This window comes from Endobacterium cereale, from assembly GCF_009617585.1.
Classification (GTDB): Bacteria; Pseudomonadota; Alphaproteobacteria; order Rhizobiales; family Rhizobiaceae; genus Neorhizobium; species Neorhizobium cereale.
Window position 1 is genome coordinate 564944 of record NZ_WIXI01000051.1, and the last position, 56115, is coordinate 621058.

58 protein-coding genes and 1 other RNA gene (1 of these 59 running past the window's edge) are annotated in these 56115 nt (G+C 58.2%); 28 read left to right on the plus strand and 31 right to left on the minus strand.

The window, feature by feature from the left end; all coding sequences use genetic code 11:
- Positions 1-1081: 1081 nt before the first annotated feature.
- On the plus strand, positions 1082-1702 hold the full coding sequence (locus GAO09_RS29055; RefSeq protein WP_153360623.1) for a recombinase family protein: 621 nt from the start codon (positions 1082-1084) through the stop codon (positions 1700-1702).
- Positions 1703-2018: 316 nt separating this feature from the next.
- Here GAO09_RS29055 and GAO09_RS29060 read toward each other — a convergent pair whose 3' ends face one another.
- Positions 2019-2828, minus strand: a complete 810-nt coding sequence (locus tag GAO09_RS29060) for a hypothetical protein (RefSeq protein ID WP_153360385.1) — start codon at positions 2826-2828, stop codon at positions 2019-2021.
- Between the two features lie 42 nt (positions 2829-2870).
- Positions 2871-3050 carry a hypothetical protein gene (locus GAO09_RS29065; protein WP_153360387.1) on the minus strand — a complete coding sequence of 60 codons (180 nt, stop codon included), beginning with the start codon at positions 3048-3050 and terminating at the stop codon, positions 2871-2873.
- Between the two features lie 113 nt (positions 3051-3163).
- Here GAO09_RS29065 and GAO09_RS29070 point away from each other — a divergent pair, with 113 nt between their 5' ends.
- Both GAO09_RS29070 and GAO09_RS29075 read left to right on the plus strand, forming a co-directional pair.
- Positions 3164-3412: a helix-turn-helix domain-containing protein gene (locus tag GAO09_RS29070; RefSeq protein WP_338015111.1), complete on the plus strand. Its 249-nt coding sequence runs from the start codon at positions 3164-3166 to the stop codon at positions 3410-3412.
- An 82-nt stretch (positions 3413-3494) separates the two neighbouring features.
- Positions 3495-6068, plus strand: a complete 2574-nt coding sequence (locus GAO09_RS29075; RefSeq protein ID WP_153360391.1) for an RNA-binding domain-containing protein — start codon at positions 3495-3497, stop codon at positions 6066-6068.
- 66 nt (positions 6069-6134) lie between these two features.
- On the opposite strand, the gene GAO09_RS29080 is transcribed toward GAO09_RS29075, so the two are convergent.
- From GAO09_RS29080 to GAO09_RS29095, 4 genes are all read right to left on the minus strand, one after another.
- Positions 6135-7571: a site-specific integrase gene (locus tag GAO09_RS29080; protein WP_153360394.1), complete on the minus strand. Its 1437-nt coding sequence runs from the start codon at positions 7569-7571 to the stop codon at positions 6135-6137.
- Positions 7572-7664: 93 nt separating this feature from the next.
- Positions 7665-7823: non-coding RNA, 6S RNA (ssrS, locus tag GAO09_RS29085), on the minus strand.
- A gap of 109 nt (positions 7824-7932) precedes the next feature.
- Entirely contained in the window at positions 7933-8313 is a 381-nt protein-coding gene (locus tag GAO09_RS29090) for a cell division protein ZapA (protein ID WP_153360396.1), read from the minus strand.
- Positions 8314-8332: 19 nt separating this feature from the next.
- Positions 8333-8605: a DUF4164 domain-containing protein gene (locus GAO09_RS29095; RefSeq protein WP_153360398.1), complete on the minus strand. Its 273-nt coding sequence runs from the start codon at positions 8603-8605 to the stop codon at positions 8333-8335.
- A 327-nt stretch (positions 8606-8932) separates the two neighbouring features.
- Here GAO09_RS29095 and tkt point away from each other — a divergent pair, with 327 nt between their 5' ends.
- The gene (gene tkt, locus GAO09_RS29100) at positions 8933-10906 is read left to right on the plus strand and encodes a transketolase (protein ID WP_153360400.1); all 1974 of its coding nucleotides are present in this window, start codon (positions 8933-8935) and stop codon (positions 10904-10906) included.
- A gap of 83 nt (positions 10907-10989) precedes the next feature.
- Positions 10990-12000, plus strand: a complete 1011-nt coding sequence (gap, locus tag GAO09_RS29105; RefSeq protein WP_153360402.1) for a type I glyceraldehyde-3-phosphate dehydrogenase — start codon at positions 10990-10992, stop codon at positions 11998-12000.
- 243 nt (positions 12001-12243) lie between these two features.
- Here gap and GAO09_RS29110 read toward each other — a convergent pair whose 3' ends face one another.
- The 3 genes from GAO09_RS29110 to GAO09_RS29120 form a co-directional block, all read right to left on the minus strand.
- Positions 12244-12684 (minus strand): DUF1284 domain-containing protein, encoded by a 441-nt coding sequence (locus GAO09_RS29110; RefSeq protein ID WP_153360405.1) that lies wholly within the window; start codon positions 12682-12684, stop codon positions 12244-12246.
- A 10-nt stretch (positions 12685-12694) separates the two neighbouring features.
- Positions 12695-13273 carry a biotin transporter BioY gene (locus tag GAO09_RS29115; RefSeq protein WP_153360408.1) on the minus strand — a complete coding sequence of 193 codons (579 nt, stop codon included), beginning with the start codon at positions 13271-13273 and terminating at the stop codon, positions 12695-12697.
- A gap of 126 nt (positions 13274-13399) precedes the next feature.
- Positions 13400-14023, minus strand: a complete 624-nt coding sequence (locus GAO09_RS29120; RefSeq protein ID WP_153360410.1) for a GntR family transcriptional regulator — start codon at positions 14021-14023, stop codon at positions 13400-13402.
- Positions 14024-14434: 411 nt separating this feature from the next.
- On the opposite strand from GAO09_RS29120, the gene GAO09_RS29125 reads away from it, so the two are divergent.
- Together GAO09_RS29125 and GAO09_RS29130 are read left to right on the plus strand one after the other, a co-directional pair.
- A complete protein-coding gene (locus GAO09_RS29125; RefSeq protein WP_209018880.1) occupies positions 14435-15814 on the plus strand; it encodes a GntP family permease in 1380 nt (459 codons plus the stop codon).
- A gap of 290 nt (positions 15815-16104) precedes the next feature.
- Complete coding sequence (locus GAO09_RS29130) at positions 16105-17943, plus strand: potassium/proton antiporter (protein WP_338015112.1); 1839 nt, start codon at positions 16105-16107, stop codon at positions 17941-17943.
- Between the two features lie 3 nt (positions 17944-17946).
- On the opposite strand, the gene GAO09_RS29135 is transcribed toward GAO09_RS29130, so the two are convergent.
- Positions 17947-18618: a hypothetical protein gene (locus GAO09_RS29135; protein WP_153360412.1), complete on the minus strand. Its 672-nt coding sequence runs from the start codon at positions 18616-18618 to the stop codon at positions 17947-17949.
- A gap of 90 nt (positions 18619-18708) precedes the next feature.
- Between GAO09_RS29135 and GAO09_RS29140 the strand changes: the two genes are divergently transcribed.
- Positions 18709-19650: an ADP-ribosylglycohydrolase family protein gene (locus tag GAO09_RS29140; RefSeq protein ID WP_153360414.1), complete on the plus strand. Its 942-nt coding sequence runs from the start codon at positions 18709-18711 to the stop codon at positions 19648-19650.
- Here GAO09_RS29140 and GAO09_RS29145 read toward each other — a convergent pair.
- From GAO09_RS29145 to GAO09_RS29155, 3 genes are all read right to left on the minus strand, one after another.
- A complete protein-coding gene (locus GAO09_RS29145) occupies positions 19640-20044 on the minus strand; it encodes a type II toxin-antitoxin system VapC family toxin (protein ID WP_324185084.1) in 405 nt (134 codons plus the stop codon). The genes GAO09_RS29140 and GAO09_RS29145 overlap by 11 nt on opposite strands.
- The gene (locus tag GAO09_RS29150; RefSeq protein WP_324185083.1) at positions 20041-20274 is read right to left on the minus strand and encodes an AbrB/MazE/SpoVT family DNA-binding domain-containing protein; all 234 of its coding nucleotides are present in this window, start codon (positions 20272-20274) and stop codon (positions 20041-20043) included. Before GAO09_RS29150 ends, GAO09_RS29145 begins: the two co-directional genes overlap by 4 nt.
- 85 nt (positions 20275-20359) lie before the next feature.
- On the minus strand, positions 20360-21970 hold the full coding sequence (locus GAO09_RS29155) for a diguanylate cyclase (RefSeq protein ID WP_209018881.1): 1611 nt from the start codon (positions 21968-21970) through the stop codon (positions 20360-20362).
- Positions 21971-22234: 264 nt separating this feature from the next.
- Between GAO09_RS29155 and GAO09_RS29160 the strand changes: the two genes are divergently transcribed.
- Together GAO09_RS29160 and GAO09_RS29165 are read left to right on the plus strand one after the other, a co-directional pair.
- On the plus strand, positions 22235-23434 hold the full coding sequence (locus GAO09_RS29160; protein ID WP_153360418.1) for a phosphoglycerate kinase: 1200 nt from the start codon (positions 22235-22237) through the stop codon (positions 23432-23434).
- A gap of 233 nt (positions 23435-23667) precedes the next feature.
- Complete coding sequence (locus tag GAO09_RS29165; RefSeq protein WP_153360420.1) at positions 23668-24693, plus strand: class I fructose-bisphosphate aldolase; 1026 nt, start codon at positions 23668-23670, stop codon at positions 24691-24693.
- Positions 24694-24831: 138 nt separating this feature from the next.
- Here GAO09_RS29165 and GAO09_RS29170 read toward each other — a convergent pair whose 3' ends face one another.
- A complete protein-coding gene (locus GAO09_RS29170; protein WP_209018882.1) occupies positions 24832-25365 on the minus strand; it encodes a TetR/AcrR family transcriptional regulator in 534 nt (177 codons plus the stop codon).
- Positions 25366-25505: 140 nt separating this feature from the next.
- Here GAO09_RS29170 and GAO09_RS29175 point away from each other — a divergent pair, with 140 nt between their 5' ends.
- Positions 25506-26345, plus strand: a complete 840-nt coding sequence (locus GAO09_RS29175) for an N-acyl homoserine lactonase family protein (RefSeq protein ID WP_153360425.1) — start codon at positions 25506-25508, stop codon at positions 26343-26345.
- A gap of 53 nt (positions 26346-26398) precedes the next feature.
- Here GAO09_RS29175 and GAO09_RS29180 read toward each other — a convergent pair whose 3' ends face one another.
- Entirely contained in the window at positions 26399-27547 is a 1149-nt protein-coding gene (locus GAO09_RS29180; protein WP_153360427.1) for an aminotransferase class V-fold PLP-dependent enzyme, read from the minus strand.
- 257 nt (positions 27548-27804) lie between these two features.
- Between GAO09_RS29180 and GAO09_RS29185 the strand changes: the two genes are divergently transcribed.
- Positions 27805-28728, plus strand: coding sequence for a PhzF family phenazine biosynthesis protein (locus GAO09_RS29185; RefSeq protein WP_153360429.1), 924 nt, complete (start codon positions 27805-27807; stop codon positions 28726-28728).
- Positions 28729-28827: 99 nt separating this feature from the next.
- Entirely contained in the window at positions 28828-29433 is a 606-nt protein-coding gene (locus GAO09_RS29190) for a LysE family translocator (RefSeq protein ID WP_153360431.1), read from the plus strand.
- 160 nt (positions 29434-29593) lie between these two features.
- Here GAO09_RS29190 and GAO09_RS29195 read toward each other — a convergent pair whose 3' ends face one another.
- Together GAO09_RS29195 and GAO09_RS29795 are read right to left on the minus strand one after the other, a co-directional pair.
- Complete coding sequence (locus tag GAO09_RS29195; protein WP_153360433.1) at positions 29594-31780, minus strand: TonB-dependent siderophore receptor; 2187 nt, start codon at positions 31778-31780, stop codon at positions 29594-29596.
- A gap of 162 nt (positions 31781-31942) precedes the next feature.
- Positions 31943-32104 (minus strand): hypothetical protein, encoded by a 162-nt coding sequence (locus tag GAO09_RS29795; protein ID WP_209018883.1) that lies wholly within the window; start codon positions 32102-32104, stop codon positions 31943-31945.
- 197 nt (positions 32105-32301) lie between these two features.
- On the opposite strand from GAO09_RS29795, the gene GAO09_RS29200 reads away from it, so the two are divergent.
- The 3 genes from GAO09_RS29200 (at position 32302) to rcdA (ending at position 34688) form a co-directional block, all read left to right on the plus strand.
- On the plus strand, positions 32302-33594 hold the full coding sequence (locus GAO09_RS29200) for an MFS transporter (protein WP_153360435.1): 1293 nt from the start codon (positions 32302-32304) through the stop codon (positions 33592-33594).
- Between the two features lie 32 nt (positions 33595-33626).
- The gene (locus GAO09_RS29205) at positions 33627-33818 is read left to right on the plus strand and encodes a DUF1192 domain-containing protein (RefSeq protein ID WP_153360437.1); all 192 of its coding nucleotides are present in this window, start codon (positions 33627-33629) and stop codon (positions 33816-33818) included.
- A gap of 360 nt (positions 33819-34178) precedes the next feature.
- Positions 34179-34688, plus strand: a complete 510-nt coding sequence (gene rcdA, locus GAO09_RS29210) for a protease adaptor protein RcdA (RefSeq protein WP_153360439.1) — start codon at positions 34179-34181, stop codon at positions 34686-34688.
- Between the two features lie 75 nt (positions 34689-34763).
- Here rcdA and GAO09_RS29215 read toward each other — a convergent pair whose 3' ends face one another.
- The 3 genes from GAO09_RS29215 to rpmE all read right to left on the minus strand — a co-directional run bounded on the left by GAO09_RS29215 (position 34764) and on the right by rpmE (position 37001).
- Positions 34764-36182 (minus strand): M20 family metallopeptidase, encoded by a 1419-nt coding sequence (locus GAO09_RS29215; protein WP_153360441.1) that lies wholly within the window; start codon positions 36180-36182, stop codon positions 34764-34766.
- Positions 36183-36450: 268 nt separating this feature from the next.
- On the minus strand, positions 36451-36630 hold the full coding sequence (locus GAO09_RS29220) for a hypothetical protein (protein WP_153360443.1): 180 nt from the start codon (positions 36628-36630) through the stop codon (positions 36451-36453).
- Positions 36631-36779: 149 nt separating this feature from the next.
- On the minus strand, positions 36780-37001 hold the full coding sequence (gene rpmE / locus GAO09_RS29225) for a 50S ribosomal protein L31 (RefSeq protein ID WP_132271598.1): 222 nt from the start codon (positions 36999-37001) through the stop codon (positions 36780-36782).
- Between the two features lie 239 nt (positions 37002-37240).
- Between rpmE and GAO09_RS29230 the strand changes: the two genes are divergently transcribed.
- Together GAO09_RS29230 and GAO09_RS29235 are read left to right on the plus strand one after the other, a co-directional pair.
- Positions 37241-38989 (plus strand): ABC transporter transmembrane domain-containing protein, encoded by a 1749-nt coding sequence (locus GAO09_RS29230; RefSeq protein ID WP_153360630.1) that lies wholly within the window; start codon positions 37241-37243, stop codon positions 38987-38989.
- A 196-nt stretch (positions 38990-39185) separates the two neighbouring features.
- The gene (locus tag GAO09_RS29235; protein ID WP_235938558.1) at positions 39186-40502 is read left to right on the plus strand and encodes a glucoamylase family protein; all 1317 of its coding nucleotides are present in this window, start codon (positions 39186-39188) and stop codon (positions 40500-40502) included.
- Between the two features lie 8 nt (positions 40503-40510).
- Here the strand turns inward: GAO09_RS29235 and GAO09_RS29240 are convergent, their stop codons facing one another.
- The 4 genes from GAO09_RS29240 to GAO09_RS29255 all read right to left on the minus strand — a co-directional run bounded on the left by GAO09_RS29240 (position 40511) and on the right by GAO09_RS29255 (position 44147).
- Complete coding sequence (locus tag GAO09_RS29240) at positions 40511-41071, minus strand: hypothetical protein (protein ID WP_153360445.1); 561 nt, start codon at positions 41069-41071, stop codon at positions 40511-40513.
- The gene (locus GAO09_RS29245) at positions 41068-42099 is read right to left on the minus strand and encodes a peptidoglycan -binding protein (protein ID WP_153360447.1); all 1032 of its coding nucleotides are present in this window, start codon (positions 42097-42099) and stop codon (positions 41068-41070) included. The genes GAO09_RS29240 and GAO09_RS29245 overlap by 4 nt, the downstream gene beginning before the upstream one ends.
- Before the next feature lie 3 nt (positions 42100-42102).
- Complete coding sequence (locus GAO09_RS29250; RefSeq protein ID WP_153360449.1) at positions 42103-43206, minus strand: flagellar motor protein MotA; 1104 nt, start codon at positions 43204-43206, stop codon at positions 42103-42105.
- Between the two features lie 140 nt (positions 43207-43346).
- Positions 43347-44147 (minus strand): inositol monophosphatase family protein, encoded by an 801-nt coding sequence (locus GAO09_RS29255; protein WP_153360451.1) that lies wholly within the window; start codon positions 44145-44147, stop codon positions 43347-43349.
- Between the two features lie 214 nt (positions 44148-44361).
- Here GAO09_RS29255 and GAO09_RS29260 point away from each other — a divergent pair, with 214 nt between their 5' ends.
- Positions 44362-44712, plus strand: a complete 351-nt coding sequence (locus GAO09_RS29260) for a hypothetical protein (protein ID WP_153360453.1) — start codon at positions 44362-44364, stop codon at positions 44710-44712.
- A 10-nt stretch (positions 44713-44722) separates the two neighbouring features.
- Here GAO09_RS29260 and GAO09_RS29265 read toward each other — a convergent pair whose 3' ends face one another.
- Complete coding sequence (locus tag GAO09_RS29265) at positions 44723-45805, minus strand: tetratricopeptide repeat protein (protein WP_235938559.1); 1083 nt, start codon at positions 45803-45805, stop codon at positions 44723-44725.
- A gap of 32 nt (positions 45806-45837) precedes the next feature.
- A complete protein-coding gene (locus GAO09_RS29270) occupies positions 45838-46491 on the minus strand; it encodes a thiamine phosphate synthase (protein WP_153360455.1) in 654 nt (217 codons plus the stop codon).
- A 217-nt stretch (positions 46492-46708) separates the two neighbouring features.
- Between GAO09_RS29270 and GAO09_RS29275 the strand changes: the two genes are divergently transcribed.
- Positions 46709-47473, plus strand: a complete 765-nt coding sequence (locus GAO09_RS29275; protein WP_153360457.1) for a sulfite exporter TauE/SafE family protein — start codon at positions 46709-46711, stop codon at positions 47471-47473.
- A 92-nt stretch (positions 47474-47565) separates the two neighbouring features.
- Complete coding sequence (locus tag GAO09_RS29280) at positions 47566-47835, plus strand: ArsR/SmtB family transcription factor (protein ID WP_153360459.1); 270 nt, start codon at positions 47566-47568, stop codon at positions 47833-47835.
- A gap of 178 nt (positions 47836-48013) precedes the next feature.
- Here GAO09_RS29280 and GAO09_RS29285 read toward each other — a convergent pair whose 3' ends face one another.
- Positions 48014-48190 carry a YdcH family protein gene (locus GAO09_RS29285; RefSeq protein WP_153360461.1) on the minus strand — a complete coding sequence of 59 codons (177 nt, stop codon included), beginning with the start codon at positions 48188-48190 and terminating at the stop codon, positions 48014-48016.
- Positions 48191-48594: 404 nt separating this feature from the next.
- Here GAO09_RS29285 and GAO09_RS29290 point away from each other — a divergent pair, with 404 nt between their 5' ends.
- The 3 genes from GAO09_RS29290 to GAO09_RS29300 are packed head-to-tail and all read left to right on the plus strand — an operon-like array spanning position 48595 to position 50374.
- Positions 48595-48798, plus strand: a complete 204-nt coding sequence (locus GAO09_RS29290) for a YdcH family protein (protein ID WP_153360638.1) — start codon at positions 48595-48597, stop codon at positions 48796-48798.
- Between the two features lie 41 nt (positions 48799-48839).
- The gene (gene purE / locus GAO09_RS29295) at positions 48840-49307 is read left to right on the plus strand and encodes a 5-(carboxyamino)imidazole ribonucleotide mutase (protein ID WP_153360636.1); all 468 of its coding nucleotides are present in this window, start codon (positions 48840-48842) and stop codon (positions 49305-49307) included.
- Positions 49308-49312: 5 nt separating this feature from the next.
- The gene (locus tag GAO09_RS29300; RefSeq protein WP_209018884.1) at positions 49313-50374 is read left to right on the plus strand and encodes a 5-(carboxyamino)imidazole ribonucleotide synthase; all 1062 of its coding nucleotides are present in this window, start codon (positions 49313-49315) and stop codon (positions 50372-50374) included.
- On the opposite strand, the gene GAO09_RS29305 is transcribed toward GAO09_RS29300, so the two are convergent.
- A complete protein-coding gene (locus tag GAO09_RS29305; RefSeq protein WP_153360642.1) occupies positions 50371-50811 on the minus strand; it encodes a PaaI family thioesterase in 441 nt (146 codons plus the stop codon). The two genes, GAO09_RS29300 and GAO09_RS29305, sit on opposite strands and share 4 nt — an antisense overlap.
- Positions 50812-51102: 291 nt before the next feature.
- Between GAO09_RS29305 and ykgO the strand changes: the two genes are divergently transcribed.
- The 3 genes from ykgO to GAO09_RS29320 all read left to right on the plus strand — a co-directional run bounded on the left by ykgO (position 51103) and on the right by GAO09_RS29320 (position 53303).
- The gene (gene ykgO / locus GAO09_RS29310) at positions 51103-51228 is read left to right on the plus strand and encodes a type B 50S ribosomal protein L36 (protein ID WP_006726873.1); all 126 of its coding nucleotides are present in this window, start codon (positions 51103-51105) and stop codon (positions 51226-51228) included.
- Positions 51229-51329: 101 nt separating this feature from the next.
- Positions 51330-52106 (plus strand): tetratricopeptide repeat protein, encoded by a 777-nt coding sequence (locus GAO09_RS29315; RefSeq protein WP_153360463.1) that lies wholly within the window; start codon positions 51330-51332, stop codon positions 52104-52106.
- A gap of 159 nt (positions 52107-52265) precedes the next feature.
- Positions 52266-53303, plus strand: a complete 1038-nt coding sequence (locus GAO09_RS29320; RefSeq protein ID WP_153360465.1) for an alpha/beta fold hydrolase — start codon at positions 52266-52268, stop codon at positions 53301-53303.
- Here the strand turns inward: GAO09_RS29320 and GAO09_RS29325 are convergent.
- A complete protein-coding gene (locus GAO09_RS29325) occupies positions 53300-53779 on the minus strand; it encodes an Lrp/AsnC family transcriptional regulator (protein ID WP_153360467.1) in 480 nt (159 codons plus the stop codon). The genes GAO09_RS29320 and GAO09_RS29325 overlap by 4 nt on opposite strands.
- A gap of 94 nt (positions 53780-53873) precedes the next feature.
- Here GAO09_RS29325 and GAO09_RS29330 point away from each other — a divergent pair, with 94 nt between their 5' ends.
- On the plus strand, positions 53874-54809 hold the full coding sequence (locus GAO09_RS29330) for a DMT family transporter (protein ID WP_153360469.1): 936 nt from the start codon (positions 53874-53876) through the stop codon (positions 54807-54809).
- A gap of 4 nt (positions 54810-54813) precedes the next feature.
- Here the strand turns inward: GAO09_RS29330 and GAO09_RS29335 are convergent, their stop codons facing one another.
- Positions 54814-55344, minus strand: coding sequence for a GNAT family N-acetyltransferase (locus GAO09_RS29335; protein WP_153360471.1), 531 nt, complete (start codon positions 55342-55344; stop codon positions 54814-54816).
- A gap of 74 nt (positions 55345-55418) precedes the next feature.
- A protein-coding gene (gene pyk / locus GAO09_RS29340) for a pyruvate kinase (protein ID WP_153360473.1) crosses the window boundary here: on the minus strand, positions 55419-56115 show its end. The gene runs 743 nt beyond the window's last position; only the last 697 of its 1440 coding nucleotides appear in the window; its start codon lies beyond the right edge, outside the window; the stop codon is at positions 55419-55421.

Below are 56115 nucleotides of genomic sequence, written 5' to 3' on the forward strand. Positions count from 1 at the left end.
AAAACGATCCGGCTCTGTGAAAAAGTTACAACCGCCCCTGTTGCAAATCGTCCAAGTGGTCCAACAGGCTCCGTCAATTTAATCGCTCATAATCGTGGTACAGGCTGACCGCCACGGCTCGACTGAAATGTTGAGCGAGCTACTTGGAGTGTCGCAAGTCTGAAATGGCTTGTTGATGCATTGAGTCTGGTAACAGGCTTAATGCATCCTTTTGGACCCTACCCATTCCAGCCGAAATATAATAGATTACAATACAAAAATCATAGATTACATGGGACGCCGCAGGCGAACCATGTCGCGAAGCGAACCAAAACTAGAAATTAATCAATAAAATTAAATATAAATACAAAATATAAATCTGAAATCAAATACCGATAAATGAAGTCGATGTTAAATTCATCATTATAAATTTCTTTATCGATTATTTCTAATAAAAATAAGAATTATTACAATATAAAATCTTATTATACTTACATTATTAAAATATAAAATAGCCGTATCGCCTTCGGCTCACAGCTATGTCTCGCTACGCGATCCATACTGACCAGATTTTTATTTTATTATATTTTTATTATCGACTTTCGTTAAATAATGTATCGCATATCACATCATTACCCAGCCGCATATCTCGAGTCCTAAAGATTAGTAGGCCCAGGCGTTCATCACACCAAGTTTGCAACCCGGCTTGTCGCGCTGATGTCGAGACAGTCGCCGTACTTGGCTTGCAGCGGAGGAAACGCCCATGGTGGTTGTCGCAGCCCATTTGGATCAGTTCAGACAGTTTGTGTCGTGCTTCGACCACAAGTATGCGACGCGCCGGTGTCATTGCCCTCAAACTCTCATGTAATGTCTCCGTCCGGCTTGCGCCCGCTGATCACTATTCATTCAACCCGAGCCAAGCTCGTTATGATCGCTTACAGCGTCCAATAACACGTACGCTACGCCGCAGCTCGCATTTGCCGGTCTATCTTGGCTGTGCCTCAGGTGAACCACGATTGAGGGTGGTCCCATAATAGCATTTGACTATTCAAAATGAACCAGACAATAATGAACCATCCAAAATGAACCGATGGGGTTTTATTTGCTGGTCAGAGCGTATCTCCGAGCTTCCACCGATGAACAAGACGCGAGCCGCGCACGTAAGCAGCTTGAAGACTTCGCCGAAGAACGCGGGTTAGTTATTGCATCGACTTACATCGAGAATGAGAGTGGGGCGAAGCTCGCCCGCCCTGAACTCTTCAGGCTTCTATCCGATGCCCGTCCGGGAGATATTCTGCTGATCGAGCAGGTTGATCGACTATCTCGCCTTACAGCCGAAGATTGGCAGAATCTTCGTTCCGAGCTGCTTCGACTTCAGGTGAAGGTTGTCGCGCTCGACTTGCCGACAAGCTGGAGCCTCGCTGTACCAACTGACGATTTCACCGCACGTATGTTTGATGCGATCAACGGGATGATGTTGGACGTTCTAGCCGCTGTCGCGCGCAAGGATTATGATGACAGGCGTCGTCGTCAGCAGCAGGGGCAGGCAAAGGCGAAGATCGAGGGGCGATATCGTGGTCGCCCAGAAGACGTCAAACGCAACGATGGCATTGCCTCTATGCTGAACGCTGGGATTTCCTGGACCAAAATCCAAAATGCCACCGGTGCGTCTCGCGCGACTGTGGCGAAAATTGCTAAACGCGCAGTCGCGCAGATAAGCTAAATCTTGTGTTTAGACCGAAACGCCACAGAGTACGAGATACAGCATGAAATCAAACGGGTTTGGACGCCACGAACAAACGATCATATTACGTGTGCCCGCTACAGACGCGCATGTCTTTGCTGACCGCCTCGCAGCGTCGCTGGAGTGTCACGATCATGACACGTCCATAGCCACATTGGTTTGGAAGCGTCTTAGCGTTCGGCGCGGCAACGACGAAGACGTCGTCACCGATATATGGCAACTTCTTGGGAAGGACGCGGAAACGAGAGATTGGCACATTGACTGGCAGGCGTCGGAGTATTGACTTCAAATCGCCTTAACGCCCTCTCGCCTCAAGCAACCCTAACCAGAGGCTACTGTTCTCGCAGGCCTCCTTGTTTTTAGACGGCAAAGAAATTTTGGGCGTCCAGCGCCCATCATCTAGAATGAATGTTTCATAGACGCACGTCTCCCAAAAAGAGTCAGTGAACCATCTGACAAGCATCTGACGGCTATCGGTTCTGAATTCCAACTCCAAACCTTGGTTGGTCTCACCACCGCGCGGAAAGCTAAGCAATTTCCCCGTCCGCAAACTCGCAAAGACAACGTTGCTGCATCCCGTCCCGCACCCAGCCTGAGCTACGGCATATTCGCCAGCAAATTGAACGCCTCGCTTCACGCTTTTTGATATATCGGAAAGCGGAACAGCAAGGTTTCTTGAGCGGTCATCGGACTCCGGCGCCCGAGCTTTTCCGCGGTAAATACTCGCTACGGGGTAATCAGTGAACAAAGGTGCATCCGAGGGCAACGCTGCTTCATCACCCTCTGGTTCAGCTATCGGTGCTCCCACCTTGTATAGTTCGCGCATCTGCGATGCCGTGTGCTTTTTCAGGCTGTAACACCCAGATTTCAACTCCGCCGACAGGTACGTTTTATCCGGTGCGACCCAAGTCTTAACGCACTGAAATTCCTCTTCCGATTCTGCGGTGTCGCTATTCCAGTAACATTTTGCCAGCTTCAATTTATACTGCTGCGTAATTCGCTTCAGTGCAGTCTCTGAATAGCAATTGTCTTTTGCGAAAGCTGGCACAGCCATCACCAAAGCAGCCAGACAGGCTCCCGCGAAGATCAGTTTTTTTCCTACCAATTACAGTTCCCCCAACGTCGCCTCACACTATAGCGATACTGCTCACCGGAAACGCGGATCAGCGGCAGGAACTATCAATCCACTTCCCGCAGCAGGCTTTTCGTTGACATGTTTTTTGGCGGTTGAAGCAGTTTCAAGATCAGCCAACAAGAACTTGAATGAAAGCCAGCCGAGAAATATCAAAAATACTACGGTTTTTATACAGAACGACAAGAACTTCATATTTGGTTTTCCCCACTTCCGTCGATAACCAAGCATACCGCATTTCGTCAAAATATCTGATTTTTAGATATCTGGATTCTGGATATATTTGAAGACCCCGTTGTGTAAATGGGGTGCCTTCTTTGCAAAAAACTTTGGGTTCAGAGGGCCATCGCGCGCTAGTTCAACTTATCACCGAAAAGCGGAAGGCGGCGGGACTGACACAAGATGATCTCGCCCGAATTCTGGGCGAACATCAATCGTTTGTGGCAAGACTGGAAAGTGGGCAGCGCCGGATCGATGTGATTGAGTACGTTACAATTTCATGCGCAATAGGATTTGATCCCGCGGTGGAGTTAAACAAATTACTCGATGATGCCTAGAGGAAGGGTGCAGAGAGCTATCCGATTGCAATCATGGAGCGTCCCATCTAGCCTGGTAAAGATTATGGGGGATTATTGATTCATGAATTCGCAACCGATTGTCGCTTGGTGCAGCACCGGCAGCCTTCCTGGCGGGGATGAGTTGTACACCACCCTTCTAAGAGAGGACGGCTTGTTCGATGATTCAGAGGGGAGCCAATGGGATTTCAAGGAAAATTGGCCCTTCTCATTATCGGATGACTATTTTGGTGGCATCGCAAGATTGGTTTGCGCCTTCGCAAACTCTCATGGCGGCATCATCGTATTCGGTGTCCATGACAAGAAGAGAACCGGCGGACACAACAAGGTCAAGTGGAACATCGACCGTTTTAATGCTGCAATAAACCAGTTGATCGGTACACTGCCTCAAATGACGATGAAGTCTTACCAAAACGAATTTTCAGGTGACGTAGATGTTCTTCTCGTAAAATCTCGTCAAAGCGGCGTTCCTCCTTTGCGATTCAAAAAGCAGGTAGGGAAATACCGCGCCGGTACAATTTGGGTAAGAGCTGGGCACGAAGTGAGAGCAGCCGAACCTTCCCACTATCCTGTTCTCTTTTGCCGGGCGCAACCTGCAAACCTGGAGAGTAGCGCCTTAGATGGTTCTATTCCGCCTAGCCCAGCAACACTCAAGCAGCGATTTGTTGGTCGAACCGAAGTCCTAGATCACCTATTTCAATGGCTGGAAGCTTCTGATGAGCCCCGGACCTTTCTTCATGGTAAGGGGGGTTCCGGCAAAACGACGATCGCATATGAGTTAGCCCGTCTAGTGAAAGAACATGGAGAAAACCTGCGTGCCTATGGGGGGGAGAGACTCGACGCAGTGATCTTTGTGAGCGCGAAGGAAAAGTCCCTTTTGGTCGCTGAAGCTCGGGTCGTCGATACAGAAACGCGAGACTTCTCTAATGAGAAGGAGCTGCTTAGCTCGATTCTTCACTATGGCGGCTGGACGATCGACGAGGATTATCTTGCAGAAGCAACCGTTGATCAGCTCCGAACTGACGTTAAAGAGTATCTAAATATCAATTCTGTGTTGCTAGTTATCGATGACATAGACACCCTGACGACAAAGGGCATCGATCCCGGATCTGATTTTCTCTACCGAACTCTTTGCCGGGCAGCTCGACATTCAAAAGTTCTATACACGCTTCGTAATGCGCCGAGCCAGTCGCTAATCAATGCCGTTGAGGTGCCAGGGCTCAGTGATGATGACTACGAGTTGTTTGTCGATGAGTGTGTCGAACATTTTCGAGTTCAGCAACCGACCTTAGAGTTTCGTAAGAAGAAACTGTCCGATTTGTCGGAAAGGCGACCCTTAGTCATCGAGAGCGTCATTGCGTTAAGGCGAACGGCAGGAAGCTACGATCACGCGATAGACCTTTTTCAGCAGCAAACCGGCGATGCGATCCGCGACTACGTGTTCCTACGCGAATGGGACGCTCTACCTGCAAACACATCGAGGCTACTTCTGGCGGCATTGTCGGAGTTCAACGAACCTGCGGGATTCAGAGACCTCCAAAGCGTTCTGCAGTATGATCCGTCAACGGTGAACGACGCGATTGGCGCGGTCCGCGAGATGTTTCTTCAGATCGACGAAGCAGGGAGCGATGCCTTGTACGCACTTGCTCCCCTTACCAAGGCGTTTGTGAAAAGTAAAAGATCTCAACTTGTTGGATACGGATTATTGCACGAGCGGGTTAAAGCATTCCGGCGGCACGTAGCGGTCAGCAATCCTAGAGTGGCAAACATTGCTACACAGGTCGATCGACTAATACCTACCAGGTTCCAGACGCATCAGGTCGAAAGGTTAAACGACGCATACAGATTGGTGACTGATAAGAATTTGCCACCTTTCGTAACGGAAGATCCTTTCTTCAGAACAGTTCTAGGCTACGTTTGCGCCTCGTTTGCGCAGAGCCGCTTGCAGCAAGCTCGCGGCGCCTTTGAGTATTCTTTCAACATGAACTTCGAGCCCGACTTTCGCTATCTTCGCGCCTGGTTCCAAGCAGAGAGGGGAAGCGGTATCAACGACGGCTGGTGTTTGAAAATCGCTGATTACGTTCTGCATGGGAAGCGTTATGAAGAACGTGACAAGATGGAAATGATTGGTCGTAAAGCAACGAGTCTCTACGCAAGAGCCCAAGAGCGGCTCGTGACCGATCCATCAGACGCCTTAAAAGACCTTGCTGAGGCGCTACGCCTCCATTTAAGGGCATACAGGCTTTATTGCATTGCGGGGGATAGCAGAGCTGAAAATTCTGAACGTTATGCCCGTAGTACCGGCTTTCAGCTATTAAACACGCTTGGACGATCGTCCGTACCTTGGGAATTTTTGGAGATAGTTGAGACCCTGGGACGCGCCGGTGACGGCTACTTGGATCCGCTCGAAGATCCTATCTTCGAAGCCGCAGCTCATGTGATAAAAACTCCCCTCAAAGCCGAGGCGATCTCACGTACCCGGCAGAGAGTACGGCTAGCAATCGACTCCCTCTCGACCGACAGACACTGGCTGTCTAAATCTGTGCAAGAACGCACCTCCACTGGATTACGACAATTCGATCGGGATCTTGAGGCGAAACTGAAATTGCTACGCCAACCGACGCGTGCGTCGATGTGATTTCCCCTACTCAGAAAGAAATCTGCGTACCGCTTTTGACGGTCGAGCGAGGTCACGCTAACGTCGTCAGGCGCTGCGGTCCAGCATAGTACAGGCCTCATCAGGATCGCGGATGTCCCGGAACGGTTGAATGTGAGAAAGGTCCAGCCCCTCATATTCAACCGAACATAACCCTTCTTTCAGCACTTCGAGGCTGTACTCGTTGCCGTAGACTGCTCTCATCCCGACCTGGGCGTGTCCCTGAAGTTGATCCATTATCGCACTGTCCACCCGGCTCTCGCGGCAAGCCTGCTCAAATGAATGACGCAACGAATGCCATACTTTTTTCGCGCTCTTGATCCCGGCTTTCAGAAGCAACTTATTAAACATCTTCGACGCATAGCGATGCCTTTGCGCCGGAGGCCCAATGGCAATGTCGGCAAAGAGGCGCTCGCCGAATGGGACAGCATTTACAAATTCGATGAACCCAAGTCTGATCAGCGCAGGATGTATGGGAATCCTACGAGCAGAGTAGCGTGTTTTTAAGGTCTTACCGCCATGCCCTGCGTCATTGTCGTTCACATCAATAAACCAGATACCATCTTCGATATCGATGTCCTCGCGGAGGAGTTGCACGGCTTCCATTAACCGCATTCCGGCGTAAAGACAGAGAAGTGGTATCCAGAAGCGCCCAGTTGGATGCATCAGCAATGAGCCCGGCTCATACCAAGCGTCCTGACTTTTCACCCCCGTAAATACCGGGCTAGTGAAAAGCTTTTGCAGCTCTCCGGTCGTGAAGCCGTGTCGTTTATCCCGTTTATTTCCAACGCTGGAAGGCTTAGGAACCATCGGCTGCACTACGTTGCGCAGATTAAAGTCGTGCTCCACGCGTGCCCAGCCGAAAACAATATTTGCAGAGGTCATGATTTGCCTCACGCTTTCCGCCGACAAACCCGCAACCCCGTCTTTTTTTGCCTGCGAAGCTATTTCGAGCTTTGAGTAAGACTGCAAAAGCTTGCAATTATGGACGCCCCTCGGGAGCGCGAAAAGCGTGGATTTCAGTATTCTAATATCCTCCTGGGTGTATTTGTTCAGCGGCTTGTCCCCACAAATTTCTAGGAACTGCTTGAGGTGGCTTGCACGTGCTGACCGTGTTTTTGGACTCCAATGCTTCGTACTGCCAATCGCTTCGAAGCACTGCGTGCCGATCACCGACATCAACGGGAGATCGCGGCTTTCGGGTCCACAGACCCCACGGAGGCGTGCGTTGACATCAATTCGGATTGGAGCCCGCTGGCTCGCAGGCGGCAACTCAGCTGCGTACTCTTCTCGAAAGTTCGCAAAGGCACGATCGACATCGACAATCACAGCCGGCAACAGCCGAACCGCCTCTCTCAAGACGCGTGTTTTGAGTGACTGCTGCTCAATTTCCTTGCCATAAAGTCGGCGAATATCGGCTGGGACTTTAACCCGATGATAATAGATACCATTCGGGTGCAGGTAGAGGCGGTAGTTCTGCGCCATAAATCGACCGCTCGGTTTTCACACCAGTGTTAAAGCCGGTGTCAAAAGTTTCGTTCGAGAGTCGATGCCGCACAAAAAGCATAATAAAATCAGGTGCGATCCACGGCAACCGATGGAGGTTTACGATCCTGGGTGCCTACAAACGTAGGTGGGCGCCATATGTCCAAGCCCACGGGCCTGGCCAGGGACAGCTCCCTTTGGATCGAGTATGGCCCCAGGGATTGTGGTTCCTGTCGGGAAGCGCAGAACGCAAATGCAATATAGGCGGTCAGACCCCGGACCGCCAGAGGCGACAAGCGGTTGCCAGCGGTTTTTATTCAAAGACAAAAACAGGCCCCGAAAATCCGGTCGAACTGGCGGATCAGCCTTCGGTCGGCTCCGGCTGGCGGGCCGAAAGCTTTGCGGTAATGTCACGCAGCCGCACCGTCAGCTCTTCGACGGCCGACACCATCAGCGCTTCATTATGGGCCTTGGCTTCAGCGGCGCCTTCGCCGCTCGACCGCAGGCTGGCGATCTCACCTTGCAGGCTCTCGACCTTGCGGGTCAGTTCGGAAAGCTCATCCATGATCATGATGCCAGCCATGACGGTGATGCGAAGATCGCCGATTTCGCCGAACTGGCTTTTCAGGTGTCCAACATACTGGTCGAAACGACCGGCCAGCGTCTCAAGATGCGGCTCCTGGCCCTCTTCGCAGGCCATGCGGTAGGCCTTGCCGTCGATCGTTACCGTGACCTGCGCCATTGATGCTCAATCCCACTCTTTACCGATCGAGAACGGCGCGGATGGTTTCCATCGCCGTGACCAGACGCCGCGACACTTCGCGATTGACCTCTTCGAGCCGGTTGGCGCGAAACTCCGACTGGTCGAGTTCCTGTGCGAGACGCGCCCGGTCGGCATGCACGCGGCGCACTTCTCCCTCGACTTCCGCGCCCATGCGTTGCCGCTCAGCGCGTGCGTCGATCGCATTTTCCAGCCCGCCAATGGCAGACTGCAAATCTGAAATGGCAAGTTCCAACGACTTGTCCGTCGGCATCTTTCGCCTTCCCGGTGCATGCAGGCCAGCGACGAATCGCAAACTCCTGACTGTCCAACAGATATCGGAGATTATGCACCGGTTCGATGCGGGTCAATAAACCACTGCCTTTACCAACCCCTCTATGTTGTGGATCGACAAGTTCTTTTAGCATCCGCGAACGACTGCACGGCATTGAAGCAGGCTGCGTCGAAATGCGGCACTTGCAGGATTTCACCACGCCCCCATTTGTTGACTTGCGCGATGCACCTGATATGGATCAGACGCTCCCTTTACAGGGCCCGCCAAGGGCCCGCTGACCGACACTCGGACGATAGTGGATAAGCCATGACTTCTCGCGAACAAAATGACCGGATGGCAAATGCGATCCGTTTCCTTGCCATGGATGCCGTCGAAAAGGCGAATTCCGGCCACCCGGGCATGCCGATGGGCATGGCCGACGTGGCAACGGTGCTGTTCTCCAAATATCTGAAGTTCGACCCGTTGAAGCCGCATTGGCCGGACCGCGACCGTTTCGTGCTGTCGGCCGGCCACGGTTCGATGCTGCTCTATTCGCTGCTTTATCTAACCGGTTATCCGGACATGACGGTAGAAGACCTGAAAGGTTTCCGCCAGCTCGGCTCCAAGACCGCCGGCCACCCGGAATACGGTCATGCCACCGGCATCGAGACGACCACCGGCCCGCTCGGCCAGGGCATTGCCAATGCCGTCGGCATGGCGATCGCAGAACGCAAGCTCGCTGACGAATTCGGCTCCGACCTGCAGGATCACTACACGTATGTGATCAACGGCGACGGCTGCCTGATGGAAGGCATTAGCCATGAAGCCATCGCGCTTGCCGGCCACCTGAAGCTCAATAAGCTGGTTCTGTTCTGGGACGACAACTCGATCACCATCGACGGTGCCGTTTCGCTGTCGGATTCGACCGACCAGATCGCCCGCTTCAAGGCCGTCAACTGGAACACCATCCAGATCGACGGTCACGACCAGGCAGCCATTGCCGACGCCATCGAACAGGCCCACAAGTCTGACCGCCCGACCTTCATCGCCTGCAAGACCGTCATCGGTTTCGGCGCTCCGAACAAGGCCGGCAGCCACAAGGTTCACGGTTCGCCGCTCGGTGCCGACGAAATCGCCGCCACCCGCAAGGCACTGAACTGGGAATTCGAACCCTTCGTCGTTCCCAACGATGTCATTTCCGAATGGCGCGCTGCCGGTACCCGTTCTGCCGATGCCGTCAAGGCATGGGAAGGCCGCCTCGAAAAGTCCGCTCACAAGGCTGAATTCGACCGCCGTTTCGCTGGCGACCTGCCGGCCGGCTTCGATGCTGCCATCAGCGACTACAAGAAGAAGCTCGCCGAAACCAAGCCGACGATTGCCACCCGCAAGGCATCGGAAGACGCGCTTGAAGTCATCAACGGTTTCCTGCCGGAAACCATCGGCGGCTCTGCCGACCTGACGCCGTCCAACAACACCAAGACCAGCCAGATGGTCTCGATCACGCCGTCCGATTTCGCCGGTCGCTACATGCACTGGGGTATTCGCGAACACGGCATGGCATCGGCCATGAACGGTATCGCGCTGCATGGCGGCCTGATCCCCTACGGCGGCGGCTTCATGATCTTCTCCGATTATTGCCGCCCGCCGATCCGCCTCGCATCGCTGATGGGCATCCGCGTCATCCACGTTCTGACGCATGATTCGATCGGCGTTGGCGAAGACGGCCCGACCCACCAGCCGGTAGAGCAGATGGCAAGCTTGCGCGCCATCCCGAACCTGATGATGTTCCGCCCGGCCGATGCCGTCGAAACTGCCGAATGCTGGCAGATCGCCATCTCGACCAAGGATCGTCCGTCAGGCCTGGCGCTGACCCGCCAGAACCTCACCACCGTTCGCACCGAATATTCGGAAGAGAACCGTTCGGCCAAGGGCGCCTACACGCTGTCCGGCAATGCCGACGCAAAGGTCACGATCTTCGCATCCGGCTCGGAAGTCGAACTGGCCGTTGCTGCTGCCAAGACGCTCGGTGAAAAGGGCACGACCGTTCGCGTCGTTTCCGTTCCCTCGACCGAACTGTTCTTCGAACAGCCGGACGCCTACCGCGCCGAAATTCTCGGCAAGTCGCCGGTCAAGATCGCTGTTGAGGCTGGCGTGCGCGAAGGCTGGGATGCGTTCATCGGTCCGGAAGGCACGTTTGTCGGCATGAAGGGCTTTGGCGCTTCCGGCCCCGCCAAGGATGTCTTCAAGCATTTTGGCATCACCGTGGAAGGCGTTGTCGCCGCCGCGGAAGCAAAAATTTAATTCGGAATGCCGTCCTAGATCAATTTAGGACGGCATCTCATCGGCCTATATAAAGGCCCCATCATTCAGGGAGAAAGCTTCATATGACTGTTAAGGTTGCTATCAACGGCTTCGGCCGTATCGGCCGTAACGTGCTGCGCGCGATCGTTGAATCCGGCCGCACCGATATCGAAGTCGTTGCCATCAACGATCTCGGCCCGGTCGAAACCAATGCCCACCTGCTCCGCTACGATTCCATCCACGGCAAGTTCCCGGCTGAGGTAAAGGTCGAAGGCGACACCATCACCGTTGCCGGCGGCAAGCCGATCAAGGTCACCGCCGTTCGTGACCCGGCCCAGCTGCCGCATGGCGAACTCGGCGTCGATATCGCGCTGGAATGCACCGGCATCTTCACCGCCCGCGACAAGGCCGCCGCCCATCTGACGGCTGGCGCCAAGCGCGTCATCATCTCGGCTCCGGGTGACAATGCCGACCTGACGGTCGTTTTCGGCGTCAACCACGATCAGCTGACCAAGGACCATCTGGTCATCTCCAACGCGTCATGCACCACCAACTGCCTGGTGCCGGTCGTCAAGGTTCTGGACGATGCCGTTGGCATCGACCACGGCTTCATGACGACGATCCACTCCTATACGGGTGACCAGCCGACGCTCGACACCATGCACAAGGACCTGTACCGCGCCCGCGCCGCAGCCCTGTCCATGATCCCGACCTCGACCGGTGCCGCCAAGGCTGTCGGCCTGGTTCTGCCGCACCTCAAGGGCCGTCTCGACGGCACCTCGATCCGCGTGCCGACCCCGAACGTCTCGGTCGTCGACTTCAAGTTCGTTGCCAAGAAGGCCACCACGGTTGCCGAAATCAACGAAGCCATCAAGGCTGCCTCGAACGGCGCCCTGAAGGGTATCCTCGGCTACACCGAAGAGCCGCTGGTTTCGCGCGACTTCAACCACGACAGCCATTCCTCGATCTTCGCGATCGACCAGACCAAGGTGCTCGAAGGCAACTTCGTGCGCATCCTGACCTGGTACGACAACGAGTGGGGCTTCTCCAACCGTATGGCCGACACCTCGGTCGCGATGGCGAAGCTCATCTGATCAAGCGACATGCAATGAAGAAAGGGGCGCGAAAGCGCCCCTTTTTTGTTGGTACTCGACTCATGTCTTATGCAGCATTTGCTTTGTGCGAATAGCGCCCTCTTGCATCATCCCGGCCCTCGGCCGCGAGCGATCCAGACCAAGTCCTTGGGCTGAAAGCTCCTTCGCCGCGCGGACACGTCGGCCGGTCCCCGTCACCTGCCCCGGATTTCACCGGAGGGCTGGGACGCAGAATTGGGCAGCCTAGAGACAAACCTTCGAGGCCGTCCTCACCCGCACGCCACCGTATCCACCAGCAGCGATACCGCTGCACAGATCCGACCATTCGCAGCCAAGGCAGGCTTTTCGCGTCACTCCCTCGGCAAAGGCCTTTCGCATCCGCGCCAGAAGCGCCGGATGCAGTTCGATCCGCGCTCCCGCCAATATCTTCAGGCCCAGCAGATCACCGACATCATAAGCCGCCTGCGCGTCACGCTCCCGCACGCTGTCGCGAAAACAGTGCGGGTCTGGCTCACAAAGCAGCGTCGCGCAAACATCATCGGGACCATCGACGACGACAATATCCTCGCCATCCGAAAGCCTGCCGGCAATACAGTCATAGTTGCTGACAAAGGCAGGTGTGTATCCCTTGCCCACATAGGTGAGCAGGCAAAGGAGATGATGCGGACGCAACCGAACCGTCATGCCGGCCGGCTCAGGCCGTGCGTCGCGCAGCCAGACGCAGGACCGCCGCTGCCAGTGCGGATTTCAGGATTGCACCGATCAGGAACGGCAAAACGCCAAGCAGCAACGCCTTTTCCGCACCGATCATGACGCCCAGCACGGCACCGCCGATGGCAAGGCACATAAGGTTGGCGAGCATCATGGACACGAAGGCAAGAACCGGACGATGACCGTTCCAGCCTTTTTCAGCCAGCAATCCGGCCAGCGCCGCAATGATCGGGAAAGAGAAGAGATAACCGGAGGTCGGCCCGATGAAAGGTAGCAGGCCGGACGCACCACCTGCCAGAACCGGCATGCCGACAGCCGCCTCGACCAGCCATGCAACAACCGTCGCTCCCCCGAGACGCCAGCCATACAGCGCACCGATCATGGTGACGGCAAAGGTCTGCATGGTGATCGGCACCGGGATCATCGGTACGGAAATATAGGAGGAAGCAGCCAGAATACCGGTGCCGAGCAAGATCGCCATGCCCTTCCAGATCAGAGAAGCGTTCTGCAAATCAAGCGGGCTGAAGGCTGGTATGCGCGTAGGTGTCGAGAGGTAGCTCATGTGGATCTCCAAATTATAGATAATTATTAGAATCTATAGCTAATGAATCCACAGGATATCCAACTTGGCAAGTCGCGAAGACCGCGGCAGGCAAAACGCATTGATTGAATAGGGAAAAAATTGATTTTAACGCGGGTTCTTGCCGACCCATTGGACATGGCGACCCAGCACGGCAGCCGCCTGCTCCACATCGCCGGCCCGCAAAGCCACCAAGATGGCACGGTGGTCGCGGTCGGTCGGCGCCTCCCATTCGGCCCGCCAGCCGGAAAACAGCAGGCGCGCGCTTGCCATCTGAAGGTCGTCGATAGCCCTCAAGAGACGCGGCATTCCACAGGGCGCAAGGATCAGCCGATGGAAGCTGCGGTTTGCCTCATCCCATGTCTGCACATCCGCCGCCTTGTCCCCGGCCTGCGTTGCGGCCTCGGCCGCATCGAGTATCGCTCGCGTCAAATGTGGCGCGGCATGGCGAAGCGCCAAAACCTCCAGCGCAGCGCGCATTTCCGCCACTTCCTTCACCTCGTCAAGACTGAAGCTTGCCACCCGAACCCCGCGACGCGGCTCGCTGACGACGAGCCCTTGCGACTCCAGCAGGCGAAAAGCCTCGCGCACTGGCACATGGCTGGCGCCGAACTCATCCGCGATATGGTCCTGTCGCAGCTTTGCGCCGGCAGAGATCGTGCCCGCAACGATGCGTTCGGCAAGCGTGCGACTGATACGGACGGCGATCGTGTCTGTTTTGGTGGTCGTCATGAAATTATAGATAATTTACGCGAGGGCTGGCGTCGAGTGTATATGATTGCCCTGGCATTTTTTGTCGCGCGGCCGGAAACCGGGACGAGATCCGATCACGCACTTTTTAAGCCTTTTCCCTTGCCGAACAGGCGTTGGGCTACATTTTCGACCCGAAGATGGAAGCGGCAGACAGCCCGCTCTGCAAAGTGCAAAGGCCGCCTCATGCCAAAACACCTCAGAAATCCTTGTTTGACACCCTGAAATGCCAAAAATGACCGGGATGGCGCACGCAACACGGTTGATGCGCTGCACAAAACTGTCGTAAAGCGCGAAATTGACGGCTCGCAATGAGCCTACGCACATAATTTCATGAAGGCGATGAATGCACCGGCCGCAACTTTTAAGGCCTTGCATTGGAGGAGTAGTAATTTGCCGGAATTTGAACAGACACTGGGCGCGGGCGCGCTCATTTCCATCGCGGCGGGCGCAGTTGCACTGCTGCTCGTCCTCATCATCCAGTTTCGCGTCCACGCTTTCGTGGCGCTTATTCTCGTCAGCTTCCTGACGGCACTGGTCACTGGCATTCCCGCCGCCAACATCCTGACCACGCTGACCTCGGCCTTCGGCTCCACGCTTGGCGGCGTGGCACTGCTGGTGGGCCTCGGCGCCATGCTGGGCCGCCTGCTGGAAGTCTCCGGCGGCGCGCAGGCGCTGGCCGATGACCTTGTTCGGCGGTTCGGTGAAAAACGCGCGCCAATGGCGCTCGGCATCGCCTCGCTGTTCTTCGGTTTCCCGATCTTCTTCGATGCCGGTCTCGTTGTCATGCTGCCTGTGATGTTCACGGTCGGACGCCGCCTTGGCGGCAGCCTTCTGCTTTACGGCATCCCGGTCGCCACCGCGTTTTCGTGCATGCACGTCTTCGTGCCGCCGCATCCGGGCCCCGTGGCCGCATCCGAACTTCTGGGCGCCGATGTCGGCCTGCTGATCATCGTCGGTCTGATCGTCGCCATCCCCACCTGGATTCTTGCAGGCCACTTTTTCGGCAAATGGATCGGCAATCGCATCTACCTGCCTATTCCGGACAATGTGACGGAAGAGAAAAATTCGGACGAGCCGACCACCCTGCCCAGCCCCGGCCTCGTCGTGTCGCTGCTGCTCCTGCCGCTCATCCTCATCTTCATGAACACGGGTCTCGATTTCGCCCGTGCGCAAGGCTGGGTCGACAAGGGCGCCAGCTGGTTCCAGCTCGCCCGCGCCATCGGCTCCACTCCGATCGCACTTCTGATCTCGGTACTGGTTGCCGCCTATGTTCTCGGCCCGATGCGTGGTCGTGATCCGGTCAAGGTCGAACGTATCGTCGATTCGGCTCTCGGCCCGGTCTGCTCGGTTATCCTGATCACCGGCGCTGGCGGCATGTTCGGCGGCGTTCTGCGCGCCTCCGGCATCGGCAACGCCCTGTCGGGCGTGCTTGCCGATATCGGCATGCCAATCTTCGTCGCGGGCTTCCTGATTTCGACAGCTCTTCGCGTCGCACAGGGTTCGGCAACCGTTGCGCTGATCACCGCTGCCGGCCTCGTGCAGCCCGCCATTCAGGCGGCCGGCTACCAGGGTCTCGAACTGGCGGCCATCGTCATTGCGGTTGCCTCCGGCTCGGTCATGCTGTCGCATGTCAACGATTCAGGCTTCTGGCTGGTCGGTCGTTTCTTCAACATGGACATCAAGACCACGTTCAAGACCTGGACGGTGATGCAAACGCTGATGGGCCTGATCGGCTTTACGCTGTCCGGCCTGATCTTCTGGCTGGCATAACGCCGCAATTCAGCACTCTGATCCTCAAAAGGCGGGCCGGAACCATCCGGCCCGCCTTTCTTATGTAAAATTTACCCTCTGCCCTTCTCTTGCCCCTTTTAACCCGGCCTTATTGGGCACTGTCTGATTCCCGCCGGCATGAGCCGAACCTGCGTCGCATCTCCCCTTTTCGTCCATGACGGGCGAAGCCCGGCCCGTTTTCACGGTTGCCGCACGCGGATGCCATGTCCGGAAACCCGACAGTGACGTGACGACGTGGACATTGGAAAGCGGACAGGGAAAGACACGCAGTGGAGGCTTTTTACATCATCCTGCTGGTGAGCACGGTTCTGGTGCTGGCGGCGGCCTTCTCGAGCCTCATCGCTTTCCGCTTCGGCGCACCGCTTCTGCTCGTTTTCCTGATGATCGGGCTTGCCGCTGGTTCCGACGGTCTCGGCATACGCTTCGACAACAACCCGCTTGCTTACATGATCGGTTCTCTGGCGCTGGCGATCATTCTGTTCGATTCGGGCTTCGGCACCTCCGTCCACTCCTTCAAGATTGCCGCCCTGCCGGCACTGGCGCTCGCCTCTGCCGGCGTTCTGATGACGGCGATCATATTCGCCTTTGCCGCCTCGCTTCTTCTCGGCTTCACATGGCTGGAAGGGCTGCTGTTGGGCTCCATCGTCGCCTCGACGGATGCAGCCGCCGTATTCTTCCTGCTACGCATCGGCGGCATCCATATCCGCGACAAGGTGCGCTCGACGCTGGAAGTGGAATCCGGCACCAATGATCCAATGGCGATTTTCCTGACGCTCTCGCTGGTGCAGATCGTCAGCCTCGGCCATGGCGCCAGCGGCCTCAACATAGAACTTTTGGCCGAGTTCGTGCAGGAAATGGGACTCGGTCTGATCTTCGGCCTTGCCGGCGGCGCCATGATCGTCGCCATCGTCAACCGTTTTGCCGCCGACCGTGGGCTTGCCCCGATCTTCGTGCTCGGCCTCGCCTTCCTCGTGTTTTCCTTCACCGGCACGCTCGGTGGCAGCGGGTTTCTCGCCGTCTATGTCGCGGGCATCTATGCCGGCAGCCGAAAAATCTTTGCCAAGGAGGCGATCCGCCGCCTTCAGGACGGGCTGACATGGCTGGCACAGATCATCATGTTCCTGGTCCTCGGCCTGCTCGCCACGCCGTCGCAGTTCGGCGACATCGCGCTGCCGGCCATCGCCCTTGCGCTTTTCCTGATCTTTGTCGCCCGCCCCATCGCGGTCTGGCTGAGCCTGCTTCCCTTCGATTTCACCCAGCAGGAAATCGGCTTTTTCGCATGGGTGGGCCTGCGCGGCGCCGTCTCAATCCTTTTGGCAATCCTGCCGGTGATGGGCGAGGTGCCGCATGGGCAGGTCTATTTCAACACCGCCTTCATCATCGTTCTCGTCTCGCTTCTTCTGCAGGGCTGGACGATCAAGCCGGTGGCGCAGAAACTCGGCCTGATCATCCCGCCGCGCATGGGTGAGGTCGACAAGCTGGAACTCGATCTGCCCGGTCGCGCCAACCACGAGCTGATCACCTACCGCGTGGCAAAAGACAGCGCCGTTCTGCGCGGCGAGCGTATTCCCCGCTGGGCGACGCCATCGCTGGTCATCCGTGACGGCCGCAGCATGCGTTATCAATACGCCGGGCGCCTGAAGGAAAACGACCAGCTCTACATGTTCATAGCGCCCGGTTATTCCCGCCTGCTCGACCGGCTGTTCGCCAGCCACCTGCCGGTGGAAGAAGACGATGCCGATTTCTTCGGCGCATTCGCCATCTCCCCTGCCCGGCCAGCAAAAGAACTGGATGCCGCTTACGGGCCCGGCCTGCTGACGGCGGCTGAACAGGGCATGACCGTTTCAGAACTCATCCTGCATCGGCTGAGCGGCCATGCCGAATATGCCGATCGCGTGCGGCTCGGTTCGATCATCCTCATCGTGCGCGATCTCGACGAGCAGAACCATATCAGCAGCGTGGGTATTTCGCTGGAACCGGTGGAACCGGCCACCGGCCTGCCGATCTTCATCAACATGCGAGAAATCGCCCACCGCATCAGGGACAGGCTCAGGCGCTACCGGGCGCGAGCAAAGGAAGCACGGGAGAAGACGGCGGCGGAAGAGTGAACATTACAGCGCAGCAATGGCCTGCAACGCTTTTGCCCCTGGCCTGCTGACCTGTGGATGCGGGAAGCTTTCACAGAACTGCGCGACCGACAGAAGATATTCCGCCGGACGTCGAGTGATTTCCTCCGCCACCGCCTCGCCGATCATGAAATCATCGCCGATCAACGCGATCAGAAAGTCGGGATCGGACAGGTCGAGCGAAGGAAGAAGCGGGACAATGGCCTCATCCCCGTCGTCTTGTGACCCAACATCTGCAAGAAAAGCGTGAAGCCCTGCCTGATCCGCGGCGAGAGGTGCATGCGCGGGATGATGCTCATCCAGAAAGTCGGCGGCCTCGAAGGCAACCTCAGTAGCAGCAAGATAAGCGGCAAGATCGTCGAAGACGACGCGGCTGCCACCATCATGGCTCAGATAAAACACCATGCCGGCCAGAGGCGATGCGCCGATCAGCATATGGTGATTGCTGGTTCCCGGATCATCGAGAATGATCCCGCCCAACATTTCGACCAGCCGGAAGGACCGGAACGTCCCGGTCTCCTCGACCATCTGCGGCAACGGCAGCAGACCAAGCGAAGTTCTGAACTCTTCCGCATCGGGCATGTCATCGATCTTGGAGAGATAGGTTCTCAACTGTTCCGCAATCGCGGTGTCGGCAGTCAGTGTACCCAAATCCATTTTCACTCCCTGTCGGCTGAAAACCGTGTTTTCTATCCTATGTATGATGGAGGTGCTTAGCCACCACAAACACATTTTCAGGACCGCATCATGGACCAACAAATCCGCTCCCGCGCCATCGGCTGTTTGCTGGGCCAACTGTCCGGCGATGCGCTGGGCTCTTTGGTGGAATTCCAGACACCGCAACAGATTTGTCAAAGATATCCGCTTGGCGTGCGCGAAATGCGTGACGGCGGCACATGGAACACCATTGCCGGCCAGCCAACCGACGATTCCGAAATGGCACTGGCGCTCGCCCGCACACTCGTTGCGGAAGGAACCTATGTTCAGGACGCTGCTCGAAAAGTTTATGCGGATTGGCTGCGCTCAAACCCGTTCGATATCGGTAATACGGTGCGCGACGGGCTCGACGCTCTGCCCAACCATGACAGCCAGGCCAATGGCGCGTTGATGCGGATCGCGCCGCTCGGCATTTTTGGCGCAGGCCTGCCGCTCATGCAGGTCGGCGCATGGGCTGAGCAGGATGCCGTCATCACCCATCCCCACCCGGTCTGCCGCCAGATCAACAACCTGTTTGCCCGCGCTATTTCCCATGCCATCGCAACCGGCCCAACCCCGCGCGAGCTTTACGAGGCGATCAGGACGTGGGCAAAGGCACTGGCCGTTCTGCCCGCCGTGCAGGACGTGATCGCGGCCGCCGAATATACACCACCCACCGATTTCACCCACCAGCAGGGCTGGGTGATGATCGCCTTCCAAAATGCATTGTTCCAGCTGCTGAATGCCCCGTCACTGGAAGAAGGTGTCGTACGCACGATCGCCGGCGGCGGCGATACCGATACGAACGCGGCAATTGCCGGCGCGCTTCTGGGTGCCGTTCATGGAGAGGCAGCAATCCCGGCGCAATGGCGACAAAGCGTGTTGTTCTGCCGGCCGGAGCAAGGGCGGGCGAATGTGCATCGGCCAAGACCGCAGATTTACTGGCCGGTGGATGCGGTGGAGTTGGCGGAGCAGCTGGTAGTTACCGGATAGGCGTAATCAGTTCGACGGTCGGAAAATACCGACGATAACGCCCCACATCCCGCGTCAGCACCGGTATTTGTTGCACCGCAGCCTGCGCACCGATCAAAAAGTCCGGCAGCACGCCCGTACGTGAACCACCGGCACGGCGATATTGCGTGAACACTTTCCCCGCCAGAAACAGCGCCGGACGTGAAAGCGCCATGATATCCAACTGCGCCTCATCTATGAAGACATCAAGATCTTCTATGCGCTCGTAACGCACCGAAAGCTCGGCGTAGATGATATCGTTGATGAGAAGCGGTCCCTTGAGGCTAGCTGCCTCAAGCTGGGCGATCGACCAGTCCGCCCAGACGGGGTCATTGGTGACCAGATCAAGCAGGACGCTGGTATCGACCAGTGTCACCTTTCACCGCGTGTCAGCGCCATGATCGCATCCGTATCAAGGCCTTTTCCCGCATGACCGCGCAATTGCTGGAAGCGACTGCTCGGCTTTTTGTCGCCGACTGCGGTCAGCACGATTGTTCCATCGGCAGCACGCTGAAAATCAACCTCGCTACCGGGTACGATACCAAGCAGGTCCCGCACCGCCTTGGGAATGGTCACTTGGCCCTTTGCCGTCACCGTCGTGCTCACGTCGACACCTCGTAATACCCATGGGAAATGAGGTATTACTTTTACCTCAGGCTTTCAAGCTGCAAGGGTTCGCAGCAGACCACCCTCACCCCGCCCGCCAGGTATTCTTCCCCGCCGCCTTGGCGCGGTAAAGCCCGGCATCAGCGCGCGATTGCGGTTCCTTCAGGCTGATCGGCCATGCCGGATACCAGACGGCACCAATACTGCAGCCGACTTTTACCTCGCCGTAGCTGATGATCATCGTGGTCTGCATCAGTTCGATGATGCGGCTGCTGATCGCATCCATCAGCGCCTCGTCGGCATCCACCAGCACGACCACAAATTCGTCGCCACCGGTGCGGCAGATCAGATCGGTCTCGCGCACCGCCGTCTTCAGCCGCCGCGCCGTCTCAGTAAGAACCTCGTCGCCTGCCTCATGGCCGTGGCGATCATTGACCTGCTTGAAGCCGTCGAGATCGATGGCCAGCACACCACAGGCGTGGTTCGAACGGCCGAGCGCGAAGGCCGCTTCCAGCCCGCGGCGGTTGAGAAGCCCCGTGAGACTGTCGCGATTGGCCTGTTCCTGCGTCAGTCGCAACTGTTCCCGCTCGCGCGAAATGTCGAAGGCGACGCCCATGATCTTGATCGGCCGGCCTTCGTCGTCACGCAGAAGCTTGCGTTCGCAGCGCATCCAGCGTTCGCCAGTCACGGTCTGCAGCCGGTATTCGGCGGTTTCGCGGTCGGTATGGCCTGCCACCAGCCGCTCGAAACCGGCCCCCGCACGGTCCTGCGGATCCATACGCTGGATATAACTGGAAAGATCGAACGGCACCGGACCCGGCCCGACGATGAATGTTTTCAGGCCATCGGAAATGCGAAAATCGCTTCTGCCGATATCGAACTGCCAGAACCCGCCGCTGACGGCATCCATGGCAACGGCAAGCTGGGCGTTGATTTCGCTCATCGCCCGTTGTGCCTGTTTCTGCTCCGTCACATCGACGATCTGCGAGATGAAACGCACGATCTCCCCCGCTTCGTTGCGCATGGCGGTCACGGAAAGATTGGTTTCGGTCACGCCGCCATCGGGCTTCAGATAGCGTTTATCGATGCGATAACTGTCGCGGTGACCGGCCAGAACCTGGCGGAACAGAAAAAGGTCGGCATCGATATCGTCCGGATGAGTGATACCCCCAAAACCGATACCGGTGACCTCTTCCACCGTGCGGCCCAGCATATCGGCAAAGCTTTTATTGGTGCGCAGAATGATGCCGCTCGTATCGACGAGAGCAAGCCCGATCGGCGAATTCCTGAAGGCGTTTTCAAACAGCGCCTGGCTTTCTTCCGCACGCTCGCTCAGATCCGCCTGACGCTGGCCGAGATCGCTGACATGCACGAGCACGCCACGCACGCGGCCATCTTCGGCAAGATCCGGCAGGTAATGCGCCATCACCCGACGTTTCTGGCCTTTCGACATCAGGTCGTAATCGAAGGAAACCGGCGTGCCGGCTCGCGCCAGTTCCAGCTTGTCGCGAATGGCGGCATAGTTTTCAGGCCCCACCACTTCGCGGGCCTGTTTACCGATCACCGCGTGGCGGTCGATATTGCGCAGGTCGGCATAGGTCTTGTTGACATAAAGAAGGTTGAGATCGGCATCCATGTAACCGATCAGCGCCGGCAGAAGATCGAGGATCCGCGCGTCTTCCGACACGGCCGCCATCACATCAGTTCCAGTATCGGTATCTTTCCGATTGGACCGACCCGCCATTTTTCACCTCGCTCGACCGGCTTCGCCTGCAAACCGTGTCCTGCATCATTGCCAAGGATTACACACCGGCCTGATGGGAATTTCGTTAACACAAGTCGGCGAAGTCGTTTTGACGCAGCGCAGTACCGCTGTCCTTGACCTAGCTCCTTGCGTCCGCGTTCAAGGATAGTATGGTCCGCTTCGAAATTCCAACCCGTAAACATATGGATTGACGATATGGCGGCTTTCAAGACTCTCGACGACCTTTCCGACATCGCGGGCAAGCGCGTTCTCGTGCGCGTCGACCTCAATGTGCCGATGGCAGATGGCAAGGTCAGCGACAAGACCCGCATCGAGCGCGTTGCACCGACCATCCTTGAGTTGTCCAAAAAAGGCGCGAAAGTCATCCTTCTGGCACATTTCGGTCGCCCCAAGGGTGAACCGGTTGCCGACATGTCGCTGTCCCTGATCGTTACCGCCGTCAACGAAGTGCTGGGCGACAAGATCCTGTTTGCATCCGATTGCATCGGCACTGATGCCGCCGACGCCGTGTCCTCCATGAAGGATGGCGACATCCTGCTTCTGGAAAACACCCGCTTCCACAAGGGAGAGGAAAAGAACGACGCCGCCTTCACCGCCGAACTGGCAAAGAACGGCGACATCTTCGTCAACGACGCGTTTTCCGCCGCCCACCGCGCTCACTCTTCCACGGAAGGCCTTGCCCATCACCTGCCCGCCTATGCCGGCCGCACCATGCAGGCCGAGCTTGAAGCGCTCCAGGCAGGCCTCGGCACCCCGGTTCGCCCGACTGTTGCCATCGTCGGCGGCGCAAAGGTTTCCACCAAGATCGACCTCTTGCAGAACCTCGTGAAGAAGGTCGACGCGCTGGTCATCGGCGGCGGCATGGCCAACACCTTCATTGCCGCGCAGGGTATCGATGTCGGCAAGTCGCTGTGCGAACACGATCTCGGCGAGACCGCCAAGGCGATCATGGCGGAAGCGGAGAAAGCCGGCTGCGCCATCGTGCTGCCGGTCGATGCCGTCGTTGCCCGCGAGTTCAAGGCCAATGCCGCCAATGAAACGGTCGCCATCGATGCCATCCCGGCCGATGCCATGGCACTCGATGTCGGTCCGAAATCGGTCGAAGCCATCAACGAATGGATCGGCAAGGCAAAAACACTGGTCTGGAACGGTCCGCTCGGCGCCTTTGAAATCGCTCCCTTCGACACGGCAACGGTTGCCGCCGCCAAGTTTGCAGCCGAACAAACGAAAGCCGGCAAGCTGACCTCTGTTGCCGGTGGCGGCGATACCGTTGCCGCGCTGAACCACGCAGGCGTTGCCGACGACTTTACCTATGTCTCGACCGCCGGCGGCGCATTCCTGGAATGGATGGAAGGCAAGGTCCTGCCGGGCGTTGAAGTCCTGAAGAAGGGCTGATCTCGCGCCGGCGCAAATGCCGTTGCGATGAGCGAATGTTCACAGCTATAACGAGCAGGAGAGCGGCTAAGATAGGCCGCTCTCTTTTTTTAACAAGCAAATTCAAAAATTTTAGTTCTTTTAAACGATTGAAATAATTTCAATCGTTTCAAACAATTAGCTCCCTGTTTTTTGTGCCCTATTCTTCTGTTATGGCCGAAATATCAGCTTTTATCAGCACCCGGGAGACTACCATGACCGAACGCCTCGAAGACATTGCCGTACAGATGGTTGCAAACGGCAAGGGGCTCCTGGCCGCCGATGAATCGACATCGACGATCAAGAAGCGTTTTGACAGTATCAACCTTGAGTCGACAGAGACGAGCCGCCGTGATTATCGCGAAATGCTGTTCCGCACCGACGCGGCCATGAAGAACTGCATCTCCGGCGTCATCCTGTATGAGGAAACCCTCTACCAGAAAGCCGCCGACGGCACGCCTTTCGTTGACCTCATCACCGGTGCCGGCTCCATTCCGGGCATCAAGGTCGATATCGGTGCCAAGCCGATGGCGCTGCACCCCAACGAATTCATCACCGAAGGCCTCGACGGCCTTTACGAGCGCCTGCGCAAGTATCGCGAAGCCGGTGCCCGTTTCGCCAAATGGCGCGGCGTCATCACCATCGGCGACCAGCGCCCGAGCTGGGGATCCATCAAGGCCAACTCGCAGTCGCTCGCCCGTTATGCCGCTCTCTGCCAGCAGGCCGATATCGTGCCGATTGTCGAGCCGGAAGTCATGATGGACGGCACGCCCGGTGATCACGATATCAACCGCTGCGCCGAAGTCACCCAGCATGTGCTGCAGACCGTTTTTGCCGATCTGTTCGACGCCCGCGTCAACCTTGAGGGCATGATCCTCAAGCCGAACATGATCATCGACGGCATCAAGGCTCGCAAGGCATCGGTCGCTGAAGTGGCCGAGCGCACCGTCAAGGTTCTGAAGGCCACCGTACCGGCATCGGTTCCGGGCGTCGCCTTTCTGTCGGGCGGCCAGACGTCGGAAGAGGCAACGGCGCATCTGTCGGCCATGGTCGCCGGTTACGACCTACCCTGGAAGCTGACCTATTCCTACGGCCGCGCGCTGCAGGAAACGGCGCTGAAGGCATGGGGCGGCAAGTCCGAAAACGTCGCCGCCGGCCAGCGCGCCTTCCAGCACCGCGCCGAAATGAACACGCTCGCCGCCAAGGGCACCTGGCAGCAGGCGCTGGAAAAGGCTGCGTAAGACATAAAGAGTTTCCCGGGAGAGGAAAACGGCATGGGAGCCGCCTGGTAACGGGCGGCTTTCGTGTGTTTCGGGGAAGAGCATATGGATGGCGGGGTTGCGCCAGAAGCGGTCATTGCCTACGCGGAAAATGCGGGATCATTTCTCAGTCTGGGCCTGCGCTAACGCCGCCATCACGCACCGTTTCTGAAACTCCTCGCCAACCGGCATTCTGCTAATAAACGTTCGGAACCAAGCAGGAGCCACCAACGCGTCCATTATGGCTGCATGGTCCAGCATTGCTGGCAGTTCTCCGCGACCTATCGCTCTGTCGAGCATCTTATAGGAACCCGAAAAACGCTCTTGCCAGAAATCGGCCAAAACGACAGCAACAACGTCATCGCCCTCGATTGAGGCCGCGAAGATTGACTGAGCCAGCTTCTTCGTGCCGGGTGTCGTCAACATGGCCAAGACGCTGGAGAGATAGGCGGTGAGGTCACCATTGATCGATCCTGTATCTGGCACGGGCACCAAATCGGAGGAGAGGTCACGCAGCATGTCGCTGACAAGTTGCGGGCGTGTGGGCCAGCGTCGATAGATCGTTGCATTGTCCACGTATGCAGCGGCAGCAACAGCCCGGTGTGTGAGTGCACCGTAGCCTGAATCTTGCAAAATCTGTCTGACCGCACCCATCACCGCTACACGGACACGTTCGCTGCGACCACCCCGCCTTTCCCGAACTCGATCAAATTCTCCTAGTTCCGATCCACTTGACGACATCTGGACTTGCCTTTAATCATTAATGCGACAGTTGCTGCATTAAGGTCGATATCATGAAAATCCACTGCATTCAAACCGGTGATGTGCAGATCAAGAGCCGTCATCAACTTGCGCGTTTCTGGGCAAGGCCAGCCCGTGCTCTTGACGTGATCGTTGATGGCAAATGGTCGCCGCGTCTGCCTATCGGCTGCTGGCTTATCGAGCATCCGGAAGGCCTGATTGTGGTGGATACAGGCGAAAGCTCACATGCGAACGATCCGGGATATCAGCCGCGGTGGCATCCGTTCATGCAGTATTGCGAGCGCCGATGGGTGCGACCCGAAGAGGAGGTCGGTCCACGGCTGCGCGCTATGGGTTTCAATCCCAAGGATGTAAGGTGGGTGGTGATGACGCACATGCACGGCGACCACGCAGGCGGTATTGGGCATTTCCCTAACAGCACGATATTGCTCAGCAAGCAGGAGGCCCATACCGCACTTTCACGCTCGGGTCCGCTGACCGGATATCTCAACATGCACTATCCTAAATGGCTGAAGCCAACGGAAATCGAGTTCACGGACGGACCGTTTGAGAGCTTCGAGAAAAGCAAAACGCTGACAGCCGATGGCAAAATTCATATCGTTCCAACACCCGGACATACTGAGGGGCATGTCTCGGTAGTGGTAGAGTCCGATGGTCACTGCATCCTGATCGGCGGTGATGCGTCCTATAGCGAAACGGACATGTTGAAGGGCAACGTCGATGGCGTTGCGTTTAGTGCTTCAGTCCATCAGGACACGACAAGGCGGATGCGCGAGCTTTGCCAGCGTCGGCCCACCATCACGCAATTTGCTCACGATCCAGAAAGCGCGATACGGCTATCCGCTTCAAAGACAACGCCCGGCTCGTACTAAAGATGATAGGCGCTTCGGGCCAATTGCTGCATACCGCTTTGCGCCACAAGCGGTCATGCCAAGCCGGGTCGGTCACTCGACATCACTGTCACGATCCGCTCGATCTCGTCCGGAGTGTTATAGTAGTGCGGCGATATCCGGATCGCATCGTTGCGGATGCTGGCGAAAATGCCGTTAGCAGTCAAATTGGCATGTGTTTCCAAAGTCGGTGTTCCGGGCCTCCTTAGAAGATTTATCCCGGAGCCAGTTTTGCCATCGAAATCGTAAACAAGTTCGAGACCTTCCTGGCGTGCACGTTCACGAAGCACTGTGCTCAGCCACAAAACCCTCTCCTCGATCCAGTCGATGCCTAGCTCATCGATTTGAGCAAGCCTTTCAACCAGTCCCAAGATGCCTGAACCATTGGCCGTTCCCGGTTCAAAGCGACGGGCATCTGGCAGGAAGTCGAGCTTGCGATTGAAGGCAAATGGATCGTTGACACTAAGCCAGCCGACAACCCTTGGAGTGATCGCGGCTAGGGCGCGTTCGGAGAAACTGGCAAAACCGATGCCGCGCGGTCCCATCATCCATTTGTGAGCACTAACGACGAGGACGTCGACACCTGCGGCTCCGACGTCAAGTTTGATCGCACCGGTGGATTGAGTGCCGTCGACCACTAGGAGAGCCCCTGAGGCTGCGCAGATTTCCCCTAGCGCGGCAACATCAACACGAAATCCGCTATAGAACTGGACGTGACTTACCGAGACGACGCGGGTCCGGCTATCGATAACTTCGCGAACATCGCTGACGTCGATGCGTCCTGTCCTAGAACCGACCTGGCGAACATCGACACCCAGCTCACCCAATTGCACCCAGCACAGAAAGTTTGACGGGAAATCCTCCGCGCAAACGACGATATTGTCGCCCGGACGCCAGTCGATGCCGAGCGCTACAAGTGAGAGCCCGTGAGCCGTGTTCTGGACATAGGCAATGTTGTCAGGACGTGATCCGACAAGCTTTGCGGCGAGAGCGCGGCCTTTGTCGAAGAAAGGGAGCGACGCAACTCGGTATTCCCTGAGCTTTTCCGATACGATCCTGTTGTAGTGCTCACTGGCTACCTGCACCCGTTTCGGTATGGGCGTTACCGAAGCATTATCAACGTATATCTTGTCGTGAATGTAAGGGATGTCGCTCCGCAACTGCGATATGAGTTCTTCGTGCATTTAAGGTCCTGCCGCCCACCAATTCGAAAGGACACTACGTTCCGGAATATTGGTAAGCAACCCACCTACGGCGTCCATAAAGTCCGCTTGGGGCCGACAGCAGTCTTTGCGCAAAACATGTCATAAAGCCCCTATTCGCCTTCAATAACCAGCCTTCCCCCTCATTTCGATGATGGACGCCATCACAAACTTTGGCTGGTGGTCCTCCCCTCTCCCGGCTAGGCATACATCACAATTGCCAGCCCCGGAGAATGCCCATGCCGACCGTCCGTTATGTCACTGTCGATGTTTTCACGCAGACGCGTTTTACTGGCAATCCACTCGCCGTCATTCTCGATGCGCAGGGCTTAACCAGTGCGGACATGCAGAACATCGCAACCGAGTTCAATTATTCGGAGGTGACTTTCGTTCTGCCGCCGCAGGATCCGGCCAATAGTGCTGAGGTGCGCATCTTCACACCGACCATGGAAGTGCCCTTTGCCGGTCACCCCAATGTCGGCACGGCCTATGTGCTTGGCCAGCAGGCCGAACTTTTCGGCACACCGGTGGGCGAGACACTGCGGTTCGAGGAAAAGGCAGGCCTTGTCGAGGTCTCTTTGAAACGTGAAAACGGCAAGGTCACGACTGCTTCCATTCGCGCACCGCAGGCTCTGAGCACCGGCAGCACTGTCGATGCGCAAAGCGTCGCCAATTGCCTTTCTCTCGCTCTGGAAAACATCCGCGTGGCAAACCATCAGCCGCTTTATGCCTCGGTCGGCCTTGCCTTCGTGTTTGCCGAACTGGATGGCCTTGATGCGCTGGCCAAGGCTGCGCCCGATCTGGCTGCATTCAAGACGGCGGCGAAACGATACCCGGGCGAAGGGCTCGATTTCCCGATCTTCCTTTATGTTCGCGATACGGCCCGCCCCTGGCATATCCGCGCCCGCATGTTTTCACCGCTCGACAACGTGCCGGAGGACCCCGCCACCGGCAGCGCTTCAGCGGCGCTTGCCGCGTACCTGGTCGAAACCGATATCAATCTCCCGGCAGACGGCCAGACCGCCATCACCATCGAACAGGGCGTGGAAATGGGCCGCCGCAGTGTCATCGAGCTTGAGGTGACGAGACGAGCCGGCAAGGTGAGTGACGTTCTGGTCGGCGGAAGCTGCGCCATGGTCATGCGCGGCGAATTGGACTGCTAACGGATTTGCCCGTCGTATGGCGGGCATTTCCAACCCGGCCTGTCGCAACCAGCGTCAACACAAAATCTGCCACATGCGGACCTTGCGGGAGACACGTACATGAGCGCCGAATATCTTCTGACTGCTTTCATCATCTGCCTGTCGCCCGGCATCGGCGTCGTCTACACGCTGTCATCCACCATGGTCGGTGGCTTTCCGGCCGGGTTCTGGGCGTCGGTCGGTTGCACAATCGCAACCGTCATCCATCTGGTAATCGCCATGGCGGGCCTTGCCGCCATCCTGCATACAAGCGCCGTTCTGTTTCAGACGATCAAGTTCGCCGGCGTCGCCTATCTGATCTGGATGGCATGGGCGGTGTTGAACGATAAGGGCGGCCTGTCGGTGCGCGCCGGCAAACCGGCATCGCCGGCCCAACTCGTCCGGCGCGGTATTTTTCTGAATATCCTCAATCCGAAACTGCCGCTGTTCTTCGTGGCCTTCATCCCGCAATTCGTGCCTGCCGACAGCAAGACCATCCTGCTGATCGAACTCGGCCTCGGCTTCACCGGCATGACCTTCGTGGTGTTTCTCGCTTATGCGGTGGTGGCCGCCACAGGCCGTGAGCGCCTGTTGCAAAGCGAACGCGCCATGAACTGGCTGCGACGCGCTTTTGCGGCATCCTTTGCGGCTCTGGGTTTGAAGCTGGCGAGCGAAGGCGCGCGCTGACGAAACTGATCCAGCCAAAATTCCGGCAGGAGCAAGAAACACAAAAGCCGCCCTTTGCCGGGCGGCTTTTGTGTTTTTGAAACGTCCTGATCCGCATGGACAGAGCGGAAAATGTGACATGACGTCGGTGGATCCGGAAGTGTGATACGCTTTCAGCCCATCACCACTTGTAGGTCAGGCTACCGACGATCGTGCGGCCTTCGCCGTAAAAGCAGCCGAAATTGCAGCTTGCGGCATAACGCTTGTCGGCGATGTTCTGAACGGCCAGCGAGGCCTTGATGTTTTCCTTCTCGAAGGAAACGGAGGCGTCGAACAGGGTCGTATCCGGCAGCTTAATCGTGTTGGTGTTGTTGCCGTAACGCTCGCCGACGTAACGCGCGCCAGCGCCCAGTTTCAGGCCCTCAAGCGCCGTATCCTCCTGGAAGGTATAAGCCACCCAGAGAGCTGCCGAATGCTGGGGAATGTTGGCCAGCTGGTTGCCCGTCGTCAGGATCGATGTGGAGGTGGGGCCATCGAATTCGAAGCCGCCGGTGGTGATCTGCGTGTCGCTGTAGGTGTAGCTTCCCAAAAGATCGAGCCCTTCGGCCAGGCTGGTCGTCGCTTCCAGCTCGAAACCTCTCGATTTTGCCTCGCCAACCTGCTGGGTAACCCGGTCGCCATTCTGGTCGCGAACGGTACCGGTGATGTTCGTCTTCGTCAGCTGGTAGACGCTGGCGGTGAACATGCTGTTCCAGCCTTCCGGCTGAAACTTGAGGCCGGCCTCGATCATTTCGCCTTCTGACGCGTCGAGCAGCTCTCCGGTTGTCGTATTGAGGCCGGGCTGCGGATTAAACGAGGTCGAATAGCTGATGTAGGGCGCCAGGCCGTTATCGAAGAGATAGAGTGCTGCGGCGCGGCCAGTCAGGGCGTTGTCTTTATTGCGGCTGATCGTCCTTGTGTTTCTGCCGCCATCGAACGTGTTGCCCCGGATGTCGGACCAGTCCTGACGAAGACCGAATGTCAGGCGAAGCCGATCGATCGAGATCTGGTCCTGCGCATAGATGCCGACCTGCTGCAGGCGATGATCCATGTAATCGGTCAACGCCACATTATAATTGAGCGGCGATCCATAGACCGGATTGAACACGTCGATCGAGCCTACGCTGTCGAACAGTGATGACCGGTCCTGCGTGTAATAGCGGTAATCGAAGCCGACAATCGCAGTGTGCTCCAGCGCGCCGGTCTCGAAATTCGCTTCCAACTGGTTGTCGATGCCGAAACTGTCGGTATCTTCTGACTGAACGCTCACGCCGCGATTGACGGTGCGCAGATCGGCGCCAAGCGACGAATAATAGAGATTGTTGTAATCGGCGTCGAACGACAGGTACTGGGCGTTCTGGCGGAATTCGAATGTCTCGTTGAAGCGATGCTTGAACTCATAGCCCACCGTCGCCAGCAGGCTCTTGTTGTCGTTGAAATCGGGTTCGCCGATGTAACGGCTGGTCGGGATGACGCCATTCGGATTAAAATCCAGCGTGCCGGCCTGTGGCAGGCCCAGCGGCGAGGTGCCGGTATCCCGCTGAAGCGAACCGAGAATCGTCAACGACGTGTCCTCGTCCGGTGCCCAGGTGAATGATGGCGCGAGATAAAGGCGGTCATCGCTGGTGAAATCCTGCTCTCCATCGGCAAGACGGCCAAGCGCGGTAATTCGATAGGAAACGACGTCGTTGTGGACATCACCGGCGTCCAGCTTGATCTGGTAGCGGTCGTTGTTGCCGAATTCCACGCCGATCTCACCGAATTTTTCGAAGGTGGGACGCTTGGCGACGAGATTGATGATACCGCCCGGCTCGCCCTGACCGTAAAGAACCGAAGCCGGCCCCTTGATGACCTCGATACGTTCCTGGCCATACGGCTCGAAGGACAGCGCGCCGAAATCTCGAATGAAACGGAAGGAATTGATGTAGACGCTGTCGACAGCTTCGAAACCGCGCATGATCGGATTGAAATAGCGCGCGTCATTGCCGAACGGTGCGGCAACAACACCGGCGGTATAGCTCAGGGCTTCGCCGAGATTCTGGACGCCGCGATCCTCGAGCTGCTGCGTGGTGATGACGGAAATCGACTGCGGTGTCTCAATCAGCGGTGTCGTCGTTTTGGTACCGCCGGCGCTCTGTGCCGCAACATAGCCCTTCACCGGCCCGGTGGCGGCAGCGCTTTTTTCCCGAGCGGAGGTTCCCGCAGCACCTTCGACAACGATGGTTTCAAGAACGGTTCCCTGCTGATCCTGTGCATGCGCTGGCGCGACAAGTGCGAGAGAGGAAACAGAAATTCCTAGGAAAATCTTGAGGGAAAACGATCGCGTCATGAATGAAGAAACCCCGTATAATGAAACCGGGCTCCTTATGTCAGGGTAAAGTCTACGAGAAAACTCTTCTTTACATCCCGCCCCCCTTAACCAGGGGGCTAAGCCACCGATTGTGGCCGAGGCGCCACATTTTCCGGCGGCGGCCAACAGACCTCGCCCGGCTTACACAAAATCCTTCAGCAGCAGGGTCACCGCCCACAGCACGAAGGCCAGCACCGCCAGTTTCCAGAAATCGGCGCGGCGCCTCAGTCCCGGCAGGCCGAGAGGCTTGATGATCTGGATGCCCATGGCAGCCAGAAGAAGCAGTCCGATTATCTTTGTCATTCAAACTCGGTGCATTTTTTCAATGCCCGCCACAGGCTGGACATTTTTTCGATCGACCACAGATAGGCTGAGGAGGCGGGATTCGGAACGAAATTTTTCATAACTCTCACCCTATAGTCCGGCGGCCTTCCATTCGCTGCCCGATCACCGTTCAAGGTCGGGCGTGCTGACACACGAAATTACGGTCGAACATACGCATGAGACGCAATCTTCTGCCTGTCCTCGCCCTTCTCTCCGGCACACTTTTTCTCTTTCTCGGCAATGGTTTGCAGGGCCTCCTCCTGCCACTGCGCGGCTCGCTCGAAGGGTATTCCAACGAAGCGCTGGGTTTTCTCGGTACTTCCTGGGCCGCCGGTTTCGTGATCGGCTGTTTCGTGGCGCCGAACGTGGTCAGGCGCATAGGTCATGTGCGCGCCTTCTCTGGTTTTCTCGGTCTCATCTGTTTGAACGTGCTTTTGACCGGCATTCTCGTTGACCAGACGGCCTGGCTGACCCTTCGCGCCATTACCGGCTTCTGCACCGCCGGCACCTCGATGATCATCGAAAGCTGGCTGAACGAACGCGCCACCAATGAAAGCCGCGGCGCGATCTTCTCCTTCTATATCGCCATCACCCTGTTCGGCGTGGTCGGCGGGCAGATGATGGTGATGTTCGCCGATGTTTCGGCACCACTTCTTTTCATGCTCTGCGGCATTCTTTATTGCGTGGCGCAACTGCCGACAACGCTCTCCAAGGCCGCCTCGCCGCAACCGCTCAAACGCGTGCGGCTGGATTTACCGAGCCTCTACAGCCATTCGCCGATCTCCTTTATCGGCATCCTTCTGATCGGCATCGCCAATGGCGCCTACGGCACGCTCGGTGCCGTTTTCGGTGCCCGCGCGGGGCTGGATCAGACATCGATCGCGGCCATGGTGTCGATCACCATCTTTGCCGGCGCCATCATGCAGTTCCCGGCCGGCCGCCTGTCCGACCGCATGGATCGTCGTTACGTTCTCGCCGGCCTTTCGGCCGCCGCAGCGCTGGCCGCATTGATCCTGCTCGTCATCCAGCCGACCAATGTCACGGCCATCATCATTCTCGTCGCTATCTACGGCGCCATGGCGAACGCGCTCTACCCAATCGCCGTTGCCCATGCCAACGACTTCGCAGCACCCGAAGATTTCGTGAAGGTTTCGGGTGGCCTGCTGCTGCTCTTCGGCATCGGCACGATCATCGGCCCCACGCTCGGCGGCCCGGTGATGACGGCGCTTGGACCTTACGCCTTGTTTGCGGTCACGGCAGGCGCGCATATACTCATTTCTGTCTATGCGATCATCCGCAGCCGCATCCGCGCCGCAGTACCCGTGGATGAACGTGACAACTACACGACCGCCCCTGCCGGCAATGCGCTTCTTGGCACGCCGGAAGGTTTGGCACTCGATCCGCGCGCCAGCACCAATGCGGAAGGCGGCAGCGAGCCCACCGAGGAGCAACGCCGCGCCACGGCGTGACAATTGATGATGAGGTCAAACGGGAGGAAACCATGACCTTTCTTGACGACGACCGCCCGAAGAAACCACTGGCCCACGAGATCGGACAGGATCTCTCCACTCTGTCCGTCGATGAAATCGACAAGCGCGTGGCACTGTTGCGCGAAGAAATCGCGCGGCTGGAGGCGGAGAAGGTAACAAAGGCATCAGGCAAGGCGGCAGCTGAAAATCTGTTCAAATCCTGAAACGGATAAGCAATCGCAGACCAAAACAATTGATAAAAATAACATTAAATGCAGCTGCTTTAACCGAATATTAAGCATTATAATTCATTACTATCCACATCCAGTTCTTCTGGTCTCAGACGGTTTGCCTATCCGGTGAAAGGGTCTGATTTCTCCCTGTTTTACCTTGAGAGCCGCCTTTGCGGCTCTTTTTTTTGGGCCTCAAGCACCTATCCTGTGGGAATTAACCCTTCCTTAAGAATTGGCTTGCGGATTTGAGCTATCAGTACCATCTTGATGCGGAAGACAGACGGGGGCGGAACCTTTGGGCCACCTTCGTCATTGCCTGATCAAGTTGATGCGTTAGCAGGAATGAATCCCATGTCAGAACAGGTATTGAATACCGTCAGTTTCGCAGGCCGCGCGGCATCGTCCTCGCAGTTCAAGGGCCTGTATTCTGAAGGCATGTCTCTGGTGGAAGAAACCGCCGGATACCTGGATGGCACCGGCCGCGCAGCATCCAAGGTTCTGCCGCGCATGGCATCGGTGCTTTATGCGGCCGAATCCATGCGGCTGACCACGCGCCTGATGCAGATGGCCTCGTGGCTTCTGTTGCAGCGTGCGGTCAACAACGGCGAGATGAGCCGTGATCAGGTGATTTCCGAAAAGAGCAAGGTTCGCCTCGACGGCTTTAACGTCGATCGCAACGCTCCGGGCTGGAATGATCTTCCGGAAGGTTTCCGTGATCTGGTCGAACGCTCGCTGCGCCTGCAGAACCGTATCGCCATTCTTGATCGCGAGATTTACCGTCCGGGTGAAGCCAAGCTTCCCGACAATGAAAACGGCGTGCGCGCCCAGCTGAACCTGCTGAGCACCGCCTTTTCGAACTGATCTACTGTCTACGCATCCAAGCACAAATTTTTCAAAGCGGACTTCGGTCCGCTTTTTTTTATGCTGAATCGGGCGTTAATCCGAAGGCCCGCCGCTTTCGGCGATATCGGCGAAAATACCGGCCATGTTGCGCAGGGCGGATTTCGACAGCGAGCCAAGCACATGCTCATTCGGTGCATGCTGGCAGCAACCGCCGTAACTGTGCGGCACCCAGACCGTCGGCAGGCCGAGAATTTCCGAAAAGGCGTCATTGGGCAAGGAACCTGCAAGATTGGGCAGGATATGCGGAGGCTTCCCCTCCGTCCGCTCCAAAGACTCTGTCACGAGCTTCACCCATGGATGGTCGGGCGATACACGCGTCGCCCGAAACGCCTCACCGTCTGTGGCACGGATCTCGACCCGCTCAAAACCATGGACATCAAGATGGCGACGCAGGGCCGGCACAATATCCTCAGGTTCGGTACCGACCACAAAACGCAGCTGGCAGGTGGCGCGTGCGACGCCGGAAATGGCATTGACCGGGCAATCCGGCACACCGCTCGTCATGGCCAGAACGGCAAAACTGTTCCAGCCAAAGGCGCGCTCGGCGGGCGTCAGCCCCTCCTCGCCCCAGTTTTCTTCGACAGGAGGCCCATCGCTACCCATCGGCAGACTGGCCAAGGCCGCGCGGACATCTGATGATAGCGAGGTCGGCCGCCATTCCGGAATATTGATCTGCCCACGCGTGTCGGTAATCGAGGCAATGGCATGCAGCAGCACGATGGCCGGATCGGAGATAAGCCCACCAAAATTGCCGGAATGGTATGCACCATCGCGAAAATCGGCGACAAGCTCGAAATTCATCGCACCACGCGAGCCCATGAACACGGTGGCTGTATCGGACTGCAGCCGAGGACCATCGGATGCGATCAGCACGTCGGCACTGAGAAGCTCTTTGTTGGCGCGAAAGAACTCGCGAAGACCAGCCGAGCCGGTTTCCTCCGACATTTCCACAATCACCTTGACGTTGAAGCCGAGCTTTCCGCGTTCCGCGAGAAGAAAGCCAAGAGCACGAAAATTGATGAGATGCTGCACCTTGTTGTCAGCCGTGCCGCGCCCGTAGATGCGGTCATCTTCGACCACCACCTCAAACGGGGAAAGTCCCTCCCGCCAAAAACCTTCCTGCGGGTTGCAGACATCCCCATGCCCATAGATCAAAACGGTCTTCAGCGCCGGGTCTTCAATGCGCGAACCGACAAGCAACGGCGCACCGCCGGGCAGCGGATTGTCAAAAATCTGCGTCTGGAAATCCATCTCCCACAACATCGGCTCGATGGCGTCGGTCAGATATTCCATCAGATGCGGCGCCTTGGACGGATCCTGGCTTTCGCTGCGAATGGCAACGAGGCGGGTCAGGTCGGCAAGAAAACTGCCATCGTCGAAATAGGCCTCGGCGCGGGATAGGATCGTGTAACGCTCAACCGCATTCAATTGAGTCTTGCCTGCCGCATCCATTGTCCCACTCCGCATTTTTAAAGTTGCGAAGATTGTAGCCAATGTCGCGACGGCGAGGCCAGAGGAAATTGGCGATACGTCGCCACGGCGGCAAGACGTGCCAGCTTGTCGAAAACCCGGTTTTCACCTATATTGCGGGAGGAGGAGACAGGGTCGAAACCCTGCCTCTCCGCTCTTATGTAAGGAATTGGACCCGCACGGACACTTGCCAGGTCGTGCGGGTTTTCCTTACCGTCAGAGTGATACTAAATGGGATGAACCACATAGATCATCTCCAGTTCAGCAGCGAGGCCTTCGCCAGCGCATCGACCCGAAAACAGGTTCGGCTTTCGGAAAGTACGATGCGCAGGCTCCAAAGTGCTACAGCGTCCTTTGTGCGCCATATATGGCGCACGGCGCTGTAGAGACCGGAGCGGCCCATCCTCCCCGGTGAGTCTGGCATACGCATCTGCTTTCGCCGCGGAAGAAGAACCGACAATCAATTACAATTTAGAATTGCATTCAAAGGCAATTGCTGGTCGTTGCCGTTTGCGCGTGTCCCAAACACAAAAAAGCCCGGCTTGCGCCAGGCTTCTTGCATTCCAAAACAAGCGGGAATTAGAGGCCGAGGCCGCCGAAACGCTTGTTGAACTTGGAAACGCGGCCACCGCGGTCCAGCATCTGCTGGTTGCCGCCGGTCCAAGCCGGGTGCGACTTCGGGTCGATTTCGAGGTTCATGACCTGACCTTCCGAACCCCATGTCGAACGGGTTTCGTACTCGGTGCCGTCGGTCATGACGACCTTGATGACGTGGTAGTCGGGATGGATGCTGGCCTTCATGACACTCTTCCTGATAGAGGGCTCATTTGTCACAGCGAAGCGCCGAGCCCTGAACGATAAATTGAAGCCAGAACCGCTTTCCGATCCGAGCTTCCCAATTTGATGCGGAGCCTATACAGGAAGGTCACCAAGAGTACAAGTGCCCGCAACCGACCGTCGGCACATGACCGATCAAGAGGACGACCGTGGCCGATATCCAGGAAAACCAGACCAAGACCCGCCGTTCACCGCAGCCCTTGATGCGCCTTATGCCGCATGTGCTGCGATATCGCGGCATGGTCTGCGCTGCAATCGTCTTCCTGACGCTGGCCGCCATCACCACGCTGGCGCTGCCGCTCGCCGTGCGCCGCATGATCGACCACGGTTTTGCGGCCGAGGACGGCGGATTCGTCAACAAGTATTTTGGCATGATGCTGGTACTGGCGGCCCTTCTCGCGCTCGCCAGCGCCATGCGGTATTATTACGTCATCACGATCGGCGAGCGGGTCGTCGCCGATATAAGACGCGAAGTGTTTTCGCGCATCACCGCACTTTCCCCGTCCTTCTTCGACGTCAACCAGTCCGGCGAGCTTGTCTCGCGCCTGACGGCAGACACGACCCAGATCAAATCCGCCTTCGGCTCGTCCGCTTCCGTGGCACTGCGCAACCTCATCCTCTGTCTCGGAGCGATGGTGATGATGATCTATACCAGCCCTGCCCTTTCCGGCATGGTTCTGGGTGCCATTCCGCTCATCGTCTTCCCGCTCGTTGCCTTCGGCCGCTCGGTGCGCCGCCGCTCGCGCGCAGCACAGGACAAGCTGGCAGAAACCTCCGCCTTCGCATCAGAGACTATTGGCGCCGTACGAACCATCCAGGCGTTCAACGGCGAAGGAGAAGCCGACAAGCGGTATAGCGCCACCGTCGAATTCGCCTATGAAGCTGCTCGCAGCGCCATTCGTTCGCGCGCGCTTCTGACCGGCGTCGGCATTCTTCTTGTGTTCGGCAGCATTGTCGGCGTGCTCTGGTATGGCGCGCAAAACGTACTCGCCGGCACGATGAGCGCCGGCACGCTCGGCCAGTTCGTGCTCTACGCCGTGTTGCTGGCAAGCTCGCTCGGTCAGCTGTCCGAAGTCTGGGGCGATCTTTCGCAGGCCGGCGGCGCCGCAGAACGGCTGACGGAACTGCTGCACGAGGTACCGGCCATCCGTGACCCGGAAGCTCCTCTCTCCCTGCCTTCCCCTGCTCGCGGCGAGGTCGAATTCGACAATGTCTCCTTCGCCTATCCGAGCCGCGTCAGCGCCGTCACGCTCAACAGCCTGTCGCTGAAGGTAAAGGCAGGCGAAACCGTCGCAATCGTCGGCCCGTCCGGTGCCGGCAAAAGCACTATCCTGTCGCTGCTGCTGCGGTATTACGATCCGGTTGCCGGCAGCGTGAAACTTGATGGCGTCGACGTGAAACAGGCCCGCCTGACCGATCTGCGATCGCGCATGGCCATCGTGCCCCAGGATGTCACGATCTTTGCCGCCTCGATCCACGACAACATCGCCTTCGGCAAACCGGACGCCACGCGTGACGAAGTGCGCGCCGCAGCGGTTGCAGCACAGGCGGATGGCTTCATCACCGCCCTCGACAACGGTTACGACACGCTGGCTGGCGAACGCGGCATCACTCTCTCCGGTGGCCAGCGCCAGCGCATCGCCATTGCCCGCGCCATTCTCAAGGATGCACCGGTTCTGCTGCTCGATGAGGCCACCTCGGCGCTCGATGCCGAAAGCGAAACGCTGGTGCAGAAGGCACTGGATGGGCTGATGAAGGACCGCACCACAATCGTCATCGCCCACCGTCTCGCGACCATCCTGAAGGCCGATCGCATCGTCGTCATGGAAAACGGTCATATCGTCGAACAGGGAACGCATCACAGCCTTGCCGCCGATGACGGGCTTTACGCCAAGCTGGCCCGCCTGCAGTTCGACCGCGGATTGGAGCGTCCGAACGGCCTCACGCACTGACGCATCGACCCGAAAATCGGAACCGATTTTCGGAAAGTATTATGCGCCGTTGCAAATAACGTCGCTAACACACTGCTAACACAAGTCATGTTAGCGTCATCTGACGATCATCCATTCGCCGGATTGTGCCGGCATGGATGACCGGTGACTTTCCGGCCCCGGGAAACGGACGGCCCCGCCAACCGAACGGAAAGACATGCAACGTTCCGATTCTCAGAAGGGCTTTACGCGTTTCGACGGCATGGATGTCACCACCCAACTGGCCCGTGAGCCAGCCTCCCTCCCCCTCGACGCACTTCTCGATGAAGTGCAATATCGAACCTTCCTGTATTTCTGGGAGGGCGCCCACCCGGAAACCGGCCTGCCCTTCGAAAAACGCCGCGCCGACGGTTATATGGCAACCGATGCGGTGGCGATGAGCGGTGTCGGCTTCGGCCTGATGGCGCTGCTGGTCGGCACGGAGCGCGGCTGGATTTCGCGCGACGAATCGCTGGAGCGGATAGCTCTCATCGTCGAGAACCTTTATCGCGCCCCTCGTTTCCACGGTGCCTTTTCGCATCTCATCCATGGCACGACCTGTGAAGTTCTTCCCTTCTCGCAGAAGGACGATGGCGGCGATCTGGTCGAAACCGCACTGCTGATGCAAGGCCTGATCTGCGCCCGCGAATATTTTGGCGGAAAAAGCGAGACCGAAGCAAAGCTTCGCACCGACATTACCCGCCTTTACGACGAGACCGACTGGCGCTGGTATACACGCGGTGACGATGACGGCCCGCTTTACTGGCACTGGAGCGAAAAACACGACTGGATCATGAACCTGCCGATTACCGGCTGGAACGAATCGCTCTCGGCCTACATTCTCGCCGCCGGATCGAACACGCATCCGATCGATCCGCAGAATTACCATTCAGGCTGGACTAGGCATGGCGCCTTCGTCAACGGCGAAAGCTATTTTGGCACCCGCCTGCCGTTCGGCGAGCCGCTGGGCGGACCGCTGTTCATGTCGCAATATTCCTTCTGCGCGCTCGATCCGCGCGGACTGGAAGATCGTTATGGCGATTACTGGGAGCAGGTGGTGGCGCATGCGCGCATCAACCACGATTATTGCCTGACGGTGCCGGAATATCTCAAAGCCAACGTATGGGGCCTGACAGCCTCGGAAATCCCTTACGGTTATGCCGCCAGCTCACCGACCGAGGATTTTGGCGCCATCGCGCCGACGGCAGCACTCTCCAGCTTCCCCTTCCTGCCACGCGAGGCGGAAAAGGCACTGCGCGCCTTCATGGCCTTCGACAACGGCAACCTCTTTGGCCCGCTCGGTTTCGTCGACGCGTTTACGCCGACGGGCGGCTGGACCGCGCCACATTACATCGTCATCGACCAAGGGCCGATCGTCGCGCTGATCGAGAATTTTCGCACAGGCCTGCTGTGGGACCTGTTCATGAAGGCACCCGAGGTTCGGCGTGGATTGGAGCGGCTGGAGTTTCAGGTGGGCAACCAGCACTCGGGGTGAGCGGCCTTTCAGTCGGCGATCAGTTGGTCCAGACCATCGGCCCAACCCTGCCCCTTCCACGCCTTTACGAGCGCGCGGAACTCTTCAAAGGGGAAATCCGGCCGCCCCTTCTGGAAAGAAGGCTCCTGATACAGGATCGCGGCCCGCATAAGCTCCATGACAATCGATGTCGCAAGAACACGCCGTTTCGCGACCATCTGAAATGCCGGCGTCTCGCAATCCTGCGGAAGGACCTTGCCTAACGCACCGGAAGGGATGAGAAAAATCTCGAAAATGATCGTGTGCTGCCGCTTCGGCAAGGGCGTGATGCGCAAGATCACGCCGCCCGGCTCGTCATAGAACGGTTTGGTCGTCGCCTCGTTTTCGACAACTGCACGACAGAAATCGATCAACGTAATCGTAGCCGTGTCGAAGATTTCGGTGACCCAGGCGTCCTCTTCAAACCCCGCGGCCTTGAAGCTCAGCCTCGACCATCCATGTCGGAGGGGATGAAAGCCTATCCGGAAGTCATCGATTTCAGTTGATGGTTCTCGCGCCAAATTACATATTCGCTTAAGCCAGCGCCTCACCGCTCGGTCAGCTTCAGCTCGATACGCCTGTTCTGCGAGCGCACCTCCGGCGTATCGCCTTCCGCAATCGGCTGGAACTCGCCGAAACCGGCGGCAACGAGGCGGTTGGCAGGCACGCCCCTGGTGATCAGGTATTTGACAACCGATGTCGCGCGCGCGGACGAAAGCTCCCAGTTGTCGCGATAGCGGCCGCTGCCCGAAAGCGGTGCATTGTCGGTATGGCCATCAACGCGCAGAACCCAGTTGATTTCCGCCGGGATTTCCTGCGCCAGTTCAAGAAGTGCCGAGGCGAGCTTGTCCATCTCGACACGGCCGGCATCGTCCAGTTCGTTGCCACCGACCGGGAAGAGCACTTCCGACTGGAAGACGAAACGGTCGCCGACAATGCGGATGTTTTCGCGATCAGATAGGATTTCCCGCAGGCGGCCAAAAAAGTCCGAACGGTAACGGTTGAGCTCCTGCACGCGCTGCGCCAGCGCCACGTTGAGACGGCGGCCGAGATCGGAAATGCGGGCCTGCGACGACTGGTCCTTTGCCTCAGACGCCTGCAACGCGCCTTCTACGGCTGCGATCTGCGCACGCAGGGCGGCGATCTGCTGGTTCAACAATTCGATCTGGCTCGTGGCGCGGGCGGAAATCTGCTTTTCCTGGCTCAACTCATCGGTGAGCGTGCCCACACGAGCGTTAGCGGCATCTCCGGCGCCAGTGCCACGATCGAGCAGCGATTGCAGTCGCGAACGCTCGTTTTCCGAGGTGGAAAGCGAGGATTGCAGGTTGGCGAGCGTGTCTTCAAGGTCGGTCTTGCCGCTCTTTTCCAGCGCCAGCAGTTCCGTCAGTTCGGAAATCTGGCTGTTGAGGCGATTCAATACCTCGTCACGACCCGAAATCTCGCGGGACAGGATGAACTGCACCAGGACGAAAACCGTCAGCAGGAACATGATGGCGAGCAGCAGCGTCGACAGGGCGTCTACGAAGCCCGGCCAGTAATCGACCCCACGGTCGCGGCGACGGTTCTTGCCGAGCGCCATGGCTTATTTGTCCCCGCTTTTATCGGGCGTCGCCTTGGCGGCCACCGCTTTTTCGGTGCCCAGCTTTTCACTCAGCCGGTCGAGCGATTTGCGCATCGCCTTCGATTCTTCCTGCTGCGCCTCGATCCAGTCACGCAGCATCTGCTGTTCGCCGCGCATGTTCTTGACGAGGCCCTGAATGCCTTCAGCGAGATTGGCCATGGCCGACAGCGATCGTTCTGCCTGCGGTCCGCCCTGTGCCTGCGCCTGTGCGGCGGCCAGCTTCTGCAGCTGTTCGGTCAACGCGCGGATATCGTCCAGCGAGCCGGTCGGGGTCGGCACGACGCCGGGAGTCACCACATGCTGGTGCCCGGGACCGTCGTCGGTGACGGAAGACAGCCAGTTTTCCAGTTCGGTATAAAAACGGTTCTGGGCGCGGCCGGCCTGAAGGTCGAGGAAACCGAGGATCAGCGAGCCGGAAAGGCCGAGCAGCGAGGACGAGAACGCCGTGCCCATGCCCGACAGCGGCGCGGTCAGGCCGCTTTTCAGCGCCTGAAGAATGTCGTTATTGTTGCCGGACGCCGGATCCAGCCCCTGGATGACATCGCTGATAGAGCCGATCGTGCCGATCAGGCCCCAGAACGTGCCGAGCAGACCGAGGAACACCAGAAGGCCGATAAGATACCGCGAGGTATCGCGTTTTTCATCCAGCCGCGTACCGATCGAATCGAGGATGGATTGCAGCGTCGCGGTCGACAGTGCCACCTTCCGACGACGGCCGAGCAGCGCGCGCATCGGTGCGAGAAGTTTTGGTTCGCGGCCAACCTTGTCGGCGCTGCCGGCGGCTCTGAAGGAGTTGAACCAGCGCACTTCCGGGATCAGCGACACGATCTGGGCATAGACCAAGAACACGCCGATCAGAAGAACACCGACAATCACGCCGTTGAGACCCGGATTGGTCATAAAGGCGTGCTGCGCCTGCCGAAACAGGATTGCAGCAAGAAAACCGACGATGATGAGGAAAATCGTCATCGTCCAGAGAAAGGGGATCGGATTGGAAAGCTTGTGGCCGTAATCGCGCGGAGCCTGTTCCGAAACGTCCACATCCCCCAAAGAGTCATTCGTCATAAATGCAGCCTCCGCATGTCGTGAACGGAAGCTATTTTAAAATTGCGACGAATTGAAGTGCCGAAGCACTGGAAAAGCATGAGGATTTTACCCCACCCCGGCAAATGCAGGGGTGGGGCGAAACATTGCGGGACGCTGTTTTAGCGGGCCGGAACCGGACGGTTGGAAACTTCGAGCAGCGCCTTCTGGATCAATTCGTTACCGGCAACCACGGTCTTGGTCTCGAACATGTTCTGGCCACCCTTCATGTCGGACGCAAAACCACCGGCTTCCTTGATGAGGATGAGACCGGCGGCCATGTCCCACGGATGCAGTTCGGCTTCCCAGAAACCGTCGAGACGGCCGGCAGCGACATAGGCGAGATCGAGAGCAGCAGCCCCCATGCGGCGCACGCCGGCAACTTCACCCATGACGTGGCGCAGTTCGACGAGGAACTTGCCGTGATTGCCACGGCCAAGATGCGGCACGCCGCAGCCGATGACGCAATCGGAGAGAACGCGACGGGCAGCCACACGCAGGCGACGATCGTTCAAAAAGGCGCCACCGCCCTTTTCAGCGGTGAACAGTTCATCGGTCGCCGGGTTGAAGATGACGCCGGCAACGATTTCGCCATTGCGCTCGAGCGCGATCGAGGTCGCGAACTGCGGAATGCCGTGCAGGAAGTTGGTGGTACCGTCGAGCGGATCGACGATCCAGCGATGCGCGCCGTCGGTGCCCTTTTCCTCGCCGCCTTCCTCACCGAGGAAGCCGTAGGTCGGGCGGGATTTCATCAACTCGTCATGGACGATTTTTTCCGCCTTGAAATCGGCCTGCGAGACGAAATCGCCTGGTCCCTTGACGGAAACCTGCAGGTTCTGCACCTCGCCGAAATCGCGGGTGAGAGACTTGCCCGCCTTGACGGCAGCCTGAACCATGACGTTGAGAAGGGCGGAGCGTGCCATGCGGGAAATCCTCGGGATAAGTCCCGCGCACTCGTCGGGCGGGACGTCTTTTTTTGTCAGTTTGTCGTGATGGCGGCTTCATGACCACAAAACCGCGAGAAATTCAAGTGAGGCGCGACATAGTTGACACTTGCCAGTTCATGTCACCTTTGCGACAAGCCGCAACATCAAGGCCAGAGTTTCCGGCCGATGCTCATCAGCAGGAGTTTAGAAATTGCCTATCGCATTGCCGCTGTTCGTCAGCCTTGGCCTGCTGATCACCATGAGTTCTCTTTCAATCGGGCTTGGCGTGGCACTGCCGGCCGGCACGCAACTGCCGATCCATTTCATGCCCTGGGGCGAAGCGACCACCTTTGCCTCCGCCGGCGTGGCGTTGTCTATCCTGCCTGCCGCCGCAGCGTTTGCCACACTTGTCTTCGCGCTCGGCCCCAGGTTCGACAAACGCGTTGCCGCCTTTCAGGGCCGGTATCTGATCCTGTGGCTGGCAACCGTGTTCATTCTCGCCATCGCCCATGGCTTCATCATCCGCGGCGCCCTGTTTGCGTTGAAGGCTTCGCTTAACTGATCAGCACTGATCAGCTGCGGCGGAACCGATTGGCGGCCTCGACCGCCTTTTTCTGCACATCCTCGCTGATGCCGAGATAAAAATCCTCGAGCACCGGATCCGGCAGACCGGCGCGGCGAGACAGTACATACCACTTGGCCGCCTCGACCGGGTCCGGCCGTGTGCCAAGCGCGTTGATGTAGAGATGCGCCAGCTTGTTCTGCGCCACGACATTGCCGCGCACCGCAGCAACCCGCAGCCAGGTAAACCCCTTGTCGAAATCGCGCTCGCCGCCGACACCGTTTACAAACCAGATGCCCATGTCGAGCTGTGCCGTGTCGAAACCGGCCTTTGCCGCACGTTCGAGAAATTCGCGCGCACGCCGCGTTTTTTCCTGCGGCAGATCCCTGATCGACACATAAAGCTGCGAGACGGCATATTGCGCATCCGCCAGCCCCTGCACTGCCGCCTTTTCATAAAAGGGCAGCGCCAGCTTCAGACCCTTTTCACCGGGATTTTGGGAAATCAGAATCTGACCCCAGTTGAACTGCGCGGAAGAATTGCCGGCTTCGGCCGCCTTGCGCATGTACTCGTCGGCCTTGGCCTTATCGTGTTTCACACCACGGCCGGAAATCAGCATGAGTGCGTACTGGAACATCGCCGACGGATCACCGCCCTCGGCGGCCCGTCCGAACCAGAATGCCGCCGAATTGATATCCTGCTTGATGCCCTGGCCGCGCAAGGTCATTTCCGCGACGAGCGCCTGCGAAGCGGGATCACCCTTTTCTGCCTTGGGAAGAGCGAGCGAAAGCGCCGTCACGTAAAGTCCGCGCTGATAGGCGCCGTAAGCTTCATCAACCTTGCCGGTAAACGGTTTTTCCGGTGGCAGGTCGGGCAGTGCCGTGCCCATGCGCTGATAAAGCATAATACCGCTCGACGGAATATCGCCGCCCTGCCCGTTTTCGCCGGCATCGCGGGCGCCGCGAAACGACTGCGCACCGTCTTCGATCGGGCGCGACACGGCGCGCGGCGGCGTTTTCGACTGCTGCGCTTCGGCAACAACCGGCACCAGCGCCGAAACGATCGCCATGGCGGGCATAAGCTTGTGATACATTGATGTTTTGCGGGTGCGGATCATGGATCCCATCAAGCGTTAAACCGTGGCGCTTTTTCGTCCAAGGACGCATTGATTTCGGCAACCGCAACACGCGGGCCTTCAGGGTGCGAAAACACACTTAGGCGCATCGCCACGAATTCCGCGCCGGACTCGGCAACCGTCACAGCGGAGGAGACATCCGTACCGCCCATGACGATGCAGGGAATTTCCACCATCGACGACCACCATTCGCCGAGCGCGACATTTTTCGGATGCGCTTCCGGCTTGATGTCGCCATCGAGCTTGCCGAAGAAGATATAATCCGGGCGTAGTTCGCCGACTTCGAGCGCCTTGTGTCGATCGGCCGCCGCACCGGCCCCGACCATCAATTTTGGTGTGAATTTTTCGATCGCTTCGCCGAGTTCCTCCAGCGGGCCGGTGATATGCAGGCCATCCGCCTTGGCGCGACCGGCAACGCGGGTATCACCGCAGATCATCGCGGCGGCGCCTGCGTCCTGAATCAGCGGCACCAGCTTTTCGGCGCGCGCCTGAAATGCCTGCTCGGCCAGATCATATTGCGGCAGGATGACCGAGGCGACATCGCCACCTTGCAGCGCTGCGGAAAGCTGCTCCACAAACGCTGCATCATCCGAGAGATCAGGCAGGATCAGCACGAGGCGGCAGCGGTCTTCGGATGCGGACATGGTCTTTTCCATTCTTCGAGTTGCGAGGCGAACCGTTTCCCGGCATCGCGCCCTCGTCTACAGCATGCTTTGTGCGCCATATCTGGTTCACAAAGCATGCTGTAGACGTTTAAGAGTTTTGCATCGTACTTTCCGAAACCGTTTCCGGCGTTCAGGTCGATGCAGCTGTTGTGGCAAAGTCGATAAACCGGAGCGCCATAAGGATCAACACCGCTTCATGTTTCTCCCCTCGCTCGATTTCTTTCTGGCCGCCATTCCGGCCGTTGTCCTCGTCGGCCTGTCCAAGGGCGGCCTTGGCGGTGCTCTGGCGCTGATGGGCGTGCCATTGATGGCGCTGGTCGTCGGCCCGGTGGAAGCAGCAGCGATCTTTCTGCCCATCCTGATCGTCATGGATATCGTCGCCCTTTGGGCATGGCGAAAGTTCAACGACCGAAAAACGCTTCTGATGATCCTGCCCGGCGGCATAATCGGCATCGCGCTCGGCTGGGCAACGTCCGCCATGGTATCCGCCGATGCGCTGCGTGTCGTTATCGCCATTGCCACCATCCTGTTCGCCCTGCGTTATTTCCAGCAGAAATGGATGACACCGGCCGATCACGAAACATCCCCTTTGCCGCATCGTCCGGTCTCGGCGAGTTTCTGGGGCATGTTGTCGGGTTACGCCAGTTTCGTCGCCCATGCAGGCGGCCCGCCCTTTCAGATTTACGTCATGCCGATGCGGCTTGATCCGCGGGCCTATACGGGCGCCAGCGTACGTTTCTTCGCATTGGTGAATGCCGTTAAAGTCATTCCCTATTTCGCGCTTGGTGCCTTCGACACAAAAAACCTGACCGCATCCGCCACACTACTGCCGGTCGCCTTCCTGGCTACCATGGCCGGTGCAGCGCTGGTCCGCCGCATGAACATCGATCTGTTTTATCCGCTCATGTACGCCCTGGCGCTCGCCGCCGGTTTGAAGCTGCTCTGGGACGGACTGATGTAAACGCATGCACACGCGACTGTGACGGGAACAAACATCGCTGCAGTGCACAATGTGTCTTGATGAGACAGGACCCATGCCCTAGCCTGCCCGCCATGACAGCGATTGACCCCTTCACAGCCATCGCCGACCCCAATCGGCGCCACCTGCTCGAGGAACTCCGGCGAGCGCCGAAAACCGTCAACGAACTGGCGAAAGGCTTGCCGATCAGTCGTCCGGCCGTATCGCAGCATCTGAAGGCTCTGCTCGACTGTAATCTCGTCACGGTGACATCCGAAGGCACACGGCGGATCTACGCGATCAATGTCGGCGGTTTCGACAGGCTGAACCTTTGGCTCGATCAGTTCTGGGGCGAAAACGCGTAAAGCGGCGCCGTTCATCTCCCACCTTAACTTGCTGAATTCACATGTGAGCAGACAGAACTTAAGTATCTGTTTACCATAATTTTTCCTTTTGGATTCTACAACGAAAAAGCCGCCGCTCAGACCACCTCATAAAGGGTGACCAAGCGACGGCTCGAAACTCGTTACTTAATAATCAGGATCAGTGACGCGTAGAACCCTTCAAACGTTCCAGCTCATCTTTGATACGCAGCTTGCGCCTTTTCAGATCGACGATCGACTGATCGTCCGTGGAGGGAGACGCAAGAACACTCTGAAGTTCATCCTCAAGAACCTCGTGTTTCTTCTCAAGCGATGCAATATGAGCCTGTACGGTCATGTGGCATATCCTTCCTTTTAGTACCTGCCTCCAGCCATCCAATCGGTTGGAGGCCTCAGGTTTACGAAGGAAGTGTGACACGATCAAAGCCCGTTGTCGAAGGTGAAATCTTGATAACTAAGCGGCAAAATCGTGGCATTGATAACGAATTATGATCAATCTCTAAAATAAAATTGCGTTCCGTTATCCCGCTACCGCAAGCGTTGCAAAATCGGCCGGTCTCGCGCAGGCGCGAAGCGCGCAAACCGCAACATCCGTTAGATGGCGCAGCAGAAGTTGTGAGCAGCGGTAACCGTCACTTCAAATGACGCTTTGTCAGACTAGTCCTCCCCCCCTTTTGATGGTAGGAGCTTGCCAATATTTCAGGGTCTTCAAAGGACCCGGGCATGAATGGGGATAAGGTCATGGCCGATCAGGAGCAGGCGGATGTCAGGCTCGCACTCGCGCGTTTGCGTCAGGAGCACGAAGATTACGACACCGCCATCAATGCCATGATCACGGTCGGCGCTGAAGCTCTGCGTGTCCAGCGCATGAAAAAGAAGAAGCTGGCCATCAAGGACAAGATGACCCAGCTCGAAGACCAGATCCTTCCCGACATTATTGCCTGAAAGGTTTTGCCGTGACCGACAGACCCGCCGTCGCCATCATCATGGGCAGCCAGTCCGACTGGGAAACCATGAAGAACGCCGCCGATACGCTTGATGCGCTCGACATCGGTTACGAAGCCCGCATCGTGTCTGCTCACCGCACACCGGACCGCATGTACGAATTTGCCAAGGGCGCCCGCGACGAAGGTTTTAAGGTCATCATCGCCGGTGCCGGCGGTGCCGCCCACCTTCCGGGCATGACCGCATCGCTGACGCCGCTGCCGGTCTTCGGTGTGCCGGTTCAGTCCAAGACGATGAGCGGCCTCGACAGCCTTTATTCGATCGTGCAGATGCCGGGCGGCATCCCGGTCGGAACCATGGCGATCGGCCGCGCCGGCGCCATCAATGCAGCCCTGATGGCGGCCGCCGTGCTGGCGCTTTCCGACGAAGACCTTGCCGACCGGCTGGACATCTACCGCGCCGAGCACACCGCCTCGGTTGCCGAATATCCGAGCGACGAGGCCCCTTGAGGCATATGACGAATACAATGAAGACGATCGGCATTATCGGTGGCGGCCAGCTGGGCCGCATGCTGGCAATGGCCGCCGCCCGCCTGAACTTTTCCACCATCATTCTGGAACCGCAGGCCGATTGTCCCGCCGCCCAGGTGGCGAACGCCCAGATCACCGCCGCGTACGATGATCCGGCAGCGCTCAAAGAACTGGCGAGCCGCTGTGACATCGTCACCTACGAATTCGAAAACGTGCCAGTCAGTGCCGCCGAAACGCTGGCGCGCTCCGTGCCGGTCTATCCGCCCGCCAAGGCATTGGATGTGGCACAGGACCGCCTGACCGAAAAACGTTTTCTCAACAGCTGCGGCATCGAAACGGCAAAGTTTCACGCCGTCAACAATCAGGCCGAGCTGGAATCAGCGCTTGCCGATTTCGGCGGACAGGGCGTCCTGAAAACCTGCCGCATGGGTTATGACGGCAAGGGCCAGCGCGTGTTTCGCGGCGACGAGGACCTGGCCGGTGCATTCGACGCCCTCGGCGGCGTGCCGCTGATTCTGGAAAGTTTTGTCGCCTTCGAACGCGAAGTGTCGATCATCGCCGCCCGCGGCATCGATGGTTCCGTCGAATGTTACGATCCGGCCGAGAACGTCCATCGCAACGGCATTCTTCACACCTCCACCCTGCCCGCCCGCATCAACGATGCGACCGCGCAGACCGCCCGTCAGGCAGCGACAAAACTGCTGGCTGCGCTCGATTATGTCGGCGTCATCGGCATGGAATTTTTCGTGATGCCGGATGGCGGCCTGATCGCCAACGAGATCGCCCCGCGCGTCCACAATTCCGGCCACTGGACGGAAGCGGCCTGCATCGTCTCGCAGTTCGAGCAGCATGTTCGCGCCGTCGCCGGTCTGCCGCTCGGCAATCCGGTGCGCCATTCCGATTGTGTGATGACCAACCTGATCGGCGACGACATCGACGCGCTTCCGGATTGGCTGAAAAGCAAGAACGTTTACGTGCATCTCTACGGCAAGGCCGAAGCCCGGCCCGGCCGCAAGATGGGCCACGTCACGCAGCTGGTCGATTAAACCTGCGCAGCTTTCGGCTGCTTGATGAAACATGTAGCCGACGCACTCGCCAGAAGATTACCGTCCGCATCCTTCAATGTCCCCTCGGCAATACCGATCGAGCGCGAAAGGTGCGTCACCCTCGCCTCTGCCACAAGGTCCTGATCACGTGGCACCGGCCGCATCATTTTCACCCCGAGATCGACCGTGCCGAAACCGATACCGGCATCCAGCATGCTGTGAACGGCGCAACCCGTCACCGAGTCGAGCAATGTTGCGGCAAAACCGCCATGCACGCCGCCCAGGGGATTGAGATGTCGGGAATCGGCACGAGCATGGATGACGACCCTTCCCCTATCCACCTCCATACCTTTCATTCCCATGGTTTCGGAAATGCTTGCCGCCAGAATCAGCCCCGCCGCTGAAGCCTGTAGCAGTTCCAGCCCCGTCATTTTCATGAAATCCACCGTTCATCCTCCCGCCAAACCGTGTATGAGGGGCAGAATTTGCGCGCATCCGTGCATTGTCAATCGCGGCAAAGGCGCATCAACCTGTGGCAAAGCTGCGGAAAATCGGTTCGGGTGACGCGAGAAGTCCCGGAAAACCGCGTCATATGGTTGACATGCGCCAACGCTGATTGTATCTCGACGCCAACCTAAAGGCGCGCCATCCTTTGATGAACAAAGCGGTGCGCTTTTGATTGATAGAGACAAGCGGCTTAACGGCCCACAGACTGCTGGATCAGTACAATGAAGATCAAGAACTCGCTTAAGGCGCTGAAGGCTCGTCACCGCGACAACCGTCTGGTTCGCCGTAAGGGCCGCATCTACATCATCAACAAGCAGAACCCGCGCTTCAAGGCTCGTCAGGGCTGATTGTGGCTGGCGGCTTTCACGTAGAGCCGCAGCGGATCACATTGTTGATAAAAGACCGATTTCGGTTTGATATTGAGCGCAGGCGGATTATCTTTTCCGCCATGCGCTTTTTCCGTTTTGCCACCCCGCTGGCCATCACCCTCGCCTGCCTGCCGCTTGCCGGCCTCGCACCATTTGCGACCGTCCATGCGCAGGAAACGCCGAATGGCGCAGCACCGGGCGATGACGCGCTGCCGGGCGTGAAAATCCCGCCGCAATCGCAAGCGCCGAACCAGCCGCTGCCGCCCTTGCCTGAACGGCAGGTGGAAACCCCACCCGCAACGGAAGCAAGGCCCGGCGCCAATCCGCAGCAGCAGGCGCAGACACCGCCGACCCCGCCGCCGGAAAACCTGTCGCCGGCCGCAAAAATAGATAGCCTGCTTGCCCGGCTGAAGCGTGAAAGCAATCCTGACAAGGCCAAGAGCATTGCCGAGGAAATCCAGACCGACTGGAGCAGTTCGGGTAGCCCGACCGTCGATCTTCTGCTGCAATGGGCTTCCGAAGCCGTGGAAAAGAAGAACAATGGCGCGGCACTCGACTTCCTCGACCGCGCCACGATCGTCGACCCCGATTTCACCGGCTCCTGGCACCAGCGCGCGACGCTGCATTACACGATGGGCAATGCGCGCAAGGCCATGGCCGATATCAATGAAGTGCTGAAACGCGAACCCCGCCATTTCGGCGCCATTGCCGGCATGGCGGCCATCCTGATGGAAGCCGAGGAAGACGCTGCCGCCGAAAAGGCGCTGGCGCAATATCTCGCCATCTACCCGGCCGACAAGGAAGCCCGCGAGCAGATGGAAAAGCTGTCGGAAAAGATCGCCGGCAGCCGCACGTGACGAACGCAGCCTGATCGGGTTCCAGATTTCTTCACCGGATATCCTTTAAAGCCACGAAGATATCTGTGCGGCTGAAACTCATTGCCCTATGTCTTCGTTAGACAGAATATGTCCCGCCGAACGCCCGCCACCAAAAAACCATCCAGATACCTTCGCCTGATGATCACAGCCCTGATCTGCATCACTCTTCTCATCGCAGCCGCATTTGCCTTCACGGCATGGCAGGCAGCAAGCATCGAACGCCGTTTTCCCAACATCGGCACGCTGACCGACGTGGGCGGTTACCGTATGAATGCCCTGCATGTGCCGGCCGGTGAAAATTCCGACCTGCCGCCGCTCGTCTTCATTCACGGCGCCAGCGGAAACCTGCGCGATCAGGAAGCCGCTTTTCTGACCCCTTTGCGCGGACGGGCGGAAATGCTGTTCGTCGACCGTCCCGGCCACGGTTATTCCGAGCGCGGAGGACACGAGAATGACACACCGGACGGCCAGGCCGCAGCCATCGCCAGATTGATGGACGCCTATGGTATGAAACGCGCCGTCATCGTCTCGCATTCTTTTGGCGGCGCAATTGCCGCAAGCTTTGCCGTCTTCCACCCGGAAAAGACAGCAGGCCTTGTTTTCCTCTCCCCCGCCACACATCCATGGCCGGGCGGTGTCGACTGGTATTACGGCCTTGCGTCGAAACCGGTGATCGGCTGGCTTTTCACCCGCCTTGTCTCGTTGCCCGCCGGCCTTTTCCTGATGGACGGCGCGACAAAATCTGTGTTCAGCCCCAATCTCCGCCGTGATCGTTACGTGGACGAAGGAGCGCCGGCCCTCGTGCTGCGCCCCGCCAGCTTCCGCGCCAATGCCACCGATGTTTTCAACCTTCATGACTATGTGAGCCGCATCGCGCCGCGTTACAAAGAAATCAAGGCACCGACGGTGATCATCACCGGCGACAGCGATCCGGTCGTACTGGAAGAAATCCACTCGCAGGGCCTCGCCCGCGACATTGCCGGCTCTGAGCTTGTCATGGTCCACGGTCTCGGCCACAAACCGGACTACGTCGTCACCGACCTCTGCATCGCAGCCATCGAAAAGGTTTCGGGGCTGGATCGCGACCTGCAGGCGACGGCAAGAATGGCAGAGACGCGGCTGAAGCAGAGCGGTGTGTCGGCCAAGCCGGCGGTGGGCGTAACGATCGAGCGTTAAAGCGGCGGTATCCGCCTTTTCACCGAAGCCCCCTTGATGACGGCGGTACTGGTGACGGCATGATCCGAAAGCGCCTCCAATACATCATCCATCTCCTCTATCGAATGCACGACAAGACGAGCCAAAAACGGATCATCGCCCGTGACCTTGTCGCATTCGATGAACTGAGGCGTATCCTGAATGAGCTTTTCCACCAGATGCAGCTTTCCCGGCAGCGGCCGGATGCGCACCATCGCCCGGATCTGATAACCGAGCGCGCGGCTATCGACATCGACGGTGAAGGCGCGGATGACACCATCTGAAACAAGACGTCTGACGCGCTCCGCTACGCTCGGCGCCGATAGGCCGACCAGCCGCGCCAGTTCCGACATCGGCAGCCGCGCATCCTTATCGAGTACCGAGAGGATCCGGGCGTCGATGGCATCCAGTGCCTGCTCACCGGATCGAAGGTTTTGGGGCGGTTTTACCTTTGTCATGCCAGGCAATCTGGCAGTTTTGCCTTGGCAATTCCATAGATTTTGCGCGGCCGGTTTCACAGACTGAAGCACCATTTTCATCCGAGGTGTTTTCATGCTGATCGGCATTCTGGCGGGGCTTGGCACCTGCGCTCTCTGGGGCCTGACCTTCGTCGCGCCGCGCGCGGTCGAACCCTTCACCGCCTGGGATCTGACCGTTGCCCGCTATGGCATTTTCGGCGCGGCCTGCCTGTTGCTGATGCTGGACGAACGGTTTCGTCCGACCGGCATATCGGCATCCCGGATCGCCGTGGGCCTCCTGCTCGGTGGCTGTGGTTATGTCGGCTATTTCGTTTGCGCCGCTTACGCGGTCACGTTGGCCGGCACGGTCATCCCGCCGTTGGTGATTGGTCTCATGCCGGTTCTGACCGCCCTGGTCGCCAACCACCGCGAAAGGGCTATGGAATGGCGAGACATCGCTCTGCCTCTGACAATGATCTGCCTGGGGCTGCTGGTGGCCAATCTGCAGACCATCACATCTTCTGCGCCGCCTGCCCGCCATAACGTATGGCTGGGGACGCTGCTGGCCATTGCAGCCCTTTTCATCTGGATTGCCTATGGCCTCGCCAACGCCAAGATCATGCGCAGACCCGATGCGCCCGAAAGTCTGCGCTGGACAGGCCTGCAGGGGATTGGGGCAGCATTTGGCAGCGCCATGCTTTTACCGCTGACGGATTTTCATGCGCCGGGAGAAGCCTTCCTGCCGTTTGCCATATGGGCGGTCGTCATGGGGCTGGCCGGCTCCTGGCTGGCCACGTGGTTGTGGGTCATCGCCTCACGCCGCCTGCCGCTCGCACTTTCTGCGCAGTTGATCATCGCCGAAACGGTGTTCGGCCTCGGTTACGGTTTTTTCCAAGATGGCCGCTGGCCCACCACAAGTGAAGCCATCGGATGCAGCCTGCAGATGATCGGCGTGGCGCTCGGCATCAGAGCCATGAACAGGAGCTCGGCCGCAAAACAGACTGGAAAGCCGCAAAACGCGATAGCATGAAGCGCTAACCCCGCGGATGCCGATACACCAGATCCGCCGGATCGTGCCGCGCCGCATCCGCATCCAGCGCCGCGCCGAGCCGCTCGGCCAAACGGCAGGACGCCGCATTTTCGGGATGGATATAACTCACCAGCGTCTCGAGCTTGAGCGTTTCGAAAGCCCAGTCGCGCATCAGGCTGGCTGCCTCGAAGGCATATCCCCTGCCCTCGAAACCATCATAAAGCATCCACCCGAGTTCGTGTTCGGGAAACAGCGGTCCGGCATTGAGGCCCACCTGACCGATACACTCTCCGGCCGCCGCCTCGCCCTCACGCGTCTCGATCATCAGCGCGCCATGGCCGAGCAGATGCCACTGCGCGATATCGTGGCAGAACATGCCCCAGGCGATCGCTTCATGGTGTGGGCCGCCCATGTAGATGGATCGTTCCGTGGCCATGAAGGCGGCATAGGCCGGCCAGTCTTCCATGCGCGGCGCGCGCAGTGTCAGGCGGTCACTGGCGAGTGTGGGGATCGCGGCAGTCGGCAAATGGCTCATGAAAACATCCCTGAAAAACAGAAACGGCCGGATTGCTCCGGCCGCTCGAATGTCATTGCAATCTCTGCAGAGCGTTAGACAGCGCTTTGGCCATCAGCGCCGATATAGGCGATGCGGACCATGTTGGTGGCGCCCGGCGTGCCGAGCGGAACGCCGGCCGAGATGATGATACGGTCGCCCGGCTTGCCGAACTGTTCGTCGGCAACGATGCGGCAGGCGCGGTTGACCATGTCGTCGAGGTCGGTCGCGTCATGAGTAACGACACAGTGCAGGCCCCAGCAGACCGACAGGCGACGGGCCGTCTGCACCTTCGGCGAAAGTGCCAGGATCGGAACATTCGGACGCTCACGCGAGGCACGCAGGCCGGTCGTGCCCGACGAGGTGTAGGTGACGATGGCGGCCAGGTTCAGCGTTTCGGCGATCTGGCGGGCAGCCAGCGAAATGGCATCGGCGCCGGTTGCTTCGGGAAGCGCACGCTGTGCGTAGATGATGCTCGGGTAAAGCGGATCCTGCTCCACCTGATGCGCGATCGAGGCCATCATCGAGACGGCTTCGACCGGATACTGGCCAGAAGCCGATTCGGCTGACAGCATGACGGCATCCGCGCCTTCGAACACGGCGATCGACACGTCCGAGACTTCGGCGCGAGTCGGGACCGGTGCGGTGATCATCGATTCCAGCATCTGCGTGGCAACGACGACCGGCTTGCCGGCGCGGCGGCAGGCGCGGGTCAGCTGCTTCTGGATGCCCGGAACCATCTGGATTGGCATT

What these genes read in the sequence shown, in the direction of transcription:
- GAO09_RS29165 (WP_153360420.1), top strand. Translation starts at nt 23,668, where the DNA reads ATGACCGAACGCCTCGAAGACATTGCCGTACAGATGGTTGCAAACGGC.
- GAO09_RS29160 (WP_153360418.1), top strand. Translation starts at nt 22,235, where the DNA reads ATGGCGGCTTTCAAGACTCTCGACGACCTTTCCGACATCGCGGGCAAG.
- GAO09_RS29300 (WP_209018884.1), top strand. Translation starts at nt 49,313, where the DNA reads ATGACGAATACAATGAAGACGATCGGCATTATCGGTGGCGGCCAGCTG.
- GAO09_RS29245 (WP_153360447.1), bottom strand. Translation starts at nt 42,099, where the DNA reads ATGGCGCTCGGCAAGAACCGTCGCCGCGACCGTGGGGTCGATTACTGG.
- GAO09_RS29275 (WP_153360457.1), top strand. Translation starts at nt 46,709, where the DNA reads ATGTTTCTCCCCTCGCTCGATTTCTTTCTGGCCGCCATTCCGGCCGTT.
- GAO09_RS29140 (WP_153360414.1), top strand. Translation starts at nt 18,709, where the DNA reads ATGGACCAACAAATCCGCTCCCGCGCCATCGGCTGTTTGCTGGGCCAA.
- rcdA (WP_153360439.1), top strand. Translation starts at nt 34,179, where the DNA reads ATGTCAGAACAGGTATTGAATACCGTCAGTTTCGCAGGCCGCGCGGCA.
- GAO09_RS29200 (WP_153360435.1), top strand. Translation starts at nt 32,302, where the DNA reads ATGAGACGCAATCTTCTGCCTGTCCTCGCCCTTCTCTCCGGCACACTT.
- GAO09_RS29110 (WP_153360405.1), bottom strand. Translation starts at nt 12,684, where the DNA reads ATGACGGTTCGGTTGCGTCCGCATCATCTCCTTTGCCTGCTCACCTAT.
- GAO09_RS29190 (WP_153360431.1), top strand. Translation starts at nt 28,828, where the DNA reads ATGAGCGCCGAATATCTTCTGACTGCTTTCATCATCTGCCTGTCGCCC.
- GAO09_RS29250 (WP_153360449.1), bottom strand. Translation starts at nt 43,206, where the DNA reads ATGACGAATGACTCTTTGGGGGATGTGGACGTTTCGGAACAGGCTCCG.
- GAO09_RS29285 (WP_153360461.1), bottom strand. Translation starts at nt 48,190, where the DNA reads ATGACCGTACAGGCTCATATTGCATCGCTTGAGAAGAAACACGAGGTT.
- GAO09_RS29175 (WP_153360425.1), top strand. Translation starts at nt 25,506, where the DNA reads ATGAAAATCCACTGCATTCAAACCGGTGATGTGCAGATCAAGAGCCGT.
- GAO09_RS29290 (WP_153360638.1), top strand. Translation starts at nt 48,595, where the DNA reads ATGGCCGATCAGGAGCAGGCGGATGTCAGGCTCGCACTCGCGCGTTTG.
- ykgO (WP_006726873.1), top strand. Translation starts at nt 51,103, where the DNA reads ATGAAGATCAAGAACTCGCTTAAGGCGCTGAAGGCTCGTCACCGCGAC.
- GAO09_RS29195 (WP_153360433.1), bottom strand. Translation starts at nt 31,780, where the DNA reads ATGACGCGATCGTTTTCCCTCAAGATTTTCCTAGGAATTTCTGTTTCC.
- GAO09_RS29065 (WP_153360387.1), bottom strand. Translation starts at nt 3,050, where the DNA reads ATGAAGTTCTTGTCGTTCTGTATAAAAACCGTAGTATTTTTGATATTT.
- GAO09_RS29095 (WP_153360398.1), bottom strand. Translation starts at nt 8,605, where the DNA reads ATGCCGACGGACAAGTCGTTGGAACTTGCCATTTCAGATTTGCAGTCT.
- GAO09_RS29330 (WP_153360469.1), top strand. Translation starts at nt 53,874, where the DNA reads ATGCTGATCGGCATTCTGGCGGGGCTTGGCACCTGCGCTCTCTGGGGC.
- GAO09_RS29155 (WP_209018881.1), bottom strand. Translation starts at nt 21,970, where the DNA reads ATGGCGGCCGTGTCGGAAGACGCGCGGATCCTCGATCTTCTGCCGGCG.
- gap (WP_153360402.1), top strand. Translation starts at nt 10,990, where the DNA reads ATGACTGTTAAGGTTGCTATCAACGGCTTCGGCCGTATCGGCCGTAAC.
- GAO09_RS29320 (WP_153360465.1), top strand. Translation starts at nt 52,266, where the DNA reads ATGATCACAGCCCTGATCTGCATCACTCTTCTCATCGCAGCCGCATTT.
- GAO09_RS29795 (WP_209018883.1), bottom strand. Translation starts at nt 32,104, where the DNA reads ATGACAAAGATAATCGGACTGCTTCTTCTGGCTGCCATGGGCATCCAG.
- GAO09_RS29080 (WP_153360394.1), bottom strand. Translation starts at nt 7,571, where the DNA reads ATGGCGCAGAACTACCGCCTCTACCTGCACCCGAATGGTATCTATTAT.
- GAO09_RS29255 (WP_153360451.1), bottom strand. Translation starts at nt 44,147, where the DNA reads ATGGCACGCTCCGCCCTTCTCAACGTCATGGTTCAGGCTGCCGTCAAG.
- tkt (WP_153360400.1), top strand. Translation starts at nt 8,933, where the DNA reads ATGACTTCTCGCGAACAAAATGACCGGATGGCAAATGCGATCCGTTTC.
- GAO09_RS29115 (WP_153360408.1), bottom strand. Translation starts at nt 13,273, where the DNA reads ATGAGCTACCTCTCGACACCTACGCGCATACCAGCCTTCAGCCCGCTT.
- GAO09_RS29335 (WP_153360471.1), bottom strand. Translation starts at nt 55,344, where the DNA reads ATGAGCCATTTGCCGACTGCCGCGATCCCCACACTCGCCAGTGACCGC.
- GAO09_RS29185 (WP_153360429.1), top strand. Translation starts at nt 27,805, where the DNA reads ATGCCGACCGTCCGTTATGTCACTGTCGATGTTTTCACGCAGACGCGT.
- GAO09_RS29280 (WP_153360459.1), top strand. Translation starts at nt 47,566, where the DNA reads ATGACAGCGATTGACCCCTTCACAGCCATCGCCGACCCCAATCGGCGC.
- GAO09_RS29325 (WP_153360467.1), bottom strand. Translation starts at nt 53,779, where the DNA reads ATGACAAAGGTAAAACCGCCCCAAAACCTTCGATCCGGTGAGCAGGCA.
- GAO09_RS29205 (WP_153360437.1), top strand. Translation starts at nt 33,627, where the DNA reads ATGACCTTTCTTGACGACGACCGCCCGAAGAAACCACTGGCCCACGAG.
- GAO09_RS29305 (WP_153360642.1), bottom strand. Translation starts at nt 50,811, where the DNA reads ATGAAAATGACGGGGCTGGAACTGCTACAGGCTTCAGCGGCGGGGCTG.
- GAO09_RS29075 (WP_153360391.1), top strand. Translation starts at nt 3,495, where the DNA reads ATGAATTCGCAACCGATTGTCGCTTGGTGCAGCACCGGCAGCCTTCCT.
- GAO09_RS29235 (WP_235938558.1), top strand. Translation starts at nt 39,186, where the DNA reads ATGCAACGTTCCGATTCTCAGAAGGGCTTTACGCGTTTCGACGGCATG.
- GAO09_RS29270 (WP_153360455.1), bottom strand. Translation starts at nt 46,491, where the DNA reads ATGTCCGCATCCGAAGACCGCTGCCGCCTCGTGCTGATCCTGCCTGAT.
- GAO09_RS29215 (WP_153360441.1), bottom strand. Translation starts at nt 36,182, where the DNA reads ATGGATGCGGCAGGCAAGACTCAATTGAATGCGGTTGAGCGTTACACG.
- GAO09_RS29090 (WP_153360396.1), bottom strand. Translation starts at nt 8,313, where the DNA reads ATGGCGCAGGTCACGGTAACGATCGACGGCAAGGCCTACCGCATGGCC.
- GAO09_RS29315 (WP_153360463.1), top strand. Translation starts at nt 51,330, where the DNA reads ATGCGCTTTTTCCGTTTTGCCACCCCGCTGGCCATCACCCTCGCCTGC.
- GAO09_RS29180 (WP_153360427.1), bottom strand. Translation starts at nt 27,547, where the DNA reads ATGCACGAAGAACTCATATCGCAGTTGCGGAGCGACATCCCTTACATT.
- GAO09_RS29220 (WP_153360443.1), bottom strand. Translation starts at nt 36,630, where the DNA reads ATGCGTATGCCAGACTCACCGGGGAGGATGGGCCGCTCCGGTCTCTAC.
- rpmE (WP_132271598.1), bottom strand. Translation starts at nt 37,001, where the DNA reads ATGAAGGCCAGCATCCATCCCGACTACCACGTCATCAAGGTCGTCATG.
- GAO09_RS29265 (WP_235938559.1), bottom strand. Translation starts at nt 45,805, where the DNA reads ATGTATCACAAGCTTATGCCCGCCATGGCGATCGTTTCGGCGCTGGTG.
- purE (WP_153360636.1), top strand. Translation starts at nt 48,840, where the DNA reads ATGGGCAGCCAGTCCGACTGGGAAACCATGAAGAACGCCGCCGATACG.
- GAO09_RS29120 (WP_153360410.1), bottom strand. Translation starts at nt 14,023, where the DNA reads ATGACGACCACCAAAACAGACACGATCGCCGTCCGTATCAGTCGCACG.
- GAO09_RS29230 (WP_153360630.1), top strand. Translation starts at nt 37,241, where the DNA reads ATGCGCCTTATGCCGCATGTGCTGCGATATCGCGGCATGGTCTGCGCT.
- GAO09_RS29170 (WP_209018882.1), bottom strand. Translation starts at nt 25,365, where the DNA reads ATGGGTGCGGTCAGACAGATTTTGCAAGATTCAGGCTACGGTGCACTC.
- GAO09_RS29135 (WP_153360412.1), bottom strand. Translation starts at nt 18,618, where the DNA reads ATGGATTTGGGTACACTGACTGCCGACACCGCGATTGCGGAACAGTTG.